Source organism: Pantoea sp. X-Soil-ISGK-355 (assembly GCF_059730805.1).
The window spans coordinates 460,096-516,553 of the sequence record NZ_AP035971.1; the positions used below are offsets into that span (position 1 = coordinate 460,096).

The 56,458-nt window shown below is 55.6% G+C and carries 56 protein-coding genes and 2 tRNA genes (1 of these 58 cut by a window edge); 35 read left to right on the top strand and 23 right to left on the bottom strand.

The window, feature by feature from the left end; genetic code table 11:
- Positions 1–100 precede the first annotated feature (100 nt).
- From hpf to AC6I8J_RS02045, 8 genes are read right to left on the bottom strand one after another with little or no spacing between them, the layout of a single operon-like run.
- The gene (gene hpf / locus AC6I8J_RS02010) at positions 101–388 is read right to left on the bottom strand and encodes a ribosome hibernation promoting factor (protein WP_161731786.1); all 288 of its coding nucleotides are present in this window, start codon (positions 386–388) and stop codon (positions 101–103) included.
- A 21-nt stretch (positions 389–409) separates the two neighbouring features.
- Entirely contained in the window at positions 410–1,843 is a 1,434-nt protein-coding gene (gene rpoN, locus AC6I8J_RS02015) for an RNA polymerase factor sigma-54 (protein WP_161731788.1), read from the bottom strand.
- Between the two features lie 48 nt (positions 1,844–1,891).
- Positions 1,892–2,617, bottom strand: a complete 726-nt coding sequence (lptB, locus tag AC6I8J_RS02020) for an LPS export ABC transporter ATP-binding protein (RefSeq protein ID WP_009092467.1) — start codon at positions 2,615–2,617, stop codon at positions 1,892–1,894.
- Between the two features lie 5 nt (positions 2,618–2,622).
- Positions 2,623–3,174, bottom strand: a complete 552-nt coding sequence (gene lptA, locus AC6I8J_RS02025; protein ID WP_033731276.1) for a lipopolysaccharide ABC transporter substrate-binding protein LptA — start codon at positions 3,172–3,174, stop codon at positions 2,623–2,625.
- Positions 3,149–3,721, bottom strand: coding sequence for an LPS export ABC transporter periplasmic protein LptC (gene lptC, locus AC6I8J_RS02030; RefSeq protein ID WP_161731790.1), 573 nt, complete (start codon positions 3,719–3,721; stop codon positions 3,149–3,151). Before lptC ends, lptA begins: the two co-directional genes overlap by 26 nt.
- On the bottom strand, positions 3,718–4,284 hold the full coding sequence (gene kdsC / locus AC6I8J_RS02035) for a 3-deoxy-manno-octulosonate-8-phosphatase KdsC (RefSeq protein ID WP_161731792.1): 567 nt from the start codon (positions 4,282–4,284) through the stop codon (positions 3,718–3,720). The genes lptC and kdsC overlap by 4 nt, the downstream gene beginning before the upstream one ends.
- A gap of 13 nt (positions 4,285–4,297) precedes the next feature.
- Positions 4,298–5,281, bottom strand: coding sequence for an arabinose-5-phosphate isomerase KdsD (kdsD, locus tag AC6I8J_RS02040; RefSeq protein WP_161731794.1), 984 nt, complete (start codon positions 5,279–5,281; stop codon positions 4,298–4,300).
- A gap of 16 nt (positions 5,282–5,297) precedes the next feature.
- Entirely contained in the window at positions 5,298–6,278 is a 981-nt protein-coding gene (locus tag AC6I8J_RS02045; RefSeq protein ID WP_033731280.1) for a calcium/sodium antiporter, read from the bottom strand.
- Here AC6I8J_RS02045 and AC6I8J_RS02050 point away from each other — a divergent pair.
- From AC6I8J_RS02050 to murA, 8 genes are all read left to right on the top strand, one after another.
- On the top strand, positions 6,277–6,534 hold the full coding sequence (locus AC6I8J_RS02050; protein WP_222924694.1) for a hypothetical protein: 258 nt from the start codon (positions 6,277–6,279) through the stop codon (positions 6,532–6,534). The two genes, AC6I8J_RS02045 and AC6I8J_RS02050, sit on opposite strands and share 2 nt — an antisense overlap.
- Positions 6,506–7,321 carry a phospholipid ABC transporter ATP-binding protein MlaF gene (gene mlaF / locus AC6I8J_RS02055; RefSeq protein WP_150011839.1) on the top strand — a complete coding sequence of 272 codons (816 nt, stop codon included), beginning with the start codon at positions 6,506–6,508 and terminating at the stop codon, positions 7,319–7,321. The genes AC6I8J_RS02050 and mlaF overlap by 29 nt, the downstream gene beginning before the upstream one ends.
- Before the next feature lie 4 nt (positions 7,322–7,325).
- On the top strand, positions 7,326–8,108 hold the full coding sequence (gene mlaE, locus AC6I8J_RS02060) for a lipid asymmetry maintenance ABC transporter permease subunit MlaE (RefSeq protein WP_161731800.1): 783 nt from the start codon (positions 7,326–7,328) through the stop codon (positions 8,106–8,108).
- Positions 8,109–8,112: 4 nt separating this feature from the next.
- Positions 8,113–8,658 (top strand): outer membrane lipid asymmetry maintenance protein MlaD, encoded by a 546-nt coding sequence (mlaD, locus tag AC6I8J_RS02065; protein ID WP_161731802.1) that lies wholly within the window; start codon positions 8,113–8,115, stop codon positions 8,656–8,658.
- Between the two features lie 15 nt (positions 8,659–8,673).
- Complete coding sequence (gene mlaC / locus AC6I8J_RS02070; RefSeq protein ID WP_161731804.1) at positions 8,674–9,309, top strand: phospholipid-binding protein MlaC; 636 nt, start codon at positions 8,674–8,676, stop codon at positions 9,307–9,309.
- Entirely contained in the window at positions 9,309–9,614 is a 306-nt protein-coding gene (gene mlaB / locus AC6I8J_RS02075; RefSeq protein WP_010251883.1) for a lipid asymmetry maintenance protein MlaB, read from the top strand. The genes mlaC and mlaB overlap by 1 nt, the downstream gene beginning before the upstream one ends.
- Before the next feature lie 113 nt (positions 9,615–9,727).
- Positions 9,728–9,985, top strand: a complete 258-nt coding sequence (gene ibaG, locus AC6I8J_RS02080; protein WP_010251880.1) for a BolA family iron metabolism protein IbaG — start codon at positions 9,728–9,730, stop codon at positions 9,983–9,985.
- A gap of 66 nt (positions 9,986–10,051) precedes the next feature.
- Positions 10,052–11,311, top strand: a complete 1,260-nt coding sequence (murA, locus tag AC6I8J_RS02085; RefSeq protein ID WP_161731806.1) for a UDP-N-acetylglucosamine 1-carboxyvinyltransferase — start codon at positions 10,052–10,054, stop codon at positions 11,309–11,311.
- 72 nt (positions 11,312–11,383) lie between these two features.
- On the opposite strand, the gene AC6I8J_RS02090 is transcribed toward murA, so the two are convergent.
- Together AC6I8J_RS02090 and ispB are read right to left on the bottom strand one after the other, a co-directional pair.
- The gene (locus tag AC6I8J_RS02090; protein WP_161731808.1) at positions 11,384–11,668 is read right to left on the bottom strand and encodes a helix-turn-helix domain-containing protein; all 285 of its coding nucleotides are present in this window, start codon (positions 11,666–11,668) and stop codon (positions 11,384–11,386) included.
- 237 nt (positions 11,669–11,905) lie between these two features.
- Positions 11,906–12,877, bottom strand: a complete 972-nt coding sequence (ispB, locus tag AC6I8J_RS02095; protein WP_008925415.1) for an octaprenyl diphosphate synthase — start codon at positions 12,875–12,877, stop codon at positions 11,906–11,908.
- Between the two features lie 256 nt (positions 12,878–13,133).
- Here ispB and rplU point away from each other — a divergent pair, with 256 nt between their 5' ends.
- From rplU to cgtA, 3 genes are all read left to right on the top strand, one after another.
- Complete coding sequence (gene rplU / locus AC6I8J_RS02100; protein ID WP_008925416.1) at positions 13,134–13,445, top strand: 50S ribosomal protein L21; 312 nt, start codon at positions 13,134–13,136, stop codon at positions 13,443–13,445.
- 15 nt (positions 13,446–13,460) lie between these two features.
- Positions 13,461–13,718, top strand: coding sequence for a 50S ribosomal protein L27 (gene rpmA / locus AC6I8J_RS02105; RefSeq protein ID WP_003851093.1), 258 nt, complete (start codon positions 13,461–13,463; stop codon positions 13,716–13,718).
- Between the two features lie 244 nt (positions 13,719–13,962).
- Positions 13,963–15,135: an Obg family GTPase CgtA gene (gene cgtA / locus AC6I8J_RS02110; RefSeq protein ID WP_013359890.1), complete on the top strand. Its 1,173-nt coding sequence runs from the start codon at positions 13,963–13,965 to the stop codon at positions 15,133–15,135.
- A gap of 74 nt (positions 15,136–15,209) precedes the next feature.
- Here cgtA and AC6I8J_RS02115 read toward each other — a convergent pair whose 3' ends face one another.
- The 5 genes from AC6I8J_RS02115 to AC6I8J_RS02135 are packed head-to-tail and all read right to left on the bottom strand — an operon-like array spanning position 15,210 to position 20,065.
- On the bottom strand, positions 15,210–15,629 hold the full coding sequence (locus AC6I8J_RS02115; protein WP_202604844.1) for a hotdog fold thioesterase: 420 nt from the start codon (positions 15,627–15,629) through the stop codon (positions 15,210–15,212).
- 2 nt (positions 15,630–15,631) lie between these two features.
- A complete protein-coding gene (gene dhbA / locus AC6I8J_RS02120) occupies positions 15,632–16,390 on the bottom strand; it encodes a 2,3-dihydro-2,3-dihydroxybenzoate dehydrogenase (RefSeq protein WP_497825030.1) in 759 nt (252 codons plus the stop codon).
- Positions 16,387–17,241 (bottom strand): isochorismatase family protein, encoded by an 855-nt coding sequence (locus AC6I8J_RS02125; RefSeq protein ID WP_285086620.1) that lies wholly within the window; start codon positions 17,239–17,241, stop codon positions 16,387–16,389. Before AC6I8J_RS02125 ends, dhbA begins: the two co-directional genes overlap by 4 nt.
- A gap of 18 nt (positions 17,242–17,259) precedes the next feature.
- A complete protein-coding gene (locus AC6I8J_RS02130; RefSeq protein ID WP_497825031.1) occupies positions 17,260–18,876 on the bottom strand; it encodes a (2,3-dihydroxybenzoyl)adenylate synthase in 1,617 nt (538 codons plus the stop codon).
- A 10-nt stretch (positions 18,877–18,886) separates the two neighbouring features.
- Positions 18,887–20,065: an isochorismate synthase gene (locus tag AC6I8J_RS02135; RefSeq protein ID WP_497825032.1), complete on the bottom strand. Its 1,179-nt coding sequence runs from the start codon at positions 20,063–20,065 to the stop codon at positions 18,887–18,889.
- A 176-nt stretch (positions 20,066–20,241) separates the two neighbouring features.
- On the opposite strand from AC6I8J_RS02135, the gene fepB reads away from it, so the two are divergent.
- Positions 20,242–21,210, top strand: coding sequence for a Fe2+-enterobactin ABC transporter substrate-binding protein (fepB, locus tag AC6I8J_RS02140; protein WP_110331232.1), 969 nt, complete (start codon positions 20,242–20,244; stop codon positions 21,208–21,210).
- Here the strand turns inward: fepB and entS are convergent.
- The gene (gene entS, locus AC6I8J_RS02145) at positions 21,205–22,449 is read right to left on the bottom strand and encodes an enterobactin transporter EntS (protein WP_497825033.1); all 1,245 of its coding nucleotides are present in this window, start codon (positions 22,447–22,449) and stop codon (positions 21,205–21,207) included. The two genes, fepB and entS, sit on opposite strands and share 6 nt — an antisense overlap.
- Before the next feature lie 147 nt (positions 22,450–22,596).
- Between entS and fepD the strand changes: the two genes are divergently transcribed.
- From fepD to AC6I8J_RS02160, 3 genes are read left to right on the top strand one after another with little or no spacing between them, the layout of a single operon-like run.
- The gene (fepD, locus tag AC6I8J_RS02150; RefSeq protein WP_497825034.1) at positions 22,597–23,586 is read left to right on the top strand and encodes a Fe(3+)-siderophore ABC transporter permease; all 990 of its coding nucleotides are present in this window, start codon (positions 22,597–22,599) and stop codon (positions 23,584–23,586) included.
- Positions 23,583–24,563, top strand: coding sequence for an iron-enterobactin ABC transporter permease (fepG, locus tag AC6I8J_RS02155; protein ID WP_497825035.1), 981 nt, complete (start codon positions 23,583–23,585; stop codon positions 24,561–24,563). The genes fepD and fepG overlap by 4 nt, the downstream gene beginning before the upstream one ends.
- On the top strand, positions 24,560–25,351 hold the full coding sequence (locus AC6I8J_RS02160; RefSeq protein ID WP_253420853.1) for an ATP-binding cassette domain-containing protein: 792 nt from the start codon (positions 24,560–24,562) through the stop codon (positions 25,349–25,351). Before fepG ends, AC6I8J_RS02160 begins: the two co-directional genes overlap by 4 nt.
- 41 nt (positions 25,352–25,392) lie before the next feature.
- Here AC6I8J_RS02160 and AC6I8J_RS02165 read toward each other — a convergent pair whose 3' ends face one another.
- From AC6I8J_RS02165 to fes, 3 genes are all read right to left on the bottom strand, one after another.
- A complete protein-coding gene (locus AC6I8J_RS02165; RefSeq protein WP_497825036.1) occupies positions 25,393–29,322 on the bottom strand; it encodes an enterobactin synthase subunit F in 3,930 nt (1,309 codons plus the stop codon).
- On the bottom strand, positions 29,315–29,536 hold the full coding sequence (locus AC6I8J_RS02170) for an MbtH family protein (RefSeq protein WP_285086607.1): 222 nt from the start codon (positions 29,534–29,536) through the stop codon (positions 29,315–29,317). Before AC6I8J_RS02170 ends, AC6I8J_RS02165 begins: the two co-directional genes overlap by 8 nt.
- 96 nt (positions 29,537–29,632) lie before the next feature.
- Complete coding sequence (fes, locus tag AC6I8J_RS02175; protein WP_161731832.1) at positions 29,633–30,844, bottom strand: enterochelin esterase; 1,212 nt, start codon at positions 30,842–30,844, stop codon at positions 29,633–29,635.
- A 250-nt stretch (positions 30,845–31,094) separates the two neighbouring features.
- Between fes and AC6I8J_RS02180 the strand changes: the two genes are divergently transcribed.
- A complete protein-coding gene (locus tag AC6I8J_RS02180) occupies positions 31,095–33,362 on the top strand; it encodes a TonB-dependent siderophore receptor (RefSeq protein WP_497825037.1) in 2,268 nt (755 codons plus the stop codon).
- 61 nt (positions 33,363–33,423) lie between these two features.
- Here the strand turns inward: AC6I8J_RS02180 and dacB are convergent, their stop codons facing one another.
- A complete protein-coding gene (gene dacB, locus AC6I8J_RS02185) occupies positions 33,424–34,857 on the bottom strand; it encodes a serine-type D-Ala-D-Ala carboxypeptidase (RefSeq protein ID WP_010251813.1) in 1,434 nt (477 codons plus the stop codon).
- A gap of 249 nt (positions 34,858–35,106) precedes the next feature.
- Here dacB and greA point away from each other — a divergent pair, with 249 nt between their 5' ends.
- On the top strand, positions 35,107–35,583 hold the full coding sequence (gene greA, locus AC6I8J_RS02190) for a transcription elongation factor GreA (protein ID WP_010251811.1): 477 nt from the start codon (positions 35,107–35,109) through the stop codon (positions 35,581–35,583).
- A gap of 106 nt (positions 35,584–35,689) precedes the next feature.
- On the opposite strand, the gene yhbY is transcribed toward greA, so the two are convergent.
- Positions 35,690–35,983, bottom strand: coding sequence for a ribosome assembly RNA-binding protein YhbY (yhbY, locus tag AC6I8J_RS02195; RefSeq protein WP_010251809.1), 294 nt, complete (start codon positions 35,981–35,983; stop codon positions 35,690–35,692).
- A gap of 127 nt (positions 35,984–36,110) precedes the next feature.
- Here yhbY and rlmE point away from each other — a divergent pair, with 127 nt between their 5' ends.
- The 17 genes from rlmE to AC6I8J_RS02280 all read left to right on the top strand — a co-directional run bounded on the left by rlmE (position 36,111) and on the right by AC6I8J_RS02280 (position 54,110).
- Positions 36,111–36,740: a 23S rRNA (uridine(2552)-2'-O)-methyltransferase RlmE gene (gene rlmE / locus AC6I8J_RS02200; RefSeq protein WP_013359905.1), complete on the top strand. Its 630-nt coding sequence runs from the start codon at positions 36,111–36,113 to the stop codon at positions 36,738–36,740.
- 113 nt (positions 36,741–36,853) lie between these two features.
- Positions 36,854–38,779: an ATP-dependent zinc metalloprotease FtsH gene (gene ftsH, locus AC6I8J_RS02205; protein ID WP_161731836.1), complete on the top strand. Its 1,926-nt coding sequence runs from the start codon at positions 36,854–36,856 to the stop codon at positions 38,777–38,779.
- Between the two features lie 79 nt (positions 38,780–38,858).
- Entirely contained in the window at positions 38,859–39,698 is an 840-nt protein-coding gene (folP, locus tag AC6I8J_RS02210) for a dihydropteroate synthase (protein WP_033731317.1), read from the top strand.
- On the top strand, positions 39,695–41,029 hold the full coding sequence (gene glmM, locus AC6I8J_RS02215; protein WP_497825038.1) for a phosphoglucosamine mutase: 1,335 nt from the start codon (positions 39,695–39,697) through the stop codon (positions 41,027–41,029). The genes folP and glmM overlap by 4 nt, the downstream gene beginning before the upstream one ends.
- A 217-nt stretch (positions 41,030–41,246) precedes the next feature.
- Positions 41,247–41,585, top strand: coding sequence for a preprotein translocase subunit SecG (gene secG / locus AC6I8J_RS02220; protein ID WP_003851074.1), 339 nt, complete (start codon positions 41,247–41,249; stop codon positions 41,583–41,585).
- Positions 41,586–41,622: 37 nt separating this feature from the next.
- Positions 41,623–41,709, top strand: a tRNA-Leu gene (locus AC6I8J_RS02225).
- Positions 41,710–41,768: 59 nt separating this feature from the next.
- Positions 41,769–41,845, top strand: a tRNA-Met gene (locus AC6I8J_RS02230).
- A gap of 211 nt (positions 41,846–42,056) precedes the next feature.
- On the top strand, positions 42,057–42,509 hold the full coding sequence (gene rimP, locus AC6I8J_RS02235) for a ribosome maturation factor RimP (RefSeq protein ID WP_010251795.1): 453 nt from the start codon (positions 42,057–42,059) through the stop codon (positions 42,507–42,509).
- Positions 42,510–42,533: 24 nt separating this feature from the next.
- Positions 42,534–44,021, top strand: coding sequence for a transcription termination factor NusA (gene nusA, locus AC6I8J_RS02240; protein ID WP_061061455.1), 1,488 nt, complete (start codon positions 42,534–42,536; stop codon positions 44,019–44,021).
- 17 nt (positions 44,022–44,038) lie between these two features.
- Positions 44,039–46,732, top strand: a complete 2,694-nt coding sequence (gene infB, locus AC6I8J_RS02245) for a translation initiation factor IF-2 (RefSeq protein WP_161731840.1) — start codon at positions 44,039–44,041, stop codon at positions 46,730–46,732.
- 65 nt (positions 46,733–46,797) lie between these two features.
- Positions 46,798–47,205, top strand: a complete 408-nt coding sequence (rbfA, locus tag AC6I8J_RS02250) for a 30S ribosome-binding factor RbfA (protein ID WP_033731320.1) — start codon at positions 46,798–46,800, stop codon at positions 47,203–47,205.
- The gene (gene truB, locus AC6I8J_RS02255) at positions 47,205–48,149 is read left to right on the top strand and encodes a tRNA pseudouridine(55) synthase TruB (RefSeq protein WP_260059027.1); all 945 of its coding nucleotides are present in this window, start codon (positions 47,205–47,207) and stop codon (positions 48,147–48,149) included. Before rbfA ends, truB begins: the two co-directional genes overlap by 1 nt.
- A 130-nt stretch (positions 48,150–48,279) precedes the next feature.
- Entirely contained in the window at positions 48,280–48,549 is a 270-nt protein-coding gene (gene rpsO, locus AC6I8J_RS02260) for a 30S ribosomal protein S15 (protein WP_003851063.1), read from the top strand.
- A gap of 310 nt (positions 48,550–48,859) precedes the next feature.
- Positions 48,860–50,995 carry a polyribonucleotide nucleotidyltransferase gene (gene pnp, locus AC6I8J_RS02265; RefSeq protein ID WP_095706313.1) on the top strand — a complete coding sequence of 712 codons (2,136 nt, stop codon included), beginning with the start codon at positions 48,860–48,862 and terminating at the stop codon, positions 50,993–50,995.
- A gap of 129 nt (positions 50,996–51,124) precedes the next feature.
- The gene (gene nlpI / locus AC6I8J_RS02270) at positions 51,125–52,009 is read left to right on the top strand and encodes a lipoprotein NlpI (RefSeq protein ID WP_161731844.1); all 885 of its coding nucleotides are present in this window, start codon (positions 51,125–51,127) and stop codon (positions 52,007–52,009) included.
- Positions 52,010–52,114: 105 nt separating this feature from the next.
- Complete coding sequence (gene yrbN, locus AC6I8J_RS02275) at positions 52,115–52,171, top strand: protein YrbN (RefSeq protein ID WP_098053093.1); 57 nt, start codon at positions 52,115–52,117, stop codon at positions 52,169–52,171.
- A 16-nt stretch (positions 52,172–52,187) separates the two neighbouring features.
- The gene (locus tag AC6I8J_RS02280) at positions 52,188–54,110 is read left to right on the top strand and encodes a DEAD/DEAH family ATP-dependent RNA helicase (protein ID WP_013359913.1); all 1,923 of its coding nucleotides are present in this window, start codon (positions 52,188–52,190) and stop codon (positions 54,108–54,110) included.
- Positions 54,111–54,165: 55 nt separating this feature from the next.
- Here the strand turns inward: AC6I8J_RS02280 and AC6I8J_RS02285 are convergent, their stop codons facing one another.
- Positions 54,166–54,912 (bottom strand): SDR family NAD(P)-dependent oxidoreductase, encoded by a 747-nt coding sequence (locus AC6I8J_RS02285; RefSeq protein WP_222924681.1) that lies wholly within the window; start codon positions 54,910–54,912, stop codon positions 54,166–54,168.
- A 172-nt stretch (positions 54,913–55,084) separates the two neighbouring features.
- Here AC6I8J_RS02285 and AC6I8J_RS02290 point away from each other — a divergent pair, with 172 nt between their 5' ends.
- Positions 55,085–56,005: an AraC family transcriptional regulator gene (locus AC6I8J_RS02290; protein ID WP_161731848.1), complete on the top strand. Its 921-nt coding sequence runs from the start codon at positions 55,085–55,087 to the stop codon at positions 56,003–56,005.
- Here the strand turns inward: AC6I8J_RS02290 and AC6I8J_RS02295 are convergent, their stop codons facing one another.
- Positions 56,006–56,458 carry the 3' portion of a luciferase-like monooxygenase gene (locus AC6I8J_RS02295; RefSeq protein ID WP_253420874.1) on the bottom strand. Its footprint extends 558 nt past the window's final position, so the window shows 453 of its 1,011 coding nt (coding positions 559–1,011); the start codon falls outside the window, past its right edge; the stop codon is at positions 56,006–56,008. It abuts the gene before it with no gap.

Sequence of the window (56,458 nt, forward strand, 5' to 3'; positions counted from 1 at the left end):
ATGTGCGACAAACGGCGCTTGCTCAGATGACAAAACGGGGCGGATTATCCGCCCCATACTGTCGGCTCTGCGCGCCATGCGCGCGTAGCTAGCGTGAAGGTTAGTGTTTTTTCAGTTTATCTTTGTGTTTGGTCAGCTGACGGGCGAGTTTATCAATCAGCCCATCAATTGCCGCATACATATCTTCCGCTTCGGACGTGGCGTGCAGCTCGCCACCGTTCACGTGGAGTGTTGCGTCAGCCACCTGTGTGACTTTCTCAACCTTCAGGACAATATAGACCTGATTGATATGTTCAAAATAGTGTTCCAGTTTGGCAAATTTACTGTTGACGAATTCACGCAAAGGTGGCGTGATTTCAACATGTTGCCCGGTCAGGTTCAGCTGCATAGGTCTTCCTTCTCATTTCTTTCAAACCAGTTGTTTACGCTGGTTCGATGGCGGGATGGATAAAGACTCACGATATTTGGCGACGGTACGCCGTGCCACCATGATCCCCTGATCAGATAACATGGAGGTCAGTTTACTGTCGCTCAAGGGTTTGGCTGGGTTTTCCGCCGAAATTAATTTCTTCACCAGAGCCCGGATCGCGGTAGAGGAGGCTTCGCCGCCACCTTCCGTATTAACGTGGCTGGAGAAAAAGTACTTCAGTTCAAAAATGCCACGCGGGCTGTGCAGATACTTCTGCGTGGTAACACGGGAAATGGTCGATTCATGCATCTCAACGGCCTGGGCGATATCGGCCAGCACCATCGGACGCATAAATTCTTCACCCTGCTCGAAGAACGCCTGCTGCTGCTCAACGATACAGCGCGTGACTTTCAGCAGCGTGTCATTACGGCTTTCCAGACTCTTAATCAGCCAGCGCGCTTCCTGCAGATTACTGCGAATGAACTGACTGTCGCTGTCATTGCGCGTTGCGCCACCCATTGCCGCGTAGTGCTGATTAATCTTCAGACGTGGCAGGCTGTCGGCATTGAGTTCAACCGTCCAGCGGTTGCCAACCTTACGTACCAGCACGTCGGGGATAACATATTCCGGCTCGCCAGTGTTGATCGACTGACCCGGACGCGGGTCCAGTGACTGAATCAGCAGCATCGCCTCTTTCAGCACCTCTTCTTTGAGGCGCGTGACGCGCATCAGGCTGCGGAAGTCGTGATTGGCCAGCAGATCGAGATGTTCGCTGACAATCAGGCGCGCTTCAGCCAGCATCGGTGTCTCTGGTGCATACTGCGAAAGCTGAACCAGCAGACAGTCACGCAAATCGCGTGCGCCCACACCAATCGGGTCAAAACGCTGGATACGTTTCAGCACCGCCTCAACCTCATCCGCTTCAAGCTCATCGTTGCCAATGCTGTCGAGGATCTCCTCAAGCGAGACGGTGAGATATCCGGTGTCATCAATAGCATCGACGATAGACGTCGCGATTGCGCGGTCGGTATCACTGAAAGGCGTCAATTCGACCTGCCACATCAGGTAATCCTGCAGTGACTGCGTGGTTTCACCCTGATAGACAGGTAACTCATCATCCTGATAATCGGTACCCGTGCCGGAAGGGGTGCCAGCGGTGTAGATTTCATCCCAGGTGGCATCCAGCGGCAGCTCATCAGGCATCTCTTTCTGCTCAAGCGCTTCACGTGTATCCAGCGCTTCGGCTTCCGACGATTCCCGGGAGTCAATCTCATCATGCAGATCGGTCTGCTCAAGCAGTGGATTACTTTCCAGTGCAAGCTGTAACTCCTGCTGGAGTTCAAGCGTGGAGAGTTGCAGCAGACGAATCGCCTGCTGCAATTGTGGAGTCATTGCCAGCTGTTGGCTGAACCTGAGTTGTAAACCTTGCTTCATAGACAGGATGGTAGTTCCCAGGTAAACATCGGTATTAACGACACCTTATCAGAGTCTGAACTCTTCACCCAAATAAACCCGCTTAACCTGCTCATCCGCAAGAATTTCATTGGGTGTACCATGCGCAATCAGGTGGCCCTGGCTGACGATATAGGCCCGCTCACAGACCGCTAACGTTTCGCGTACGTTGTGGTCGGTAATCAAAACGCCGAGGCCGCTGTCACGCAGATGCTCAATGATCTTCTTGATGTCGATAACGGAGATAGGGTCGACCCCGGCAAAAGGTTCATCCAGCAGAATAAACTTTGGATTGGCAGCCAGCGCGCGGGCAATCTCAACACGACGTCGTTCACCACCCGACAGTGCCTGACCCATGCTGTCGCGCAGGTGCTCGATGTGAAACTCTTCCATCAGCTCACGGGCGCGATCCTGACGTTGCTCTTCGGTCAGGTCATCACGAATCTGCAGTACCGCCATCAGGTTATCGTAGACGCTGAGGCGACGGAAAATCGATGCCTCCTGCGGCAGATAGCCGATGCCACGGCGCGCACGTGCATGCAGCGGCAGGATACTGATATCTTCATCATCAATAACAATGCGGCCCGCGTCACGCGGGACAATACCTACCACCATGTAAAAGGTGGTGGTCTTACCGGCCCCGTTCGGGCCGAGCAGGCCGACAATCTCGCCGGACTTTACCTGCAGACTGACATCTTCTACCACGCGACGGCCTTTATATGCCTTCGCCAGGTTTTCTGCGATTAATGTGGCCATAGCTATCAGTTACTCTTCTTTCCGCTGTTGGACGAACCTTTATCCTGAAGTTGCGACGGCACCAGGACGGTCGTGACGCGCTTGTTCTGGCCCTGGCTGTAAGCCTGCATTTTCTGCTCTTTTACCAGGTAGGTAATACGATCACCTTTGATGTTGCTGTCCTGCTGTTCAATGAACGCATTGCCGGTCAGTTCAACGAAATCGTTAGCCAGTTCGTAGTGCAGTTTTGAGGCATGGCCCTGAACCGGCTTACCGCTGTCTTGCATCTGATAGAAAGTGGCAGGATTACCGTAGGCGTCAACGATGGTTTTCTTGCTGTCGCCGCCCGGACGGGTCACCACGACTTTGTCCGCCGTGATTTTGATAGAGCCCTGCGTCACGATGACATTGCCGGTAAAGGTCGCGACATTGCCCTGCAAATCCAGCGCCTGATTCTGCGAGTCAATATTGACGGGCTTGTCCGAGTCACCGGTCAGGGCCAGCGCCGGAACGCTGGTTGCCAGTAACATACTGGCCAGTAAAATCTTCAGGCTATTTTTGTTCATTTTGAATTTCATAAGAGGTTTTGACCTTCTCGATTAACTCGGCGTTTTTTGTCCGTAAATTGCCGCGCATTTTCATGCCGGTGGAGTTAAAGCTGCGGCCATACAATGTCACCTGGTCATCAGAGGTAACGTCCTGAGTGACAAGGTTAATCTGTGCATTATCGGTTTTGATCCGCTCAAGCTGGGAATCCTGCGTCAGCGTATTCAGCTCAACATGGCCATACAGATAAAGCATACGATCTTTGGTGAGCTTTGCTTTATCTGCGCGTAACGTCCAGGTGGGAACTTTGTTCTCATCAAAGGTGGTCATTACCGGATTGTCGAACCAGCTCAGCTCGTCATCCGAGAAATAGGTCACTTTGTCAGAGACCAGTTTATATGACAGCGCGCCCTGCGGGTTATACACCACAGTGTGAGAATCGTCACTGGTATAGGTCGGCGACTGACCATTCGTCCCGACTGGCGTGCTATCGCCATCCTGGTTGGTAAGATTCCAGCCGATCAAAACCAGTGCAATCAAGGTCAGAATCAGCGTTATCCAACGCCTGCTTTTACTCATACTGATTGCCCTTTGGCATCCTCAAATTTGTTCTGCGCCATTAAGATCAGGTCACATACTTCGCGTACTGCGCCGCGTCCACCCGCAATCCGCGTGACATACTGCGCGCGCGGCAACAGAATCGGATGTGCATCCGCTACTGCCACGCTTAATCCCACTTTCGCCATAACCGGCCAGTCGATCAGGTCGTCACCGATATAGGCGACCTGCTCATCAGAGAGAGACAGTTTATCCAGAAGTTCACGATAGGCCAAAAGCTTATCGGATTGTCCCTGATAAAGATGACGGATGCCGAGCGTTTTGCAGCGATCTTCCATCAGACGGGCATTGCGGCCGGTAATAATAGCCACTTCCACATCGGCGGTCAGTAAACAGCGTACACCGTAACCATCCCGCACGTTGAAGGCTTTCAGCTCTTCGCCATTGTTCCCCATGTAGATCACCCCGTCGGACATGACGCCATCGACGTCGCAGATCAGCAGACGAATGTTGCTGGCGCGCGCCATGACGTCAGCACTGACCGGTCCATAGCAGGTGTCAATCGTGGGAATTGCCTGTTGCATTTTCTTTTCCTGTTCAGACTACGCCAGCGCGCAGCATGTCATGCATATGTACCACACCGAGCAGATGATCGTCATCGGCCACCAGAATCGAGGTAATGTTTTTGGTCTGCATCAGGTTCAGGGCTTCAACCGCCAGCATATTTGGCCGGACGCGGATGCCACCTGGCGTCATCACTTCCCCGATAGTGGCGCGCTGAAAATCGATGCCCATATCAAAGATGCGGCGCAGGTCACCATCGGTAAAGATACCTTCAATTTTCATCAGACCGTCGACAATGACCGTCAGTCCCAGATTTTTGCGGGTAATTTCCAGCAGCGCATCACGTAGTGAGGCGTCACGGGTGACGTGCGGCAGCTCATCGCCGCTGTGCATGATATCGGATACATGCAGCAGTAGTTTGCGGCCCAGCGCTCCGCCAGGATGGGAGAGGGCGAAATCTTCCGCCGTGAATCCACGCGCCTCAAGTAACGAAACCGCCAGCGCGTCGCCCATCACCAGTGTGGCTGTGGTGCTGGTGGTTGGCGCAAGGCCTAACGGGCAGGCTTCCTGGGGAACATGGACACACAGATGCACATCGGCAACCCGGCCCATCGCGCTGTCAGGCCGTCCGGTTATGCAGATCAGCGCAATATGCTGGCGTTTTAACACCGGAATCAGCGCGAGGATTTCGTTCGACTCACCGCTGTTGGAGATGGCGATCACGACATCATTTTTGCTCACCATGCCCAGGTCGCCATGGCTGGCTTCGGCCGGATGAACAAAAAACGCTGGCGTGCCGGTACTGGCAAAGGTCGCCGCCATTTTTTTGCCGATATGACCAGACTTGCCCATGCCCATCACCACCACTTTCCCCTGGCAGGCGTAGATCAGGGCGCAGGCGCGGGCGAAATCGTCATTAATATATTGATCGAGCTGTTCCAGTCCTTCACGCTCAATGCGCAGGACGTTTTTTCCCGCCTGCTGAAAATCAAAAGCTGTTGGTTGCTGATATGACATAGTGAGTCTGTCCTTGTTAGCCGTCCATGAATGCCGGCTGCATCCACAGCAGCGTCACCCAGACGAAGAAACCACAGAGTAAAATCAGGCCGGCGATGCGGCCAACGCGTCGGCGACGCAGCAGGCAGAGCAGGGCAAACAGCACGCTGACCCCCAGCATCACCCAGTAATCACGGGCAAAGGCGTGATAGTCGATACTGCCGGGGTGAATCAGCGCCGGCAGGCCCAGCACGATAGCAATATTATAAATGTTGGCGCCGATCAGGTTGCCGATCGCGATATCATCTTCACCTTTCAGTGCACCGGCAATCACCGTCGCCAGCTCGGGCAGGCTGGTGCCCACGGCGATAAGCGTCAGGCCCATCACCAGTTCGCTGACGCCAAAGTAGTCGGCAAAGGCGGTGGCATTGTCGATCACCATCCGGGTCGACATCGGCAGGATAATCAGCGCGACGGCCAGCCAGAGAAAGGCCACCGTATTTCCGCTCTCTTCGCGGGGCAGCTCGGCCAGCTGCTCGCGCGTCAGGGTGTCGTTGTTGTCCCGTTCTGCTTTACGCGCAATGCGAATCACCACCATCAGATAAATAGCGGCGATGGCGATCAAGCCAATTCCATCCAGTCGACTAAGCTGATTGTCAAACAGCATGAATCCGCTGAGCAGGGTAACCAGCAACATCAACGGCAGTTCACGACGTATCAGATTAGAATGAACGCTGAGTGGATGCATTAGCGCAGCGGCACCGAGAATGAGTAAAATGTTGGTAATATTCGAGCCAAGCGCGGTACCAACAGCCAGATCCATCTGGCCATGCTGGGCCGCAGAAAAGGAGAGGATCATTTCTGGCAGCGAGGTGCCTATGCTGACAACGGTCATGCCAATGATCAGTGGCGGGATGCCAAATGATCGACACAATATAGAGGCGCTAAACACCAGACGATCGGCACCATATGCCAGTAAAAGCAAACCGATAATCAGCAGTGCAGAAGCTACGAACATGAAAAATCCTTGCGTAAAAACCCAGGTCGGCAATGCCTTTCCCGACCGGTTTAAGGTTCTGTTTGGCGAGACAGCCGCTGATTTTGACCGTCTGAACGGCAAAAGTAAATTTAATGACCATTTTCGCCAAATCTTAGCGGTAAGTTTCTGTAAAGCTATCGTGAATCAGGACCGAACAGGCTACCATCGTACCCCATGTTTACGCCCGATCCTTACAAGAGGTAATAATGATCCAGCAGCAAACGAATCTGGTTGAGGTTCGTGGCGTGAGTTTTTCGCGCGGAGATCGCACCATCTTCGACGACATTTCGCTGACCGTGCCAAAAGGCAAAGTGACGGCGATAATGGGACCGTCGGGAATAGGAAAAACCACTCTGCTACGCTTGATTGGGGGGCAACTTCAGCCAACTAGCGGGGAAATCTTTTTCCGTGGCGAAAACATTCCGTCATTGTCTCGCGCTAAATTGTACGAAGCGCGCAAAAAGATGAGCATGCTGTTCCAGTCTGGCGCGCTATTTACTGACTTAACGGTCTATGAAAATGTCGCCTGGCCGCTGCGCGAACATACCCGTCTTCCCGCACCTATTCTGCACAGCACGGTATTAATGAAGCTGGAAGCCGTGGGTCTGCGTGGTGCAGCTCAACTTAAACCGGCTGAGCTGTCGGGCGGAATGGCGCGTCGTGTGGCGCTGGCGCGCGCGATTGCCCTTGAACCGGAGCTGATCATGTTCGACGAACCCTTTGTCGGTCAGGATCCCATTACTATGGGCGTGCTGGTAAAATTGATCGACGAACTTAACCATGCTCTGGGCCTGACCTGTATTGTGGTCTCGCACGACGTACCGGAAGTACTGAGTATCGCGGACTATGCCTATATCGTGGCCGGACAAAAAATTATCGCACACGGCACCACGCCGGAACTGCGAGAGAATAATGACCCGCGCGTCCGCCAGTTTATTGATGGCGATGCGGATGGTCCGGTTCCCTTCCGTTTTCCTGCCGGCGACTATCTCGCTGATTTAACCGGCTCAGGGAGTAACTAAACAGATGGTCTTGAAGGCGCTGGCGTCATTCGGTCGTCAGGGAATTGAAACGTGCGCCAGTTTTGGACGCGCAGGATTAATGCTGTTTCACGCGCTGGTAGGAAAACCCGCGTTTCGCAGACATTCGCCGCTACTGATTAAACAGCTCTATAGTGTTGGCGTGTTGTCGTTACTGATTATTGTGGTGTCTGGCCTGTTTATCGGCATGGTACTCGGACTTCAGGGTTATCTGGTACTCACCACATACGGTGCTGAAACCAGTCTGGGTATGCTGGTGGCGCTGTCGTTGCTGCGTGAGCTGGGGCCGGTCGTGACCGCGCTGCTGTTTGCCGGACGGGCAGGCTCGGCGCTCACGGCTGAAATCGGTCTGATGAAAGCCACTGAACAGCTCTCCAGCATGGAGATGATGGCGGTGGATCCGTTGCGTCGCGTTGTTTCGCCGCGCTTCTGGGCCGGTTTTATTAGCATGCCGCTACTCGCACTGATCTTTACTGCCGTTGGCATCGCTGGCGGTGCACTGGTTGGCGTGAGCTGGAAGGGAATCGATCCTGGTTTCTTCTGGTCAGCCATGCAGAACGCGGTCGATTTCCGCACCGACGTTGTTAACTGCATCATCAAAAGCACCGTCTTTGCCGTGACGGTTACCTGGATTGCTCTTTTTAATGGCTATGACGCGATTCCCACTTCTGAAGGGATCAGTCGCGCGACAACGCGTACCGTAGTACATGCTTCACTGGCGGTGCTCGGGTTGGATTTTGTGCTGACAGCACTGATGTTTGGGAATTGATGCAATGCAAAGCAAAAAAAGCGAAATCTGGGTTGGCATTTTTATGATTATGGCGTTGATCGCCGCATTGTTTCTCTGTCTGCGCGTCGCCGATTTAAAGTCGATGGGCACAGAGCCAACGTGGAAACTCTACGCCACGTTTGACAATATCGGCGGCCTGAAAGCCAGTTCGCCGGTCAAAATTGGCGGTGTAGTGATTGGCCGGGTAACGGACATTGAGCTTGAATCGAAAACGCTGCTGCCACGTGTCACGATGGAGATCAGCGATCAGTATGCGAATAAAATTTCAGACACCAGCTCGCTGGCGATACGCACGCAGGGACTGCTGGGTGAGCAGTTTCTGGCGCTCAACTTAGGCTTTGACGATCCTGAACTCGGTTCGGCGATGCTGAAAGATGGCGATACGCTACGCGATACCAAGTCAGCCATGGTGCTTGAAGACCTGATTGGCCAGTTCCTTTACAAGAGCGGCGATAACAAACAAAACAGTGACAACAAGGATGCGCAGGAAGGCGACAGTGCTGCGCCTGCGGCACCGGCTCAACCTTAAAGAAGAGGGTATACCATGTTTAAACGTTTACTGATGATTGCCATGCTGGTGGTTGCCGTACCGCTAACGGCGACAGCGGCCGATCAAAGCAATCCCTACAAGCTGATGAACGAAGCGGCGGAAAAGACCTTTACCCGTCTTAAAAATGAGCAGCCTAAAATCAAGCAGGATCCAAACTACCTGCGTCAGATTGTGCGTCAGGAGCTGCTGCCCTATGTACAGATCAAATATGCGGGCGCGTTAGTGTTGGGCCGCTACTATCGTGATTCGACCCCGGCGCAGCGTGAAGCCTACTTCAGCGCCTTTGGTGACTATCTGGCACAGGCTTATGGTCAGGCTCTGGCACTCTACAACGGTCAGAGCTACCAGATTCAGCCTGAGCAGCCATTGGGCGATGCTCAGATTGTCGCCATTCGGGTCTCCATTATCGACCCAAATGGTCGCCCACCGGTTCGCCTCGACTTCCAGTGGCGTAAAAACAGCCAGAGCGGTAACTGGCAGGCTTATGACATGATCGCTGAAGGCGTCAGCATGATCACCACCAAACAAAATGAGTGGAGCGATCTGTTGCGTACTAAAGGTATCGATGGTCTGACAGCGCAACTGAAATCCTCTGCGGCACAGCCCATCACGCTGGATAAACAAAAATAATGCACGAATCGTTACGCTGGGAGCGGGAAGCCAGCACGCTATTGCTGAAAGGCGAACTGGATCGCGACACGTTAATGAGCCTGTGGCAGCAACGTGAGACGCTGATTAAAGATGTCGATACCATCGATGTCGCGGCGCTGGAGCGTGTGGACTCTTCCGGACTTGCCCTGCTGGTGCACCTGCGGGAAATCGCACGGGCACAGGGTATTACCCCTCGCTTTACGGGCATCAGCGACAAACTGCATTCGCTGATTACGCTTTACAATCTGCAACAGATTATTGTTTCTGCGGATAAAAGCGCCTGATTTCCGGTTGTTATGCTAAGCCCCTGTTTTCAACAGGGGCTTTTGCGTATTTAAGAGTCAGCCGCTTTCCTCTACTATGTCAGCCTTATTATTATTAAGTGAAGTTAAGCCCAATGGAAAACAGTGAAATTCAGGCCGTGCTGATGGCAGCATTGCCTTTAGACGAAGTGCACGTGATGAGCAATGATGGCAGCCATTTTCAGGTGATCGCCGTAGGCGAACTGTTTGGCGAACTGAGCCGCGTCAAAAAGCAGCAGGCTGTCTACGCGCCGCTGATGGAATTTATTGCGGATAACCGCATTCATGCTGTCTCTATCAAAACCTATACTCCCGCTGAATGGGCGCGTGACCGTAAACTCAACGGTTTCTGATCCCCAGCGTGGTGAACTCGTCGCTGGCGAGTCCAATCTTTAGCTAGTTAATTGAGAGCCGTGTTAATGGACAAATTTCGTGTGCAAGGCCCCACCCGCTTAAGTGGTGAAGTAACCATTTCCGGGGCGAAGAACGCCGCGCTTCCTATTCTGTTTGCTGCCCTGCTGGCTGAAGAGCCAGTTGAGATCCAGAATGTGCCAAAGCTGCGCGACATTGATACCACCATGAAGCTGCTGAGCCAGCTGGGTGCGAAGGTGGAACGCAACGGTTCTGTGCATGTCGATGCCAGCGCGGTAGATGTATTCTGTGCGCCTTACGATCTGGTCAAAACCATGCGTGCCTCAATCTGGGCACTGGGTCCACTGGTGGCACGTTTTGGTCAGGGTCAGGTTTCCCTGCCGGGTGGCTGCGCGATTGGCGCGCGCCCGGTTGACCTGCACATTACCGGTCTGGAACAGCTGGGTGCCGAGATCAAGCTGGAAGAGGGCTATGTTAAAGCGTCAGTCAATGGCCGCCTGAAGGGCGCGCTGATTGTCATGGACAAAATCAGCGTTGGCGCAACCGTGACCATCATGAGTGCTGCAACGCTGGCGACTGGTACTACCGTAATCGAGAATGCGGCGCGTGAACCGGAAATTGTCGATACAGCCAACTTCCTTAATACCCTGGGCGCTAAAATCAGTGGTGCAGGCAGCGACAAAATTACTATCGAAGGCGTAGAGCGTCTGGGTGGCGGTGTCTATACCGTCCTGCCCGATCGTATCGAAACCGGTACTTTCCTGGTGGCTGCCGCTATTTCAGGCGGTAAAGTAATGTGTCATAAAACTCAGCCCGATACGCTGGATGCAGTGCTGGCGAAGTTGCGTGATGCGGGTGCCGATATCGAAACCGGTGAAGACTGGATCAGTCTGGATATGCATGGCAAGCGACCAAAAGCGGTCAATGTGCGCACCGCACCGCATCCGGGTTTCCCGACCGATATGCAGGCGCAGTTCACTCTGTTAAATATGGTTGCGGAAGGCACGGGCGTGATTACCGAAACCATTTTTGAAAACCGTTTCATGCATATTCCGGAACTGATTCGTATGGGCGGACATGCTGAGATTGAGAGCAACACAGCGATCTGTCACGGGGTTGAAACCCTGTCAGGTGCGCAGGTGATGGCGACCGATTTGCGTGCGTCTGCCAGCCTGGTTCTGGCAGGTTGCATTGCGGAAGGAACGACGTTCGTTGATCGCATTTATCATATTGATCGTGGCTATGAGCACATCGAAGATAAGCTGAAAGCGATGGGCGCGAACATCGAGCGCGTCAGCGAAGAGTAGTTCTGCAGATGCGCTGAAATAGCCAGCCCCCGCGGGGGCTGGTTTTTTTTCGCCTGAGGATCGCCTGAGATCTCAGGCATTATCCGTCTGATCGGCAGGCGTCCGGATACGTTTTCTGCGATCCAGCAGACAGTTTGTATCGGGATCGTAATAACGGCTGGGCCAGATCTCACTGGGATGAACCTTAATCGCGTCGGCAATCAGCCATTCGCCTTTGGGCCAGGGACGCGTCAGTGCATTAGCCAGCGTTGATGAACTCAGGCCTGCTGCGCGTGACAGCGCCGCCAGTGTCATACCACGCTTATGCAGCGCCGCGATAATGTCAGCCGGGTGCCAGTCTTCCTTTCTTTCTTGCATAACCTGTTCTCCTTTTCCTTGTCATTGCATCGTCCAGCGAGATGCTGGTTTTCCTTTTACCATTATCTGGAAATAGTCAGAATTTTATAGCAAATGTTTCCTGATAATTTCCAGTAATATTTGGATCCAGCTTCTGGTCTGTGTCGTTGCACGCAACAGAAGTGCAATAGCTAATAGGGAACAAAAAGAAGTGAGAGCAGGGTCGTAAAAACGGAGCCCGGCAGGCTCCGTGAGGGGTCAGAAGTCGCGCTGAACTGACATGTGTGCCAGCGACTCCAGCGCGCTGCGCCAGGGGGATTCGGGCAGAATCCGCAAGGCTTCAATCGCTTTATCCGCTTCCTGTTCCGCGCGGCTGCGCGTCCATTCCAGCGAACCACACTGATTCATCGCCTCCAGCACCGGCTCAAGCAGATGGCGGCCATTTCCCTGCTCAATAGCTTCACGGATCATCTTCGCCTGTTCAGGCGAGCCGTGCTGCATGGCATGCAGCAGCGGCAGCGTCGGTTTGCCTTCGCTCAGGTCATCGCCGGTATTTTTACCCAGCGTCTCGCCGTCAGCACTGTAATCCAGCAAATCGTCAATTAACTGGAAAGCAGTACCCAGATAGCGCCCATAATCCTGTAGCGCCTTTTCCTCTTCAGGCGTGGCTTCAGCCAGTATCGCCGAAGCCTGTGAGGCTGCTTCAAACAGGCGCGCGGTCTTACTGTAAATCACGCGCATGTAGCTCTCTTCGGTAATGTCGGGATCGTTAACGTTCATCAGCTGCAGGACTTCGCCCTCAGCAATGACGTTTACTGCTTCTGACATCAGCGCCAGGATACGCAGCGACCCCATGCTGGTCATCATCTGGAAGGCACGAGTGTAAATAAAATCACCGACCAGCACGCTTGCCGCATTGCCAAACGCCGCGTTCGCGGTCGCTTTGCCACGACGCATATCGGATTCATCCACGACATCGTCATGCAGCAGCGTGGCGGTGTGGATAAATTCGATCAGCGCCGCATTGGTCACGTGCAGGTCGCCCTTGTAGCCCATGGCACGTGCGGATAGCACGGCAATCATGGGACGGATACGCTTGCCCCCACCACTGATGATGTAGTAGCCCAACTGGTTGATGAGCGAGACATCCGAATTCAGCTGGTCGAGGATGGTCTGGTTAACGGCAGCCATATCCTGTGCGGTTAATTCATTAATCTGTTCTAAGTTCATTCGTCTTTTCAGCTATGACTCGTTATCTCTGCCATGGTAAGTGGTTTACCCAGCCAGCGTTCAGGTAATCTGTTACTGATTGTACTTGAATTTTGTGCCTGAGAAACGGTTGCATTCAGCCTGTGTTTTTTTTCTGCAAGAGTGTGCAAAGTGCTCTTGTCTTCTTCTGGAGTTTTGCGTAGAATTCGCGCCCTATTGTGAATATTTAGCGCGCCGCCTGATGAACTAAAAGGCAAGCGCAGAAGCGGAGTTTTATATGTACGCGGTTTTCCAAAGTGGTGGTAAACAACACCGAGTAAGCGAAGGTCAGACCGTTCGCCTGGAAAAGCTGGACATCGCAACCGGTGAAACGATTGAGTTTGACCAGGTTCTGATGATTGCTAATGGCGAAGACGTGAAAATCGGCGCGCCACTGGTTTCAGGCGGAATGATCAAGGCAGAAGTTGTTGCTCACGGTCGTGGCGAAAAAATTAAGATTGTTAAGTTTCGTCGTCGTAAGCACTACCGTAAGCAAGCAGGCCATCGCCAGTGGTTCACTGATGTGAAAATCACTGGTATCACGGCGTAAGAGGAGATCTGACAAATGGCACATAAAAAGGCTGGTGGTTCGACTCGAAATGGTCGTGACTCCAATGCAAAACGTCTGGGTGTAAAACGTTTCGGTGGTGAATCTGTTCTGGCAGGTAGCATCATCGTTCGTCAGCGTGGCACCAAATTCCACGCCGGTACCAATGTAGGTTGTGGTCGTGACCACACCCTGTTTGCTACCGCAGACGGCAAAGTACAGTTCGAAGTTAAAGGTCCGAACAACCGTAAATACATCAGCATCGTTGCTGAGTAAGGTTGTCGTGACGCAGACGTCTGACGTCTGAACGCACGAATTGAAGGCCCCGCAGCTCCTGCGGGGCTTTTTACATTCTGCGGTCTGTCGCGGTAAAAGCGACGCATCACAAAAGTTTGCTGTACACTTTGTGTACGCACTGGCGAAAGCCAATCCTGATTTATCCGCCGCTGGTCAGCGCAGAAGACCCTGGCGGACCCGTCTGCAGAGTGCTGCAGACGATTGTGTGACGGAGATTTAAAAAATGAAGTTTGTTGATGAAGCGACAATTCTGGTCGTCGCCGGTGATGGCGGTAATGGTTGCGTAAGCTTCCGCCGCGAAAAATATATCCCGAGAGGCGGCCCTGACGGGGGTGATGGTGGTGACGGCGGTGACGTTTATCTGATCGCTGATGAAAACCTCAATACCCTTATCGATTATCGTTTCGAAAAATCTTTCCGCGCCGAGCGTGGGCAGAACGGCCAGAGCCGCGACTGTACCGGTAAACGTGGTAAAGATATCGAAGTTAAAGTGCCGGTCGGCACCCGGGTTATCGACCAGGGTACCGGTGAGACACTCGGCGACATGACGCGCCACGGCCAGAAACTGATGGTCGGTAAAGGCGGCTGGCATGGCCTGGGCAACACCCGTTTCAAATCGTCAGTGAACCGCAGTCCGCGCCAGAAAACCATGGGTACCCCAGGTGAAAAGCGTGACCTGCAGCTGGAGCTGATGCTGCTGGCGGACGTCGGGATGCTGGGCTTACCGAATGCCGGTAAATCGACCTTTATTCGTGCCGTCTCGGCAGCCAAACCTAAAGTAGCGGACTATCCGTTTACCACCCTGGTGCCAAGCCTGGGCGTAGTGCGTATGGACAGCGAGCAGAGCTTCGTCGTGGCCGATATTCCGGGTCTGATTGAAGGTGCAGCAGAGGGCGCAGGCCTCGGCATTCGCTTCCTGAAGCACCTTGAACGCTGCCGCGTGTTGCTTCACCTGATCGACATCGACCCTATTGATGAAAGCGATCCGGTTGAAAATGCCCGTATCATCCTCGGCGAGCTGGAAAAATATAGCGAGAAGCTGTTCAACAAACCACGCTGGCTGGTCTTCAACAAAATTGATCTAATCAGTGAAGAAGAAGCGCAGTCACGGGCTAAAGCGGTTGCTGAAGCGCTGGGCTGGGAAGATAAATATTACCTGATCTCTGCCGCAAGCCAGACCGGCGTCAAAGAACTCTGCTGGGACGTGATGAGCTTCATCAACGCTAACCCGAAAGAAGCGGAGCTTGAAGAGAAGCAGCCGGAGAAAGTGGAATTCATGTGGGATGATTACCACAAAGAAACCATTGAAAACACGGTCGAAGTGGAAGATGAAGAGTGGGATGACGACTGGGATGATGAAGACGACGAAGGCGTTGAAATTATCTATCAGCGTTAACCGATCGCCTGCTACTGCGTGATATGCGATGCCCCCCTTTCAGTGCTGAAAGGGGGGCATCGTTCTTTCTGCCGCTAGTTCATGACCGCTACGCTCAGTCGCGCACTGCAGCACAGCTGATCCCGACCGTTCCGAATCTCAATCTGCCAGCTCTGACTGCGTTTACCCAGATGCAGTGGACGGCAAATTCCGCGCACCAGACCCGCAGAAACCGCACGATGATGGCTGGCATTCACTTCTACGCCAACCACGCTGCTGCCTTCCTCTACCGCCATATACCCGGCAATTGAACCCATCGACTCCGCCAGCACCACAGAGGCACCGCCATGCAGCAGCCCGAACGGCTGTTGCGTCCGGGCATCGACCGGCATCGTCGCTTCCAGATAATCGTCACCTATTGCGGTAAAAACGATACCCAGATGGGCCACCAGAGAGTTCTCACCCAGCGCGTTCAGCGCAGGAAGATCAATGGATCGTTTCCAGATCGCTGTCATCATCATGCTCCCAGGGTTGCGCCGCCATCGACCACAATATCCTGCAACGTCACATGGCTGGCAAGATCCGACGCGAGAAACAGAACGGTGGCCGCAATCTCCTGCGGCTGCGCAATCTTGCCCAGCGGAATACCCAGCTTGAACTGATCCGGGAAGCCCGCAATCATCTCCTGCTCACCGGTCGGTGTGTGCCACAGACTGCGCTGCATATCGGTGTCGGTGGAGCCAGGCGAAACGATATTACAGCGCACGCCGTAAGGCGCCATCTCCAGACCCACGGTCAGACAGAGGCTGCGCAGCGCGGATTTTGACGCACCATAAGCGGACATGCCGATACGTGGGGCATGCGCTGAATTCGATGCGACAGTAACGATGGCACCGGTGCGCTGTTCACGAAAGCGTGGCAGCGTCTGCTGGAACAGATTAAATGCACCGCCCGCATTGACGTTAAGACAGGCCTGCCAGTCGGCAAACGAGAGCTCATCGGTGGCACCAGTACGCAGAATACCGGCTGCGTTGACCAGCACATCAATGCGCGGCTGGACGGCTAATACGCGCTGGCAGATCGTTTTGACCTGAGCCGGATCGGCCACATCCATCGTGTGGCAGGGAAACGGATAATCATCACTCTGGAACCGCAGATCAAACGCCTCTACCTGCGCGCCCGCCTGATGAAAGGCTAACGCAGTATGATAGCCGATGCCCTGGCCGGCACCGGTTACCCAGACGATTTTACCGCTGAAGTCGAATGTGTGGCTCATTTCGCCGGCTCCCGCGACAGCAGCGCCCACCAGCCATCAATGCTCGGGTTTTTGGCCAGGCTGACAAAATCAATGTCACGATGTACCTGACGCCAGCGTGCCGCCAGCGCCATCACGCGTACCGAATCCAGCCCGTAGTCGATCAGGTTTTCATCATCGTCCGGCACCTCATCATCTTCCAGCAGCGGCAGGATCAACGCGCGCAAATCATCTTTGCTGAGTGGCACAGGCATCAGATCGGCGGTCATCACCACTTTTCCGCTACGGCCCGCGGTGTAGGTCAGCGCCATCATATGTTCCTCACGGCTGAAGTCAGCCAGCGCATCGGCCACCATAAACGGCTGAATATTGCGCATAAACGCATCGGTGGCGGTGGTCAGGCAGCCAATATGGGCATAGACGCCGGTGATAATCAGCTGATCGCGCCCCATCTCCTGCAGGATCGCCTCCAGCGGCGAGCGGTGAAATGCACTGTAGCGCCATTTGGTCAGGACATGATCGTCCTCATCCGGTGCCAGCGGATCCACGATCTTCTGCTGATCGGGATGCTTATTCAGTCCGGGTCCCCACATATCGTTAAGCAGCGCACGATCTTTATCGCTCTGCGCGTTTGGCTGAGCGGTGTAAAACACCGGAATACCCTGCGCTTTGCAGTAGCGTCGCAGGCGGACAATATTGTCAACGACCTGCTCAACCAGCGGGCTATTTTCGCCCCAGAAGTTGAGAAAATAGCGCTGCATATCGTGGATCAGCAGGGCGGCACGTCCCGGCTCCAGCATCCATTTCACTTTGTTGTTGGGCAACTCGGTGGCGGCTGGCAGCGGATAAGAGGTCAGTTGTGGAATAGCCATTGAAAATCTCCGGACAGATCAGGCTTGCGCTTGTTGATCGGCAAGTTGTTGGCGCAGACGTTTCTTGTCCACCTTGCCGACCGCGGTCAGCGGCAGAGCATCTACGCAGGTAATACGGTCGGGCAGCTTAAATTCTGCGACGCCCAGTTCACGCAGGTGACGACGCAGCGCCACCGGTTTCACCGGCTGACGGGTGACAATAAAAGCACAGCTCTTTTCACCCATCAGTTCGTCGCTCATAGAGACCAGCGCTGCGTGGATCACATCCGCATGGCGCTGCAGCAGGTTTTCAATCTCTTCAGCTGCGATCTTTTCGCCGCCCCGGTTGATCTGATCTTTCTCCCGACCCTGCACAATGATGTTGCCAGCGGGGGTGATCTCAACCAGATCGCCAGAGCAGTAGAAGCCCTGGTCATCAAAGCTGGCGGCGTTATGTTCCGGGCTGTTGTAGTAGCCACGGAACGTATAAGGACCGCGCGTCATCAGGCGACCAATGGCACCCACCGGTAGCGGATGTCCCTGTTCGTCTGCAACCCATACCTCGTCATCCGGAGAAACAGGGCGTCCCTGCGTAGTGAGAATGGTCTGTTCATCGTCATCCAGCCGGGTGTAATTCACCAGACCTTCCGCCATACCAAACACCTGCTGAAGGGTACAGCCAATCTCGTTCTGGATGCGCGCGGCCAGCGTTTCGCCCAGCTTTGCGCCACCGACCTGAATACGTTGCAGTGAGGCCAGCGCGGCATTGCTGCCCCATTCCTGAATCGCCTGCAGCCAGAGACTGGCCGCGGGTGGAACCAGGCCGGTATCAGTTACCTGATGTTTTTCAATCAGCGGGAAACAGAGGGTCGCGCTGGGATCGGCCGCTAAGATCACCTGGCCGCCCGCGTAAAAGACGCCCAGCGCGCCCGGAGAACTCATCGGGAAATTATGTGCAGCGGGCAGAGCAATCAGGTAACGGGTATCTGCGTTGACCCCGCAGATCACGTCACTTTCCCGGATGCTGTAGTAGTAATCATTGTGGGTACGCGGGATCAGCTTCGGAGTGCCGGTACTGCCGCCCGACAGCTGGAAAAAAGCGACGTCATCGCCTGCGGTCGGGGTTGCCTTGAAGTCACCTGCGGGTTCTGCCAGCAGGGCGTCGAGACGGTTTTCCGCATGAGCATCATTACGCAGGATCACCTGCTGCAGTGAAGGCTGCTCACGGCGAAGCTGCGTGATAAAGGCATCATCGGCGAACAGGGGATGGCTGCGATCGGCAATCAACAGGCGCGGCGCGATCTGACTGGCATAGGCGGCCAGTTCGGTACGCTGATGGCTGAACAGGGCGTTAACCGGGGCAACGCCGATTTTGAACAGCGCAAACAGCGTCAGGTAAAATTCCGCCACGTTGCCAAGCTGCACCAGCGCCGTATCACCGGGTTTCAGGCCACGACGCTGCAGGGCCGCTGCCAGATTGTCACTCAGTGAGGCCAGCTGTCGATAGGTAAATTGCCGGTCGCCATCAATCACCGCCACGCATTCGCTGTCGCGGTGACGCTCCAGGATGTCGGTCATCGGCAGATCCAGCCAGTACCCTTTTTCACGGTAACGAGCAGCCAGATCGTCCGGCCAGCGGCTGTAAGAAATCGTCATACAGGTTCCTTTAGTGCAATCCAAAAGCGCGAAGCATGGTGTCGAATTTGACGCCGGTCTCGCGCCACTCGGATTCAGGTTGTGAGTCCGCCACGATCCCCGCGCCAGCAAACAGCCGGACCCGCGGACCATTCACCGTGCCGCAGCGAATGGTGACGACCCATTCGCCGTTGCCCTGATCGTCACACCAGCCGACGATGCCGCCAAACAGCTGACGCTCAAACGGTTCAAGTTGCTGAATCAGCGCCTGAGCACGCTGATGCGGAAATCCGCTGAGCGCTGGTGTCGGATGCAGCAGGCAGGCCAGTGACAGTGCATTTTCGCGGTCGTCCAGTACTTCGCCCCAAATCTGCGTAGCGAGGTGCCACAGCGTTGCGGTGGTCAGCAGGGAAGGGGTTTCCGGGACCGACAGCAGGCGACTGCGAGGCTGCAGCGTCATGCGCATCGCATCCGTCACCAGTTTATGTTCATGCCGGTCTTTGGCTGACTGCATCAGGCTGTCACCTGAGGCCTGGTCACGCTGTGGATCGTTGTTGCGCGGCGCTGAACCGGCCAGCGGACAGGAGCTGAACTGTCGGCCCTGCTTACGAATCATCAGTTCAGGGCTGGCACCCACCAGCGCGCCGCCATCAGGCAGCGGCAGATGAAAGTGATAGCTGTCAGGGTTCTGTGCCAGGATGCGCTGCATCAGGGCGGCCGTATCGACCGGCTGTTCCGCCACGATCTCCATCAGCCGCGACAGCACCACTTTATCCGGATCGCCGCGCTGCGTGGCCGCCACGGCCTGCGCAACCATGTCAGTGAAGGTGTCGTGATCCGGCAGCGCGGTACGGCGACGAACTTTTGGCAGATCGCTTTCAGCCGATGAGGCGTGGGCTTTCAGATGGTCACGCTGAAAGGTCTGATACGACTCAGGGATAAACAATGCAGCGGGCTGATCCACATCGAACGGGATCGCACCCACCAGAATGGGATGGGCTATGCCCTGTTTTCTGGCCGAGGCAAAATGATGCTGTAGTTGTTGCTGAAACTCTCCGGTCAGCTGCTCACCCTGGTTTACCGGAGCAGTGAGTGTCGTAAAACAGCCCTGAGTCGTCAGGCTTCGCCAGGGAGAAGTAAACAGGAAGCCACGGCAGAGTGCCGGAAAATCCTGCAGCAGGGGATGTTCAAATGCCAGCGATTCCACCATAATTTCACCTATAAATGATAAGATAACTAATAATGATTATCATTTGTATTATGTTGCAGTAACCTACGTCGAATAGCCGAAGGTGTCAATAAATACGCGGTGATTCAGCTGGTTTTGTTGGTTAAATCAGCACAAGTTGTCGCCCGGATTACCGGAGAGAAATAGGATGAAAACAAATGACTAAACAGGGAGTAACGTCGGCATTAGCGCTGTTTTTGCTGAGTATCACTCTGTTCAGCGTGACCGCTGTTGCACAGACCGGCTGGCCGCGCACCTTCGCGGGGGCAAAAGGTCAGGTCACCCTGGCTCAGGCACCGACTCGCATTGTCTCGACCAGTGTCACCCTGACCGGATCGCTGCTGGCGATTGATGCGCCGGTAGTTGCCAGTGGCGCAACCGCACCCGGCAGCCGGCTGGCTGATGAGCAGGGATTCTTCCGGCAGTGGGGGCGTGTGGCGAAACAGCGTGGCGTAAAGCGGCTCTATATTGGTGAACCCAATGCGGAAGCGATCGCTGCGGAAGCGCCAGACCTGATTGTGGTCAGCGCCACCGGTAATGATTCAGCGATCAAACTGGCCGATCAGCTCTCGGCGATTGCACCGGTACTGGTCGTTAACTATGACGATAAAAGCTGGCAGCAGCTGGTGACGCTGCTGGGTGAGGCGACCGGGCATGAGGCGGATGCCGCTGCCCGGATAAGCGAGTTCGACGCGCGTGAAAAGGCGCTGAAGGCAAAGCTGACCCTGCCTCCGCAGCCGGTTTCTGCAATGGTGTGGAACGGAGATGGCCGGGCTGTGAATCTCTGGACGGAGGCATCGGCACAGGGGAAGTTACTGCAGGCGCTGGGCTTCACGCTGGCAACGCCACCGGCGACGCTTCAGTCCGCTCACAGCATGGGACAGCGTAAAGATATTCTTCAGCTGTCAGGCGAAAATCTGGCGGAAGGCCTGAATGGGCAGACTTATCTGCTGTTTGCCGCCGAAGATAACACGGCTGCGCAGGTAATGAGCAATGCTTTTCTGGCGCAGACCCCAGCGGTGCGCGCTAAAGCGGTCTATGCGCTGGGGCTGGATAGCTTTCGTCTCGACTACTACAGCGCCAGTCATTTACTGACGCGGCTGGAAGCGCTGTTCGTGAAATCATGATGTGGCTTCGGCGGGGGCAGGCCGTTGATAGCGTCGCAGGCGGCCCATCAGCAGCCACATGATGAGACCCAGCACGGTGGCTGCCAGGCCAGAGAGGGCGGCTGCCTGCTGCGGCAACAGCAGTGAACCCATCGCGCCAATGATTGCTGCACCTATCGCATCGCCGGTGACATTCTGCGCTGTCCAGAGGCTGTTGATCCTGCCAAGCAGTGCATCGGGCGTCAGCGTCTGAATCATCGCGTACTGCACCAGGCTGCTGATGGCACTGAAATAACCAAAGGCCACGAGGCAGATCAGACTCATGCTGAACCACGGCATCAGGCTGAACAGAGCCAGTGCGACGAATGCCGCGATGGCACTGACCAGAATCAGGCGGCCCGGCTGTGGCGACTGCGCCAGCCGTCCGCTGGTCAGCGCGCCTGTCGCAGCACCCAACGGCACGGCGGCGTACATCAGCCCCAGCTCCGTCAGACCGACCTGCCAGTGGGGTGCCAGCGCCGGATAGAGCACGCGCACCGCGCTGGCTAACGTTACCAGCGCGCCAGTCAGCGCGGCCATACCTACAATCGGCGTATCGAACAGAAATCGGACGCCGCTGCTTAGCGCCATTAAGGGATGTTCACGCGGCTGCGGCGGTGGCGCAAGCGGTGGCAACCGCAACAGGGTTAATACCGTCAGCAGCGTGCCGAACGCGGCCAGCCCGTAGTTCCACGCCACACCGCCCTGAGCAATCACCATACCCGCAATGGCGGGTGACAGAATCGCGCCAAAGCGTACCGTCAGCATAGTGATGGCACCCGCCTTCATCAGATTCTCACGCCCGACCAGCGCCGGGGTGGCCGCTAGCAGCGCCGTGACGCCTATCGCGCCGAAAAAGCCATCCCAGAGTCCCAGCACGAAGACGGCGATGACCGACGGTGAAGGGAGCAGGGCATTAATGCACAACGCGGCAAAACCCAGGCCACAGGTGGATCGGGCAAACAGGATCAGGCGACGGCGCTCATAGCGATCGGCCAGCACGCCGCCGGTCAGCAGGCCGATAAACATACCGGCTCCGGCCAGCGTCACCGCCAGCCCTACCTGTAGCGGCGATTGCGTCAGCTGCTGAATCTGAACCGGGACCGCCACCGCCAGCATGCCGAGAGCGATAATCGAGATAAAGCGGGCGATAAACAGGGCGCGAAAGGCGGGATGGGTTCTCAGCAGAGTGAGATCGATAAAGTGGGAGGGTTTGTTCATAGCGTCGCTTTTTTTGACCCATTTTCCTCATTATTGAATCTGAGAGTCATGATAACATACAAAAAACAGTTAATAACGATAACAAGTATCATTATCATAAACACTCTCAATTGCGAGCTATGTTGAATCCGTGAAGGTTTAAACGTTATGCGCCAACTCCGTGCAATAGCCGGTTCAGGACTAGTGCTATTGTTGCTTATCGCGCTCAGCCTGATGCTGGGTGCCAGACCTGTCCCCTTTCATGATGTTACACATGCCCTGTTTTCCGACTGTAGCCGCGTCGATTGCGTGATCGTGCGCGATGCCCGGTTGCCGCGAACCCTGGCGGGACTGCTGGCCGGGATTAGTTTAGGTCTGGCGGGCGCACTGATGCAGAGCCTGACGCGCAATCCACTGGCCGACCCAGGCATTCTTGGTGTGAATGCCGGAGCGGGTTTTGCGGTGGTGCTCGGCATCGCGCTCTCTGGCGCAGATTCACCCGCAGAATGGCTGGGTTTTGCTTTTACGGGTGCACTGCTGGCGTCACTGCTGGTGGCCCTGACGGGGGCGATCGGCGGCGGCCGCGTGAATCCACTGCGTCTGACGCTGGCAGGCGTGGCGCTGGGTGCGGTGCTGGAGGGCTTAACGTCTGGCCTGTCGCTGCTTAATCCCGATATTTACGATCATCTGCGTTTCTGGCACAGCGGCTCGCTGGATATCCGTAATTTCGCCATTCTGCGCACTGTCTTTCCGGCAGTCGTAGCCGGAAGCATGCTGGCGCTGCTGCTGGCACGTTCGCTTAACAGCCTGAGTATGGGCGGGGATATGGCAACCGCGCTGGGCACCCGTGTGATGCGTACTCAACTGGTGGGATTGCTGGCGATTGCACTGCTGAGCGGTGCGGCGACGGCGGCAGTCGGACCCATCGCCTTTGTCGGGTTAATGACACCGCATCTGGCCCGCTGGCTGCTGGGCAACGATCATCGCTGGATGCTGCCGGGAACCCTGGTGATCACGCCCTGTCTGCTGCTGGCCGCCGATATTCTTGGACGGCTGCTGATACCGGGTGAACTACGCGTGTCAATTGTCACGGCCATTCTCGGTGCGCCGATGCTGATTGTGCTGGTGCGCCGTAAGCTGGGAAAAGGGCAGATATGACACGGATGATGATCAATGCGTTACTGCTGTTGATGGCCTGCGGGGTGCTGGCTTTTCTGGGCATCACGCGCGGCACCTTACCGATCTCAGCCAGCCAGTTATGGGCACTTTTCAACGGCGAGGCGGCGCGCAATGTTCAGCTGATTGTGCTGGAGTGGCGTCTGCCGCGCGTCATGATGGCGCTGCTGATTGGTGCGGCGCTGGGCGTCAGCGGGGCGATTTTTCAGTCGCTGTTGCGCAACCCGCTGGGCAGTCCCGATATTCTGGGTTTTAACACCGGCGCTTACAGCGGTGTGCTGGTGGCGCTGGTGCTGTTCCAGCAAAACATGGAAGGGATGACGCTGGCGGCGCTGGCAGGCGGGCTGCTCACTGCAGGTGTGGTCTGGCTGTTCAGCTGGCGCAACGGCGTGGAGACTTTCCGGCTGATTATTGTCGGCATCAGCGTGCGGGCACTGCTGATGGCGCTGAACAGCTGGCTAATTATCAGTGCTTCACTGGAGGCGGCACTGAGCGCCGGGCTCTGGAGCGCCGGTTCACTTAACGGTATTACCTGGGCGAAAACCACGCCGGTGATCATCGTGCTGCTGCTGGCGCTGCTGGCAACAGGCATGCTGGCCCGCCGCATGCGACTGCTGGAGATGGGTGACGACACGGCCTGCGCGCTGGGCGTTCCGGTTGAGCGCAGCCGCGTCATGCTGATGCTGACAGGCGTTATCCTCACCGCCGCCTCGACGGCGCTGGTCGGTCCGATCGCCTTTATTGCGTTGCTGGCACCGCAGATTGCGCGGCGGCTCAGTGGTGGCACCAAAGGCGCGCTGCCGCTGGCGGCCTTGTGTGGCGCGCTGCTGTTAATCGCCGCGGATTACGCCGCGCAGCACTTTTTCCTGCCTTATCAGCTGCCGGTTGGCGTAATCACGGTCAGCCTGGGCGGGCTCTATCTGATTGCGCTACTGGTGCGGGAGGCACGACGCCAATGAAAGTGACAACACGTTTGCGGGGCGACGCGCTGACGCTGGGCTATGACAAAAAAATCGTGGCGGAGAATCTCTCTGTGGCGATCCCTGACGGTGAGCTGACCGTGATCATTGGTCCCAACGCCTGCGGAAAATCGACGCTGCTGCGTACCTTAAGTCGCCTGGCCTCGCCGCTGCAGGGTGAGGTGCTGCTGGATGGCAATACCATTGCTCACTACGCGACCAAAGAGGTGGCACGCCGGCTAGGGCTGCTGCCGCAAAGCTCGAATGCGCCTGCGGGTATCAGCGTCAGCGAACTGGTGGCGCGCGGGCGTTATCCGCACCAGTCGTTGTTTGGGCGCTGGCGACAGGAAGATGAGGCTGCGGTGCAGCAGGCCATGCAGGCCACCGGCGTGGCCGATTTAGCGCAGCAGCAGGTTGATACGCTCTCTGGCGGTCAGCGGCAGCGGGTGTGGATTGCGATGGTGCTGGCTCAGCAGACACCGCTATTGCTGCTGGATGAACCGACCACCTGGCTGGATATTGCCCATCAGATTGAACTGCTGGAATTAATGCAGGATCTCAATCAGCAGCATGGCCGAACGCTGGTGGTGGTGCTGCACGATCTTAATCAGGCGTGCCGCTACGCCAGCCACCTGATAGCGATGCGCGACGGGAAAATCGTTGCCGAAGGAAAACCGGCGGAGATTGTAACGCCGGAACTGATAGACGCGATCTACGGCCTGCGCTGCATCATCATTAACGATCCGGTGGCCGGTACGCCGATGATTGTACCGCTGGGCAGAGGCTGACCCGCGCCTTCTCCGGTGAAAAAAGCGCAGGTCAGGATGACTCAGGAAATCAGCGTTGCCAGACACTGCTGCAGTCGTGGGCCGATCTGCTCGAACATGCGCGGTGAGATGATCTCGACGTGCGCACAGTCCAGCGGCCAGATAGTCAGTCCGCCAACCCAGGGCGCCCAGGCGCGGCGTGCATCCTGACCGGGCAACTGGGTCTGTTGCGCCAGGAACAGCGTGGCGTGCCCACTAAAGCGGGCACTGCGCGCCGTGGCCAGCAGGCGCACCGAACTGGCATAGTTGGCTTCAATGGTGGTAAACAGTGCCTCCATTCCTTCACCGGCCTGCTCGCGCTGTGCTGCGATAAACTGCTCGCGCTCACGATTAACCTCTTCCAGCACCGCCGGATCCAGCACGTTTTCGCCGCGCCGTTCATCCCAGTTCTGCGTCTCCGGCGGCCAGGTATCCAGCAGTCCGAGGAAGGCAACGGTTTCACCTTCGGCCTCCAGCCGCGCGGCGATACCCTGCGCTAGCGTGCCGCCCAGCGAATAGCCCAGGAAATAGTAGGGCCCCTCTGGCTGCTGCTGGCGCACCGTCGCCAGATGCGCCTCACACACCGCGTCAAGGTGCTGCGCCTGATTCAGCGGGCTGGTGATATCAGGTGACTGAATGCCGAGCAGCGACCAGCGGGCATCCAGATAGCGCTGCAACACGCTGAATTGCCAGGCAAAACCTGAGGCGGGATGGAAGCAGAACAGCGTCGGGCCGGTAGTACGCCGCAGCGGCAAGACCGCCTCAAATCCGGCGCGGGCTGTCTCCGCGGGTTCACTACTAAGCAGGACGGCCAGCTTTTCTACCGTAGCTGCCACCATAATCTGGCCCACTGACACCGGCTGATTCAGCGTCCGCCGCAGCTGCGCCGCCAGCCGCATCGCCAGCAGCGAATGACCACCCAGCGCAAAAAAATCATCCTGTGCGCTGACGGACTCACGTTCCAGCAGCGTGGCGAACGCCTGCGCCAGCGTCGTTTCCAGACCCGGGTACGGTGCACGACCGGCAGCCGCTGTTCGGGTCTGTGGCAGCGGCAGCGCTTTACGATCCAGCTTGCCGTTGCTGCTGAGCGGTAATGCCGCCAGCTGAACAATCGCCACCGGCACCATATGCGCCGGTAACTGTGTCGCCAGAGTCTGGCGCATGACGTCGGCATCAATTGAGCCCTCTGCCACCACATAGCCGACCAGCTGGCGGGCATCACCCTGCTGGTCGCTGCTGCTGCCCAGTACCACTGCATGCGTCACGGCCTGCACAATGCCAGGCAGCGCAGCCATGGCGTGGTCGATCTCGTTCAGCTCGATACGCTGTCCGCGAATTTTAAGCTGATCGTCGCTGCGACCCAGATACTCCACCGCACCATCCGGCAGCCAGCGCGCCACATCACCGGTGCGGTACATCCGGGAGCCGTGACCCCACGGATCGGCGACAAACCGGCTGGCAGTGAGGTCGGGACGATCAAGATAGCCATGCGCCAGCTGCACGCCGGTCAGCCAGAGATCGCCAGCCACGCCCGGTGGCACCGGCTGCAGACGCGCATCCAGAATCCGTAAGCCGGTGTTCCAGACCGGGAAGCCAATCGGCACGCTGGCACCGTCGACGGCCGCCAGCGCCGGTCCGAAAGCCGGGTAGAAGCTGACATCCACTGCCGCTTCGGTCGGGCCATAAAGATTATGCAAGGGCACCCGGGTCAGCGTCTGCCACTGGCGCGACAGCTCAGCGGGCAGCGCTTCGCCGCTGCAGAAAACCCGGCGCAGGCTGGCGCAACGCGCTATCGCGTCACCTTCCTCCAGCGAGGCGACAAAAGCAGCCAGCATCGACGGAACAAAATGGGTGGTGGTCACGCGGTAGCGGGCAAATAGCTGCTGCAGCGCGTCCGGGTCGCGGTGGGCATCAGGCGGTGCCATCACCAGCTGTGCGCCAGCGATCAATGGCCAGAAGAACTCCCACACCGAGACATCAAAGCTGCTCGGCGTTTTCTGCAGCACCACATCATCACCGCCGAGCGGATAACGATCCTGCATCCACAGCAGCCGGTTGACGATCGCCTCATGACTGACCAGCACGCCTTTTGGCCGACCGGTCGAACCAGAGGTATAGATGAGGTAAGCGCCATCATGCGGACGCGGAGCCTGTGTCAGCACGCTATCCACCGGGGTTAACAGCACGTCGTAAAACAGCGGCGCGGCCGGTGAGAGAGCCGCCAGCCTGTCTGCCAGTTCGCGGCAGGTGATCAGCATTTTCGGCGCGGCATCTTCCAGCATCATCTTCAGCCGATCGTCCGGGTAGCCGGTATCAAGCGGCAGCCAGGTTGCGCCTGTGCTGACAATCGCCTGCAGCGCCAGTGATAAAAAGACCGAGCGCGGCAGCGCCACGGCGACGATGTCACCCCGCGTCACACCCTGCGCAATCAGCTGTTGTCCCAGCGCGGCGACCTGCTGTTGCATCTGCTGATAATTAAGCTGATGCGCCTCATCCGCCAGCGCCATAGCGTGCGGCGTACGCTGCGCCTGCAGCAGCAGCAGGCTGCTTAGCGTCTCTGCAGGCAGCATCACAGCCGTCTGATTGACCGCTGCCAGCTGTTGATGTTCTTCCGGCATCAGCATATCCAGCTCGCCACAGGCGCACGCTGGCCGGACGGCAAGCTGCTCAAGCAGCAGACCAAAGCGACTGGCATGTTGCTTCAGCGCGGTTTCACTATAGCGCTCTGCATTAGCCAGTAGTTCCAGCGTGAGGTCGCCCTGTTCGCTGAGGTAGATAGCAATCTCCAGATCGCGAACCGGGCCTGACGCCAGCTGATGAGTGATGCCTTCAATGCCGGCGAAATCGAGCTGATAGTCGAATATCTTCAGGTTAATCACCGGCCCATAGAGCGGAGCACTGTCACCAAACCGGCCCAGATCGCGCTGCACCTGCTCAGCGTCGTAACGCTGATGACGGCGCATTTTTCTGACTTCGCCCGCCAGACGCCCGGCCAGTGCCGTCAGCGGCTGTGCCGGGTCGTAATGGATTGCCATAGGCAAAACGTTGATCACCGGACCGGTGGCGCAGAGCGCGGCCGAGCCGATGCGGCGCATAAAGATGAAACCGGCGGCGAACGCATGCTGACCGGTGAGGCGCGCCAGCCATAACGCCACCAGCGCAAAGGCGGTGTCCGCAGCACTGAGGTTGTGCTGCCCGGTGTGCGTCAGCAAAGCCTGAAAAGTGTTGCGATCCACGGCAAACGTATGGCGTAGCAGGTCGGTACTGGCGCTCTGACCGGCCAGCGGCAGAGCGGACAACGAGGCGGGCGCAGGTAACTGCGCGCCTTTCTCCAGCCAGAACTGGCGATCGCGCTGCCAGGCCAAAGAGTTGTGATAGCGCTGATACTCGTCGACGACCTCGCTGAACGGGACAAAGGGGCTCGGCTCCGGCGTGTCGCCGTGCTGCCAGGCGCTGTAGAGATGGGCGATGCGGCGGGTCAGGGCGGTGAAACTAAAACCATCGACCACCAGATGATGGTAGCGCTGATACCAGTACCAGTGATCCTCGCCCAGCCGAAGCAGGCTGTGATGATAGAGCGGCGCACCGCTCAGTATCCGCAGGTCACCGGACATATCCTGCTGCATCAGCGCACGTGCTGATGCCTCAGGATCGGCGGCATCGCGCAGATCGATCACCTCAGGCTCGCGGAAATCCTGGGGGGCAGGCCACTGTAGCGGTTCACCCTCCAGCTCGCCAAAGGCCATATTCAGTGTGTCCGCTTCCTGCATGCCAGCAATTATGGCCCGTGACAGCAGCGCGCTGTTCAGCACACCGTGCAGTTCGACAAAATGCGCCACGGCGTAAGCATTGGAATAGGGCGATAGCTGGTCAGCGATCCAGATTCCGGGCTGAGCGGCCACCAGCGGCAACGTTTTTTGCTCTGTCAGCGGGTTCAGAGTGGTCTCAGACATTGCGGCTCCCACTGTCCTGCGTCATAACCGGACGGATATCGTGCCAGTTTTCATTCAGCCAGCTCAGGCAACGGGCCTGTGGTTCGGGCCCATAAACAGGCTGCCATCCTGGCGGAACCGCACAAAAGGCGGGCCATAAGCTGTACTGCTGCTGAGCATTTTTCAGTACCTGACAATCCTGCTGGGGATCGTCGAAAGGATTGAGTTGTTGCATGTTGGTCTCCTGTCCGAAGTCGTCGGGCGTATAAACGCCGATCTCCTGGGTATCCTTTTTCTTTTAATGGCGCACAGACGGCGGGATATCAGCGGGTTATGACGATTGCCACATAGCGTTGAGGCCTGCCAGCAGTCCGCCGCGCCAGCACAGCGCATCGTGACCGCCTTCAATCGGGTGATAGCTGACCTGATGTCCTGCCACAGTCAGATCGCGCTGAAACTGTTCGTTTGCTGCCAGAATCAGGCGTTCGCGCCGCCCCGCCTCCAGATAAAAGCGCCGGGAGGGCGCCTGCAGCAAACCCTGCTGTAACTGCTGCGGCAGCCAGCCATTCGGGTCACCGCGCGCGGGCCACCAGAACGAACCGGAAAGACTGACGGCACCCGCAAAAGTTTCCGGCCAGTTCAGGGTGGCGTAAGCGGCAGAAAGGCCGCCAAAACTCTGTCCGGCCACCAGCGTGCTGTCGGCCCGAAACGGTGCCCACTGCTGAATTTGTGGTAACAGCTCGTGCTGAATCGCCAGCCAGAAGTCAGGGTTACAGGTCAGTTCACGCGTGCGGTGTTCGCGGTCGATGATGTCGATCATGACATAGACCGCAGGAGGCAGCTCGCCTGCCTCAGTGAGTTGCTGAAGCGGACCGGCAACCGGCATGCTGTGCGCCCAGAACTGACCATCCAGCAGCAGTGCCAGCGGACGATCGCCTGCACTGGCGTCTCCGGTGACAGCGATCCAGATCTGACGCTGGTTTCCCAGCCGTTCGCTGCGCCACAAATAGTGTTGCAGCGGAATATCGGCGGCACGGCCCTCATCAACCGCACGCCACACCTGTTGATCCGGCGCGCGTGGCAGGTGCAGCGGCGAGACCCTCATTCCGCGTCCACCTGCCCAGCTACGCAAAGGATTCAGCGGGTCGCTTTGTGCCTGCCGGAATTTCTGACTCCACCACTGGCGCAGCGCCTGCATATCAGCCTGTCCGGCAAACGTCTCTGTCTGGTTGTCAGGGATCAGGCAGTAGCTGCCGCGCCAGTCAGCGGGCAGGGTGGTTTGCCACCACCAGACATCGGTATCAGGAACAGGTGTTAAGGAGGAAGGTGAGGCTGTGTGATGATGATCGGTCACACCGGTAATGTTGATCCAGACGCGCCGGGTATCAGAGTGCAGCGGGTCACCCTGCGGATCACGCCAGAAAAAAGTGACCTGACAGGTCCCCTTTTCAGCGGGTTCAATCAGGGGAATGCCCTGTTGCTGCAGCTGCTGCCACCAGCGTTCGCTGCCGGTCTCTTCGTTTAACCACGCTATTCGCGCCATGATTCAATCACACTTGCTTAGAGTCATGCATGTTACAGATAATAGTATTGATAATTATTTGCATTTGCAATAGGGTGTTTCCGCTCGACAGGGAGCGCGCGCATTCTCTCTGCCGCATCGGATTTCAGACGGACGCAACGCGGTTCTGAAGCCGGTGTGACGGGAAGGTTAATGCGTTGCAGGCAAGGTTATGACCTTTTTACCGGTACGCCGGCAGTGGCATGCTCGCTGGCACTCCAGGAACAGAAAAATGAAAAAGATATCCCGGCTTTCGTTAGCCATTATGATTGAACTGGGTCTCACGGCCTCTCTCATTTCTGCCGGTGCCGTGGCTGCTGAAGCCACCCGCGAACCCGCTATCGACAGCAGCACCTCCGATACCCTCCACGACGACACCATGACGGTCACCGCCGCTGAGCAGACGCTGCAGGCCCCTGGCGTGTCAACGATTACCGCCGACGAAATCAAAAAACATCCGCCTGCGCGCGACGTCGCCGAAATCATCCGCACCATGCCCGGTGTCAATCTGACCGGTAACTCCACCAGCGGCCAGCGCGGTAATAACCGTCAGATCGATATCCGTGGTATGGGGCCGGAAAATACCCTGATCCTGATCGATGGCCTGCCGGTGACCAGCCGCAATGCGGTGCGGCTTGGCTGGCGTGGCGAGCGCGACACACGCGGCGACACGAACTGGGTACCGCCAGAGATCATTGACCGCATTGACGTCATCCGGGGTCCGGCAGCGGCCCGCTACGGCAATGGTGCGGCGGGTGGTGTGGTTAATATCATCACCAGGAAAGAGATGGATAATCAGTGGCACGGCTCGTGGAGCGCCTATTACAACGTGCCGCAACACAAGGAGGAGGGCGCGACGCGGCGTACTAACTTCAGTCTTGAAGGACCGCTGGGCGATGATGTCAGTTTCCGGCTCTATGGCGGTCTGGCAAAAACGCAGGCTGATGCTTACGATATCAATGAAGGGCACGCCGCAGACCGCACCGGCAGTTACGCGGGATCCTACCCGGCGGGCCGCGAAGGTTCAGTCAATAAAGATATTCATGGCCTGCTGCGCTGGGCGTTTGCACCAATGCAGGCGCTGGAAGTGGGGGCCGGTTACAGCCGTCAGGGCAACCTCTATGCTGGCGACACCCAGAACACCAATACCAACGCGCTTGTGAAAAGCAAATATGGTGACGAAACCAACCGGCTCTATCGGCAGAACTTTTCAGTTAAGTGGACCGGCGCCTGGGATAATGGCATCAGCACCAACACCTATGCGCAGTATGAAAACACCCGCAACTCGCGTCTGAATGAAGGGCTGGCGGGCGGCACTGAAGGGATCTTTTCCAACAGCAATTTCAACACTATCCAGCTGGATGATGTGTTGCTGCACAGCGAGATCAGCGTGCCCTTTGAGTGGCTGGTGAATCAGACTGCAACTTTTGGCACGGAATGGAATCAGCAGCGGATGAAGGATCCTTCCTCGACGACGCAGGCCGCCAGCTACGGTTCGATTCCGGGTATCGCCACCACCGGACGCTCTCCCTATTCGCAGGCGGAGATCTTCTCACTGTTTGCGGAAGACAATATTGAGCTGACTGACAGCACCATGCTGACGCCCGGCCTGCGCTTCGATCACCATTCGATTGTCGGCGATAACTGGAGCCCGTCGCTCAACCTCTCACAGGGATTAGGCGATGAGTTCACTCTGAAAATGGGCATTGCGCGCGCTTATAAAGCGCCGAGCCTCTACCAGACTAACCCGAACTATCTGCTTTACAGCAATGGCCAGGGCTGCGCGGCCAGTGCCGGTGCCTGTTATCTGATGGGTAATGATGACCTGAAAGCGGAAAACAGCATCAATAAAGAGATTGGACTGGAATGGAAGCGCGACGGCTATCAGGCGGGTCTGACCTGGTTCCGCAACGACTACCGGAACAAGATTGAGGCAGGCACGGCTCCCACCGGCACGGCGTCTAACGGCAAAACCGACATCTATAAATGGGAAAATGTGCCCAAAGCGGTGGTTGAGGGGCTCGAAGGTACGGTTAACGTCCCGTTCTCCGACAGCCTGACGTGGAACAACAACTTCACGTATATGCTGCAGAGCAAAAATAAAGAGACCGGCGATCGCCTGTCAATTATACCGGCATATACGCTCAATTCGACGCTGAGCTGGCAGGCGATGCAGGATCTCTCTCTCCAGACAACCCTGACCTGGTACGGTAAACAGGTGCCGAAGAAGTATGACTATAAAGGTAACGCCGTCACCGGCAGCGCGACCGATCAGGTCAGTCCCTATTCGGTGGTGGGGATGAGCGGCACCTATGACGTTAATAAATATGCCAGTGTCACCGTGGGTATCGACAACCTTTTCGACAAGCGTCATTTCCGTCAGGGCAATGCGCAGACTACCGGCAATGCCACCACCGGCGCTTACCTCTACGGCGCAGGAGCCAATACCTTTAACGAATCGGGCCGCACATTTTATATGAGTGTGAACACCCGCTTCTGATCGGTTCAGCCATAAAAAACGCAGCAGGTTGATCGCCTGCTGCGTTTTTATTTCTGCTTAATCAGTTGTTCTGATTGATATCGCGGTAGAGTCGGCTTTCAAAACGCACCAGTGGAATACGGCGGGTACGTTGATCTTCCGGCGGCACTGCATAACCGGAAAGGAACTGAACAAATGCCACTCTTGCACCGCTGGAAGTGGTAATAAAGCCCGCCAGATTATAGACGCCCTGCAGTGAACCGGTTTTCGCCGAGACCTTGCCATCCAGTCCCGCCTCATGCAGCCCGCCACGATACTGTAGCGTGCCGTCGTAACCCGCCAGGGGCAACATCGAAATATAATCCAGCGTGTTGTCATTCTTCGCAATGAACTGCAACACCTGCATCATGGTTTGCGGCGAAATCAGATCGTGGCGCGACAGACCGGAACCATCAACCTGAATGCTGTTACCCATATCGACATTGGCTTTGGCTTTCAGGATACGGCGGACAGCATCCTGCCCGGCACGGAAGGTACCGGGCACGTTGAAGTAGTGATGACCAATGGTGCGGAAGACCGTGTCGGCTATCATGTTGTCTGACTTCTTCAGCATGGTGTGCAGCAGCGTGTGCAGCGGCGCAGACTGGGTCGATGCCAGTACGGTACCTGGCTCCGTGACCTGCGTCTGGCGCACCAGATGGCCACTGTAGTCAATCTCTGACGAGCGCAGCTCTGCCTTAAGGATTTCACCTGCCCAGGCCGCGCCATCCTGCACCGCAAAGGCCAGCGGCAGCGGTTCGGCACGCTGGCGCATACAGCCTGTCAGGGTGTAACGGTTCAGCTCACCTGGAACCACATCCAGTTCGCAATATTGCCCTTCACCGCTGTTACGGCCGATGGTGCGGACCTGGCTGTACATATGCGCCGGATAATAGGAGGCGATGCGCACAAACGCATTTTCACCTGGCGTATTGGCACTGTAGAGCGACACCGAGAAGCAGTTTTTATCCACAATCGCGGCACCCGGCGGGGCGCTGAAGCACTGGGTCATATCGTTCCACGGCCAGCCCGGTGCCATGTCGTGACTGGCAAAAACCGAGGTGTCGATAACCAGGTTGCCTTTGATATGGTTAATGCCCTGCTTCTTTATTGCCGCGACCATGTTGCGCAGATCCTGACGGCTTAAAGTTGGATCACCGCCGAAACGTGCGACTAAGTCGCCGTTCAGGGTGCCATCTATAATGGCACCCCGGGTCTCAAACGTGGTCTGAAAACGGAAGTCGCCACCCAGTTCCAGTAATGCCGCCAGCGCCGTCACCACTTTCATGGTACTGGCGGGCAGGGCCATCTGTTTGCCGTGGTAATCAATGATCGGTGTTGATGCACCCACTTTCTGAACCATCAGCGCCAGATTGGCGCCATCTGGCAGGTACTGCATGTATTCATCAACTGGCGCTGCGTGTGCCTGCAGCATAAATGCGCAGCTTAATCCGGTAACAAGTCGTGAAAATCGCATAATCTCGCGGTAACTGGCAGGTGAGGGCGTCAATACTACGTCGCTGGACGGTGCAAAGTAAACGATGACCCGCAGGGAACTCTGGGGTAAAATACGTATCAAATTGCAAAACTCTTTTCTGGCCTGGAAGCATCTCCGGGTCAGGATTCTTTTATTTGCAAAAACGGGCTAATGCGCCGCAGAGCGCTTTTTTCTGCGGTCACCGGTCAGGATGACATCGTTAAACAGGAAAGAGGGCGAGGAGCTTAAATGAATCAGATTCCGATGACGTTAAGAGGCGCTGAAAGATTGCGCGAAGAGCTGAACGAGCTGAAAACCGTGAAGCGCCCGCGCATTATCGCCTCTATCGCTGACGCACGCGAACATGGCGATTTAAAAGAGAACGCGGAATATCACGCTGCGCGTGAAGAGCAGGGCTTTTGTGAAGGCCGTATTCAGGAGATTGAAGCCAAACTCTCCAATGCGCAGGTTATCGATGTTACGCAGATGCCTAAAACCGGCCGCGTGATCTTCGGCGCAACGGTGACCGTGCTGAACGTCGAGACCGACGAAGAAGCCACGTATCGCATCGTGGGCGATGACGAAGCAGACTTTAAGCAAAATCTGATTTCAGTCAATTCGCCAATGGCGCGTGGTCTGGTGGGTAAAGAGGCCGATGATGTGGCTATCGTAAAAACCCCGGGCGGCGACGTTGAATATGAGATTCTGAAGGTGGAATACCTTTAAGATGTTGCTACGCTTTGAAAAGCGCTGAAGCACAATGTAAAGAAAGGAAAAAGGCCGCATTGCGGCCTTTTATCTGAGGTAAGAGCATGTCACTTTCTTTGCCCACTTAGCGTGGCAGAGAAATTTTGCTCTCTTTAGAGGGGCGATACAGCACCAGCGTTTTGCCGATCACCTGTACGTTGCTGGCACCGGTCTCACGCACGATAGCCTCGACGATCAGCTGTTTCGTTTCACGATCTTCAGAGGCGATTTTTACCTTAATCAGTTCGTGATGCGACAGAGCCTGCTCGATTTCGGCCAGCACGCCTTCAGTCAGGCCATTGCCACCCAGCATAACAACTGGCTTGAGCGGATGGGCGAGGCCCTTGAGGTGCTGTTTTTGTTTGGTACTTAGATTCATCGTAGTTTTTTACTTACTCAGGGATTGAAAACGGTTCATTCTACCGCCATCTCGGGTATATCACCAAATCGACGCAACCCATTGCGTGCAGGTTTATCGCTACGATGACGATTTAACTGGAATTATTATGACGGGTAAAAAGCGTTCGGCCAGCTCCAGCCGCTGGCTTCAGGAACACTTTAGCGATAAATATGTGCTTCAGGCGCAGAAAAAAGGGTTGCGTTCGCGCGCCTGGTTTAAACTTGATGAAATACAACAGGGTGACAAGCTTTTCAAACCCGGCATGACCGTGGTAGATCTGGGTGCTGCACCTGGTGGCTGGTCGCAATATGTGGTTCAGCAAATCGGGAATAAAGGGCGCATCATTGCCTGTGATATCCTGCCAATGGATCCGATAGTCGGTGTCGATTTCCTTCAGGGCGATTTTCGTGAAGAATCGGTGATCAATGCGCTGCTTGAGCGCGTTGGCGATCAGAAAGTCCAGGTTGTCATGTCCGATATGGCGCCGAATATGAGTGGTACACCTGCCGTAGATATTCCCCGGTCGATGTATTTAGTAGAACTGGCGCTGGAGATGTGTCGGGATATCCTGGCACCTGGCGGCAGTTTTGTAGTGAAAGTGTTTCAGGGAGATGGCTTCGATGAATACCTGCGGGAAATTCGCTCCCTGTTTACGAAAGTGAAAATTCGTAAGCCGGACGCTTCACGTTCACGTTCACGTGAAGTGTACATTGTGGCGACTGGGCGCAAACTATAACCAAATTGCTGGAGACGTCCGCAGCTTTGCTGCGATTCCATGTATGCAGGATCTATAGTACCCTACGCTATCTGTTAACACCGATGTAATATGAGGTTAATCCCTTGAGTGACATGGCGAAAAACCTGATTCTCTGGTTAGTCATCGCGGTCGTGCTGATGTCAGTATTCCAGAGCTTTGGGCCCAGCGAGTCAAATGGCCGTCGGGTTGATTATTCAACCTTCCTGTCGGAAGTGAACCAGGATCAGGTCCGCGAGGCACGTATTAACGGGCGTGAAATTAACGTCATTAAAAAAGACAGCAATAAATACACGACCTACATTCCTGTCAACGATCCCAAGTTGCTTGATAACCTCTTGACCAAAAACGTCAAAGTGGTTGGCGAACCGCCGGAAGAGCCAAGCCTGCTGGCTTCCATCTTCATTTCGTGGTTCCCGATGCTGCTGCTGATCGGTGTGTGGATCTTCTTTATGCGTCAGATGCAGGGCGGCGGCGGTAAGGGCGCGATGTCCTTCGGCAAAAGCAAAGCCCGCATGTTGACGGAGGACCAGATTAAAACCACTTTCGCCGATGTAGCAGGTTGTGACGAAGCGAAAGATGAGGTGGCTGAGCTGGTGGAATATCTGCGCGAGCCGAGCCGTTTCCAGAAGCTGGGCGGTAAAATTCCAAAAGGCGTTCTGATGGTGGGCCCGCCGGGTACCGGTAAAACCCTGCTGGCAAAAGCGATTGCCGGTGAAGCCAAGGTGCCTTTCTTCACTATCTCCGGTTCTGACTTTGTGGAAATGTTTGTCGGTGTCGGTGCATCCCGTGTGCGCGACATGTTCGAACAGGCCAAGAAAGCCGCTCCGTGCATCATCTTTATCGATGAGATCGATGCTGTGGGTCGTCAGCGTGGTGCCGGTTTAGGCGGTGGTCATGATGAACGTGAGCAGACGCTGAACCAGATGCTGGTTGAGATGGATGGTTTCGAAGGTAACGAAGGTATTATCGTTATCGCCGCGACTAACCGTCCTGACGTACTGGACCCTGCGCTGCTGCGTCCAGGCCGCTTTGACCGTCAGGTTGTGGTCGGTCTGCCAGACGTACGTGGTCGTGAGCAGATCCTGAAAGTGCATATGCGTCGTGTGCCACTGGCAACCGACATTGATGCCGCAATCATTGCACGTGGTACGCCAGGCTTCTCAGGTGCCGATCTGGCCAACCTGGTGAACGAAGCCGCGCTGTTCGCCGCTCGTTCAAACAAGCGCGTGGTGTCGATGGTTGAGTTCGAGAAAGCGAAAGACAAAATTATGATGGGTGCGGAACGTCGCTCCATGGTGATGACGGAAGCGCAGAAAGAGTCAACGGCTTACCACGAAGCGGGCCACGCCATTATTGGCCGCCTGGTGCCAGAGCATGATCCGGTGCATAAAGTTACGATTATCCCGCGCGGCCGTGCGCTGGGTGTGACCTTCTTCCTGCCTGAAGGCGACGCGATTAGCGCCAGCCGTCAGAAACTGGAAAGCCAGATCTCAACGCTGTACGGTGGTCGTCTGGCAGAAGAGATCATCTACGGTGTGGAACATGTTTCTACCGGTGCGTCCAACGACATTAAAGTCGCGACTAATCTGGCACGTAATATGGTGACGCAGTGGGGCTTCTCTGAAAAACTGGGTCCGTTGCTGTATGCAGAAGAAGAGGGTGAAGTATTCCTTGGACGTTCTGTCGCGAAAGCGAAACATATGTCTGATGAAACAGCCCGCATCATTGACCAGGAAGTTAAACACCTGATCGACAGCAACTACCAGCGTGCCCGCCGCATTCTGGGTGAGAACATGGACATCCTTCACGCCATGAAAGACGCGCTGATGAAGTATGAAACCATTGATGCACCGCAGATCGACGACCTGATGGCACGCCGCGAAGTGCGTCCGCCAGCGGGCTGGGAAGATCCAGGCAGCAACTCAGACAGCAACGGTACGCCAAAAGCGCCACGTCCGGTTGATGAACCGCGTACGCCGAACCCAGGCAATACCATGTCAGAGCAGTACAACAAATAAGACGCATCATTGTCAGACAAAACCCCGGCTGGTCCGGGGTTTTTTACATCCAGATATTGATCAGCAAGGAGTTTTCACCATGAAGTTGTTTGCCCGTGATTCCCATCTCGATTTATCTTTTCCTCATGTGATGGGCATTCTGAATGTCACGCCGGACTCTTTTTCAGATGGTGGTAAACATAACGCGCTGGTCGATGCGCTGACGCATACCAATGAGATGGTCAACGCAGGCGCAACCATTATCGATGTCGGCGGTGAATCAACCCGTCCTGGCGCAGATGAAGTGAGTGTGGAGGAGGAGCTGGAGCGGGTCATTCCGGTAATCGATGCCATTGCCCAGCGTTTCGAAGTGTGGATTTCAGTAGACACCTCTAAAGCCGACGTAATCAGGGAAGCCGCACGAGTGGGTGCTCACATCATTAACGATGTCCGCTCACTCTCTGAGCCGGGTGCGCTGGAAGCCGCAGCGGCTACCGGACTTCCTGTCTGTTTAATGCATATGCAGGGCGAACCGCGCACCATGCAGCAGGCACCGGTTTACGAAAACATCTTAAGCGAAGTGGACACTTACTTCGCTCAGCAGATTGCGCGCTGCGAAGCGGCGGGAATTAAAAAAGAGCAGCTGATACTCGACCCGGGCTTCGGTTTCGGTAAAAATCTCAGCCACAATTATGAACTGCTGGCTCATCTCAGCGATTTTCACCACTTTGGTCTGCCGCTGCTGGTGGGGATGTCGCGTAAATCGATGATTGGCCAGTTGTTAAATGTTGGCCCGTCACAGCGTTTAACCGGCAGCCTGAGCTGCGCGGTGATTGCTGCCATGCAGGGCGCGCAGATTATTCGCGCGCATGATGTAAAAGAGACGGCCGAAGCGATGCGCGTGGTCGAAGCGACCCGAAGAGCAAAAGGAGCATCATGAGTAATCGTAAATATTTCGGTACAGATGGCATTCGCGGCAAAGTCGGTGAAACACCTATCACGCCTGATTTCGTCCTGAAGCTGGGCTGGGCCGCGGGTAAAGTACTGGCGCGTCACGGTTCGAAAAAGATCATTATCGGCAAAGATACCCGTATCTCGGGCTATATGCTGGAGTCTGCGCTGGAAGCAGGCCTCGCCGCCGCGGGCCTGACCGCTGCGTTTACCGGTCCGATGCCGACCCCCGCCATCGCCTATCTGACCCGTACCTTCCGCGCAGAGGCGGGCATCGTTATTTCAGCGTCGCACAATCCGTTTGACGATAACGGCATTAAATTCTTCTCGTCCGAAGGCACCAAACTGCCTGATGACGTGGAAGAAGCGATTGAGCTGGAGATGGAAAAGCCGATTACCTGTGTTGAATCAGCCCAGTTAGGCCGCGCCAGCCGCATTGTTGATGCAGCGGGGCGTTACATTGAGTTCTGTAAGGGGACTTTCCCCAGTGAACTCAATCTGAATGGCCTGAAAATTGTGGTCGACTGTGCCAATGGTGCGACTTACCACATTGCGCCGAATGTCCTGCGCGAGCTGGGCGCAACCGTCATCGCAATCGGTGTCCAGCCAGACGGCATGAACATCAACAAAGAGTGCGGTGCCACCGATCTTAAACTGCTGCAGCAGCGCGTACTGGCGGAGAAGGCCGATATTGGTCTGGCCTACGACGGCGATGGCGACCGCATCATGATGATTGACCATCTGGGCGACAAAGTAGATGGCGACCAGATCCTCTACATCATTGCACGTGAAGCGCTGCGTCAGGGACAGTTACGCGGCGGTGTAGTGGGTACGCTGATGAGCAACATGGGCCTGGAATTAGCGCTGAAACAGCTCGGCATTCCGTTCACCCGTGCCAAAGTCGGTGACCGTTATGTGCTGGAGAAGATGCAGGAGAAGGGCTGGCGTCTCGGCGCGGAGAATTCCGGTCATGTGATCCTGCTGGATAAAACCACCACTGGCGACGGTATCGTTGCAAGTTTGCAAGTACTCACTGCGATGGTACGCAACCACATGAGCCTGCACGATCTCTGCAGTGGCATGAAGATGTTGCCACAGGTTCTGGTCAACGTGCGCTTCGCGGGCGAGCATGACCCGCTGCAAAGCGACGCCGTGAAAACTGTCACCGCCGACGTTGAAAAAGCGCTGGCGGGTCGCGGACGCGTTCTGTTGCGTAAGTCAGGCACTGAGCCACTGATTCGAGTGATGGTCGAAGGCGAAAATGAGGCGCAGGTCACCGAACTGGCTAATCGCATTGCCGAACAGGTCAAGGCGGTTTAAACGTCTTAAAGGCGGTTCTCAGAATGCTGAACCGCCTGTAAAATCACCGGGATGGCGCTTTTTTCTTCAATCAGTTTGCGTAAGAGAAATTGCACTTGCAGAGATATGCGCCTTTAGTTAGTATTCACACCCGCTTCTGATGGGTGATGACGAGACACCCCATCAATACTGGTTGAAGCTTTAACTGTACGATTATCGTGCAAGGAACAGGTTGAATATGTACGAAGCTCTTTTAGTTGTTTTCCTTATTGTAGCTATCGCCCTCGTGGGTATGATCATGCTGCAGCAAGGCAAAGGCGCTGATATGGGAGCCTCATTCGGTGCAGGCGCATCCGGTACGGTGTTTGGTTCTTCGGGTTCAGGTAATTTCATGACCCGTACTACTGGCATCCTAGCGGCACTGTTCTTCATCATCAGCCTGGTTCTGGGAAATCTGAACAGCAATAAAGCCTCGAAAGGAAGTGAGTGGGAAAATCTTTCTGCGCCGGCGCAGTCTTCTCAACAGACTGAAAAGCCAGCTCAACCGGTTACACCGGGCAGCGATATTCCTAAGTAAGATCGTCAGCACAACGAATCGTTGTGGTCAGTGCAGTGCCGTGGTGGTGGAATTGGTAGACACGCTACCTTGAGGTGGTAGTGCCCGATTGGGCTTACGGGTTCAAGTCCCGTCCTCGGTACCAAATCGTAGTATCACTTGCATTTTATGCAGGTCTGGCGTATTATTCGCCACGTTTTCGGACGCGGGGTGGAGCAGCCTGGTAGCTCGTCGGGCTCATAACCCGAAGGTCGTCGGTTCAAATCCGGCCCCCGCAACCACTTTCCCTTTGAGTTCTTTTTCAAATATACTGTATGCATCGACGGACGCATTCACGGCTATTTTTTGAAAGAAAATTCTTTGGATGGAGTCCGGGCCGCGTTGCGGCATACAGGGTCCAGTGACTAAAAGCCCCGAATATTCGGGGTTTTTTGTTATTAGCGAATCGTAATACTGGGCTATAGGCCCTTTTTTTATGTCTTGGGGGTGGGCTTGTCCACATTAGAGCAAAAATTGACAGAGTTGGTATCGGCTCCCGTAGAAGCGCTGGGTTACGAACTGGTTGGAATTGAATTCGTTCGTAGTCGCACATCTATCCTGCGCATCTATATTGATAGTGAAGATGGCATCAATGTCGATGATTGCGCCGATGTCAGCCACCAGGTAAGTGCGGTAATGGATGTTGAAGATCCGATTACTGTACCTTACAACCTTGAAGTCTCTTCACCGGGACTCGATCGTCCTCTGTTCACCGCAGAACACTACACCCGTTTTATGGGTGAAGAAGTGAGTCTGGTGTTGCGTATGGCCGTTCAGAACCGCCGTAAATGGCAGGGAACCATCAAGTCAGTTGATGGCGAGATGATCACGGTGCACGTTGAGGGTAGCGATGAAGTGTTCGCGCTGAGTAATATTCAGAAAGCGAACCTGGTCCCCCACTTTTAAAAGTCCGGATTGAGGCTAACCAGGATGAACAAAGAGATCTTAGCTGTTGTAGAAGCCGTTTCTAACGAAAAAGCCCTGCCGCGTGAGAAAATCTTCGAAGCGCTGGAGAGCGCGCTGGCGACTGCGACCAAGAAAAAGTACGAGCAGGAAATTGAAGTACGCGTCAGCATTGATCGCCGCAGTGGCGATTTCGATACTTTCCGCCGCTGGGAAATCGTAGAAGAGGTGACACAGCCGACGCGCGAGATCACGCTGGATGCGGCCCGCTTCGAAGATGAAGCATTCAATCTGGGCGAATATGTCGAAGATCAGATTGAATCGGTCACCTTTGACCGTATCACTACCCAGACCGCTAAGCAGGTTATCGTGCAAAAAGTGCGCGAAGCTGAGCGCGCGATGGTGGTTGATCAGTTCCGTGAGCAGGAAGGCGAAATCATCACCGGTGTGGTGAAGAAAGTTAACCGCGACAACATTTCCCTCGACTTAGGCAGCAATGCCGAAGCGGTCATTCTGCGCGAAGATATGCTACCGCGTGAAAACTTCCGTCCAGGCGACCGTATTCGTGGCGTACTCTACTCTGTACGTCCGGAAGCGCGTGGCGCGCAGCTGTTTGTGACGCGTTCCAAACCGGAAATGCTGATTGAACTGTTCCGCATTGAGGTGCCAGAAATTGGCGAAGAACTGATTGAAATTAAAGCCGCTGCCCGTGATCCGGGTTCCCGCGCTAAAATTGCAGTCAAAACCAACGACAAACGTATCGATCCGGTGGGTGCCTGTGTGGGCATGCGCGGCGCGCGTGTTCAGGCGGTTTCCAGTGAACTGGGCGGCGAGCGTATCGATATCGTGCTGTGGGACGATAACCCGGCGCAGTTTGTTATTAACGCCATGGCTCCGGCCGATGTGGCATCAATCGTGGTTGATGAAGATAATCACACCATGGATATCGCCGTAGAAGCTGGCAATCTGGCTCAGGCGATCGGCCGTAACGGCCAAAACGTGCGTCTCGCTTCGCAGCTGAGTGGCTGGGAGCTGAACGTGATGACCGTCGATGATCTGCAGGCTAAGCATCAGGCTGAAGCGCATGCAGCGATCGATATGTTCACTAAACATCTCGACATCGACGAAGAGTTCGCCACCGTACTGGTGGAAGAGGGCTTCTCCTCGCTGGAAGAGCTGGCATACGTGCCAATCAACGAGCTGCTGGAAGTCGACGGCCTCGACGAAGAGACCATTGAAGCCCTGCGTGAACGAGCAAAAAATGCGTTAACCACCCTGGCACTGGCGAAAGAAGAAAGTCTTGGAAATCAGGAGCCCGCTGCGGATCTTCTGAATCTTGAAGGCCTCGATCGTGCGCTGGCGTTCCGCCTGGCGTCAAAAGGCGTTTGCACGCTGGAAGATCTCGCTGAGCAAGGTGTTGACGATCTGACGGATATTGAAGGCATGTCTGATGAACAGGCCGGCGCGCTGATTATGGCCGCACGTAATATCTGCTGGTTCGGCGATGACGCGTAATAACAGGAAGGAACAGCATGACAGATGTAACCGTAAAATCGCTGGCCGCAGAAATTCAGACTCCGGTCGATCGCCTGGTACAGCAATTTGCTGATGCGGGAATCCCTAAGTCTGAAAATGACGCGGTGACCCAGCAAGAGAAAGAAACCTTACTATCTCATCTGAACCGTGAACACGGTCAGGTCGGTTCAGCTAAGCTGACGCTGCAGCGTAAAACGCGCAGCACCTTGAATATTCCAGGCACCGGGGGTAAAAGTAAGTCGGTGCAAATCGAAGTCCGCAAAAAGCGTACCTATGTGAAGGGTGATGCAGAGGCTGAGCAAGCTCAGGCAGAAGCTGAAGCCGAGGCGCAGCGTGAAGCGGAAGAGCAGGCGCAACGCGAGGCTGAAGAAAAAGCCCGTCGCGAAGCTGAACAGAAAGCGCAACGTGAAGCCGAAGATAAAGCCAGGCGCGAAGCCGCTGATAAGGCCAAACGTGCAGCAGCGGAAAATGACAAAGTGACAAATCAACCTACCGACGAAGTGACCAGGGCTGCGCAATCAGACAAAGCCCGTCGCGAAGCTGAAGCTGCTGAACTGAAGCGTAAAGCTGAAGAAGAAGCCCGCCGTAAGCTTGAAGAGGCTGCCCGCCTCGTAGCCGAAGAAGCCCGCCGTCTGGCTGAAGAGAAATCAGCTGAATGGGAAAAACCGGAAGAAGAGGATAAAGGCGACTATCACGTCACCACTTCGACCCATGCCCGTCAGGCAGAAGACGAAAACGACCGTCAGGTTGAAGCAGGCCGTGCGCGTGCGCGTACTACTGCTAAAGCTGCGCGTCCGGCGAAAAAAGGCAACAAACATTCCGAAGCCAAAACTGACCGTGAAGAAGCGCGTGCGCAGGTTCGTGGCGGTAAAGGCGGTAAGCATCGCAAACCTAGCGCACTGCAGCAGGGCTTCAACAAGCCAGCGCAGGCCGTTAACCGCGATGTTGTGATTGGCGAAACCATCACCGTAGCCGAACTGGCGAACAAAATGGCGGTGAAAGGTTCTCTGGTCATCAAAGCGATGATGAAGATGGGCGCCATGGCGACTATCAACCAGGTCATCGATCAGGAAACTGCACAGCTCGTAGCCGAAGAAATGGGCCACAAAGTGACCCTGCGTCGTGAGAATGAGCTGGAAGAAGCGGTAATGGACGATCGTGATACCGATGCGGCACAGGAGTCTCGTGCGCCGGTTGTGACCATCATGGGCCACGTCGACCACGGTAAAACCTCTCTGCTGGACTATATCCGTTCCACTAAAATCGCCTCTGGCGAAGCGGGCGGTATTACACAGCACATTGGTGCTTACCACGTTGAAACCGACAACGGTATGGTCACCTTCCTGGATACCCCGGGCCACGCCGCGTTTACCGCGATGCGTGCACGTGGTGCACAGGCGACAGATATCGTTATCCTGGTGGTTGCCGCAGACGATGGCGTGATGCCACAGACTGTCGAAGCTATTCAGCACGCCAAAGCCGCTAAAGTGCCGGTTGTGGTTGCCGTGAACAAGTGCGATAAGCCAGAAGCGGATCCGGATCGTGTTAAAAACGAACTGACTCAGTACGGAATCATTCCGGAAGAGTGGGGCGGCGAAAACATGTTCGTAAATGTCTCTGCGAAAGCGGGTACCGGCATTGACGACCTGTTAAACGCAATCCTGCTGCAGGCAGAAGTTCTGGAACTGACGGCTATCCGTGAAGGTATGGCGAGCGGCGTGGTGATTGAATCGTTCCTCGACAAAGGTCGTGGTCCGGTTGCTACCGTGCTGGTTCGTGAAGGTACGCTTAATAAAGGCGACATCGTTCTTTGTGGTTTCGAATATGGCCGTGTTCGTGCAATGCGTGACGAACTGGGTCGCGAAGTCATGGAAGCGGGTCCTTCTATCCCGGTTGAGATTCTGGGCCTGTCCGGCGTGCCGGCTGCAGGTGATGAAGCGACTGTGGTACGTGACGAGAAGAAAGCACGTGAAGTTGCGCTCTACCGTCAGGGCAAATTCCGCGAAGTTAAACTGGCTCGCCAGCAGAAATCTAAGCTCGAAAACATGTTTGCTAACATGACCGAAGGCGAAGTGTCTGAACTGAATATCGTTCTGAAAGCCGACGTTCAGGGTTCTGTGGAAGCCATCTCTGATTCCCTGCAGAAACTCTCCACCGACGAAGTGAAGGTGAAGATTGTGGGTTCAGGCGTGGGCGGGATTACCGAAACCGATGCAACCCTGGCGGCTGCTTCTAACGCCATCCTCCTTGGCTTCAACGTTCGTGCCGATGCCTCTGCGCGTCGCGTCATTGACGCAGAAAGCCTGGATCTGCGCTACTACTCTGTCATCTATAACCTGATTGACGAAGTTAAAGCAGCGATGAGCGGCATGCTGGCACCAGAGTACAAACAGCAGATTATTGGTCTGGCTGCAGTGCGCGACGTGTTCAAATCACCGAAGTTTGGCGCGATTGCCGGTTGTATGGTGACGGAAGGTAACATCAAACGTCACAATCCAATCCGTGTCCTGCGTGACAACGTGGTGATTTACGAAGGCGAGCTGGAATCTCTGCGTCGCTTCAAAGATGACGTCAACGAAGTGCGTAACGGCATGGAGTGCGGTATCGGCGTGAAGAACTACAACGACGTTCGCGTTGGCGATATGATCGAAGTGTTTGAAATCATCGAAATTAAACGCACCATCGAGTAATAGACTGCTGATGTGTTGCAATTTGGGAGGCCTCTGGCCTCCCGAATTATTTGGGAGAAATAATGATGGCGAAAGAATTTGGTCGCCCGCAGCGCGTGTCACAAGAGCTGCAAAAAGAGATTGCGATGATCCTGCAGCGTGAGATTAAAGATCCGCGCCTTGGCATGATGGTCACCGTATCCGGCGTTGAAGTGTCACGCGATCTTGCTTACGCAAAAGTGTTCGTTACGTTCCTCAACGACAAAGATGAAGATGCGATCAAGCATGGCCTGAAAGCGCTGAAAGAAGCGTCAGGCTACATTCGCATTCTGCTCGGCAAAGCGATGCGTCTGCGTATCGTGCCTGAGCTGACGTTCTTCTACGATAACTCGTTAGTCGAAGGGATGCGCATGTCTAACCTCGTCACCAGCGTTGTTAAGAACGATGCAGAGCGCCGTGGTCCGGATGCCACCGGCGATGACGAGGAGGCGTAATGAGTCGTCCGCGTCGTCGCGGTCGCGACGTCCATGGCGTGTTGTTGCTGGATAAGCCACAAGGCGTTTCGTCGAATGATGTCCTGCAAAAAGTGAAGCGTATCTTTAACGCTAATCGCGCAGGCCATACCGGCGCGCTTGATCCACTGGCCACCGGCATGTTGCCAATCTGCCTGGGTGAAGCGACCAAGTTTTCGCAGTATCTGCTCGATTCCGACAAACGCTACCGTGTGATTGCCCGACTGGGCGAGCGCACTGACACGTCAGATGCGGATGGCAATATCGTGCAGACGCGTCCGGTCAGCTTCAGTCAGGCCGATCTGGATAGCGCCCTTGAGAGCTTCCGCGGCGATACGCTGCAGGTGCCATCGATGTTTTCGGCGCTGAAGCATCAGGGTCGTCCGCTGTATGAATATGCGCGTCAGGGCATTGTGATTGAGCGTGAACCGCGGCCCATCACGGTCTATGAGCTGCAATTTATTCGCTGGCAGGATAATGAGCTGGAGCTGGAAATTCACTGCTCCAAAGGCACCTATATCCGTACCATCATCGATGACCTGGGTGAAAAGCTGGGATGCGGTGCGCATGTCATCATGCTGCGACGTGTACAGGTTGCCCGTTATCCGTATGAACGGATGGTGACGCTGGAACAGCTCAACACGCTGCTGGCGGAAGCCACAGAAGCGGGCACCCCACTGGAAACGCAGCTCGATCCGCTGTTGTTGCCGATGGACAGCCCGGCCTCTGATTTCCCTGAAGTGAATATCCCGCCCGCCGTGGCAGATTTTTTCCGTCAGGGACAGCCGGTACAGGCCAGCAACGCGCCTGCGCAGGGGCTGGTCAGAGTATCGGAAGGCGAAGCGCGTAAGTTTATCGGTATGGCAGAAATTGCCGATGATGGCCGTCTTGCGCCACGTCGTTTAGTGGTTGAGTATCAGGATTAAGCCAGGCGTTCACTTTTCGCTGATGGGCATTTGCGTTGCTATCAGGCGCAGAGTAGAATAGCGCGGCTTTAAAGCGGGATGCTGAATTAGAGATCGGCACCCATACATTCATTTATTACTGGAGTTTATTATGTCTCTAAGCGTAGAAGCTAAAGCAGAGATCGTTGCTAAATATGGCCGTGGTGCTAACGACAGCGGTTCAACTGAAGTTCAGGTTGCCCTGTTGACCGCGCAGATTACCCATCTGCAGGGTCACTTCTCTGAGCACAAAAAAGACCACCACAGCCGCCGCGGTCTGCTGCGCATGGTATCACAGCGTCGTAAGCTGCTGGACTACCTGAAGCGTAAAGACGTTGCACGCTACAGCAGCCTGATCGAAAGTCTCGGTCTGCGTCGCTAAGTCTGAAGAATCTGATCGTCGGGGCATTATGCGGACTTTTGCACTGTGTGCAGCTTACGATCTGATTTGTGCGAGTTTCGTGAAGAGGGGGCCTTTATGGCCCCTTTTTTCGAGCAATCGGCAGCAATCCGGGCCAAACTGATGTATTGTTGCTTAGTGTGATCTTTAGTTTGCAGAATTTCGCGCGGCTAATGAGAGGCTTTACCGCAGGGGCGGTCGAGGGTTGTCATTAGTCGCGAGGATGCAGCTGAAGATTGGTAATCAATGGCAGGCTACAGATAGCCCTGCCCCGAAGTTAAGGACTTTGATTTTGCTGAATCCGATCGTACGCAAATTCCAATATGGTCAACATACCGTCACGCTGGAAACCGGCATGATGGCTCGCCAGGCGACAGCCGCTGTGATGGTGAGCATGGACGATACTGCAGTGTTCGTCACTGTTGTAGGTCAGAAAAAATCTAAACCAGGTCAGGACTTCTTCCCACTGACCGTGAACTATCAGGAGCGTACTTACGCTGCTGGTCGTATCCCAGGCAGCTTCTTCCGTCGTGAAGGCCGTCCAAGCGAAGGCGAAACCCTGATTTCGCGTCTGATTGACCGCCCGATTCGTCCGCTTTTCCCGGAAGGCTTTGTTAACGAAGTCCAGGTTATTGCCACCGTGGTGTCTGTCAACCCACAGGTTCATCCAGACATCGTTGCGATGATCGGTGCTTCTGCTGCACTGGCGCTTTCTGGTCTGCCGTTCAATGGCCCGATTGGCTCTGCACGTGTAGGTTACATCAACGATCAATATGTTCTGAACCCAACCGCAGATGAGCTGAAACAGTCTCGTCTGGATCTGGTTGTTGCCGGTACGCAGAATGCCGTTCTGATGGTTGAATCTGAAGCTGAGATCCTGTCAGAAGAGCAGATGCTGGGCGCCGTGGTCTTTGGCCATGACCAGCAGCAGATCGTTATCGAAAACATCAATGCCCTGGTTGCTGAAGCAGGCAAACCGCGCTGGGACTGGCAGCCAGAAGCGGCCAATACCCCGCTGATTTCTCGTGTTGCTGCCCTGGCAGAAGCGCGCATCAGTGATGCTTACCGCATCACTGACAAGCAGGAGCGTTACGCGCAGGTTGGCGTCATCAAAGACGAAACCATTGCTGCGCTGCTGGCTGAAGATGAAACGCTGGATGGTTCAGAAATCGGCGACATCGTGCATAGCCTCGAAAAAACCGTTGTTCGTACCCGCATCCTGAATGGCGAGCCACGTATCGATGGCCGTGAAAAAGATATGATCCGCGGTCTGGACGTGCGTACTGGCGTATTGCCACGTACTCACGGTTCATCACTGTTCACCCGTGGTGAAACGCAGGCACTGGTTACGGCAACGCTGGGTACTACCCGTGATGCGCAGAACCTGGATGAGCTGATGGGCGAACGTACCGACAGCTTCCTGTTCCATTACAACTTCCCTCCATACTCTGTCGGTGAAACCGGCATGGTCGGTTCGCCGAAGCGTCGTGAGATTGGTCACGGTCGTCTGGCGAAGCGCGGTGTGTTAGCGGTAATGCCTAAAGCGGAAGATTTCCCTTACACCGTTCGCGTCGTGTCTGAAATCACCGAATCAAACGGCTCCTCTTCAATGGCCTCTGTCTGTGGTGCCTCACTGGCGCTGATGGATGCAGGTGTGCCAATCAAAGCCGCCGTTGCCGGTATCGCGATGGGTCTGGTGAAAGAAGATGAGAAGTTTGTGGTTCTGTCTGATATCCTGGGCGACGAAGATCATCTGGGCGACATGGACTTCAAGGTAGCCGGTAGCCGTGAAGGTATCACCGCGCTGCAGATGGACATCAAAATCGAAGGCATCACGCGTGAAATCATGCAGGAAGCCCTGAACCAGGCCAAGGGTGCGCGTCTGCACATTCTGGGCGTAATGGAACAGGCTATCAGCACACCGCGTACTGAGATTTCTGAATTTGCACCGCGCATCTACACCATCAAAATCAGCTCTGACAAGATCAAAGATGTGATCGGTAAAGGCGGCTCAGTGATTCGTGCACTGACCGAAGAGACCGGCACCACGATTGAAATCGAAGATGACGGCACCGTGAAAATCGCTGCGACCGATGGTCTGAAAGCGAAAGAAGCCATTCGTCGTATTGAAGAGATCACTGCAGAAATCGAAGTGGGCCGCATTTACAGTGGTAAAGTGACCCGTATCGTTGATTTCGGTGCCTTCGTTGCCATCGGCGGCGGTAAAGAAGGTCTGGTTCACATTTCACAAATCGCTGATAAGCGCGTTGAGAAAGTGACTGACTACCTGCAGATGGGTCAGGAAGTGCCGGTTAAGGTGATGGAAGTTGATCGCCAGGGTCGCGTACGTCTGAGCATCAAAGAAGCGACAGAATCTAAGCCGCAGACTGAAGAAGCTGCAGCGGTGACCACGCCTGACGCTGAATAAGTCGTTGCTGATTTGCCCCTCTTTGCCTGACAGAGAGGGGCGTTTGTATCATCGCGAGGGCGGGAATCCTTGTGCACAGCAGGCGGATGACAGGATGGTTATCCCAATGTTTGTATTCGGGAGTGGGAAATGAAGCCTTTTCTGCGCTGGTGTTTTGTTGCGACAGCTTTGACGCTGGCAGGATGCAGCAACTCCAATTGGCGTAAGAACGACGTTCTTGCAGTGCCTTTACAGCCCACACTGCAGCAGGAAGTGATACTGGCGCGCATGGAACAAATTCTTGCCAGTCGCGCTCTCACCGATGATGAACGCGCACAGCTGTTATATGAGCGCGGAGTGTTGTATGATAGTTTAGGTCTGCGGGCATTAGCGCGGAACGATTTTTCGCAAGCGCTGTCTATAAGACCAGATATGCCCGAAGTGTTTAACTACTTAGGCATATATTTAACGCAGGCGGGCAACTTTGATGCCGCCTATGAAGCGTTTGATTCTGTACTTGAGCTTGATCCAACTTACAACTATGCGCATTTAAACCGTGGTATCGCCCTCTATTACGGCGGTCGATACAAGTTAGCGCAAGATGATCTGCTGGCGTTTTATCAAGACGATCCTAACGATCCTTTCCGCAGTCTGTGGCTCTATCTCGTTGAACGTGAGATGGATGTCGACAAGGCAAAAGTCGCGCTTAAACAGCGTCACGACAAAGCGGTCAGAGACCAATGGGGATGGAATATTGTCGAGTTCTACCTTGGAGATATCAACGAGAAAACGTTGATGGAAAGTCTCAAGGCGGACGCAACGGATAACACCTCGCTCGCTGAACATCTCAGTGAAACCAACTTCTATTTAGGTAAGTACTACCTAAGTCTGGGGGAGAAGGACGACGCGAAAGCGTTGTTCAAACTGGCGGTGGCCAACAACGTTAACAACTTTGTTGAACACCGATACGCATTGTTGGAACTGGCGCAACTCGGCCAGGCACAAGACGATTTATCAGAATCTGACCAGCAATAGCTGACGAACTTAATTTGCCTGTAAAACCTGTTAAGTCATCATCTTAAAGGATGAAGGCTTTTCTGTTCGTCAAAACTTCTAATTTGAGCCGGTTCACACTTTTTGATGAAAATGACTGAAAGTTTTCACGACGAGTTATGTAGACTGGCCGCCGCAATCTAAGAGGCACGTGTACTACATGACTGATATTCAAACCACTTTTGCTGACCTTGGCCTGAACGCCGACATCCTTGAATCACTGAATGGCATGGGCTACGTAAAGCCATCCCCAATCCAGGCTGAGTGTATTCCTCACCTGCTGGCGGGCCGTGACGTGTTAGGCATGGCGCAGACCGGGAGTGGTAAAACTGCGGCATTTTCTCTGCCGCTGTTAAACAACATCGACCCGACTGTTAAAGCACCGCAAATCCTGGTGCTGGCACCGACCCGCGAACTGGCGGTACAGGTTGCTGAAGCAATCACCGAATTCTCTAAGCACATGCGTGGCCTGAACGTGGTTGCCCTTTACGGCGGCCAGCGTTATGACGTGCAGCTGCGCGCTCTGCGTCAGGGACCACAGGTTGTTGTGGGTACCCCTGGTCGTCTGCTTGACCACCTGAAACGCGGCACGTTAGAACTCTCTAACCTGCGCGGCCTGGTGCTGGATGAAGCTGATGAAATGCTGCGTATGGGCTTCATCGAAGACGTTGAAACCATCATGGCTCAGATTCCAGCCGGTCATCAGACTGCACTGTTCTCTGCAACCATGCCGGAAGCGATTCGTCGCATCACCAAACGCTTCATGAAAGATCCACAGGAAGTGCGTATCCAGTCAAGTATGACAACGCGTCCTGATATCAGCCAGAGCTACTGGACCGCTTACGGTCGTAAAACAGATGCACTGGTTCGCTTCCTGGAAGCAGAAGACTTTGATGCTGCCATCATCTTCGTGCGTACTAAAAACGCAACGCTGGAAGTGGCAGAAGCACTGGAGCGTAGTGGCTACAACAGCGCCGCGCTGAACGGTGATATGAACCAGGCTCTGCGTGAGCAGACGCTGGAGCGCCTGAAAGATGGTCGTCTCGACATCCTGATTGCAACCGACGTTGCGGCCCGTGGCCTGGACGTTGAGCGTATCAGCCTGGTTGTGAACTACGACATCCCGATGGATGCAGAATCTTACGTTCACCGTATCGGTCGTACCGGTCGTGCTGGTCGTGCTGGCCGTGCGCTGCTGTTCGTTGAGAACCGCGAGCGTCGTCTGCTGCGCAACATCGAACGTACGATGAAGCTGACTATCCCTGAAGTTGAACTGCCTAACGCAGAACTGCTGGGTGAGCGTCGTCTGGCCAAGTTTGCCGCTAAAGTTCAGCAGCAGCTGGAAAGCAGCGATCTGGATCAGTACCGTGCTCTGCTGACTAAAATGCAGCCGGAAGATGAACTGGATCTGGAAACGCTGGCCGCCGCACTGCTTAAGATGGCACAGGGCGAACGTCCTCTGATTCTGCCACCAGAAGCACCACGTCCTGCACGTCGTGAATACCGCGATCGTGACGAGCGTGATGGCCGTCGTGACAGCCGTGAAGCGCGTAGCGATCGTGGCCCACGTGAAAGCCGTGACAGCCGTGATGGCGATCGTCCACGTCGCGAACGTCGTGACGTTGGCGAAATGCAGCTGTACCGCATCGAAGTAGGCCGTGATGATGGTGTTGAAGTTCGTCACATCGTTGGCGCTATCGCTAACGAAGGCGACATCAGCAGCCGTTACATCGGTAACATCAAGCTGTTCGGTAACCACTCGACTATCGAGCTGCCGAAAGGCATGCCAGGCGATGTGCTGCAGCACTTCACCCGTACGCGTATTCTGAACAAACCAATGAATATGCAGCTGCTGGGTGATGCTCAGCCAAACGAAGGCCGTGGCGATCGTCGTCCAGCCGGTGCTGGCGGTGAGCGTCGCAGCGGTCCGGGCGCAGCTAACCGTGAAGGTGGCCGTCGCTTCTCTTCTGAACGCCGTGAAGGTGGTCGTGAAGGCGGTGGACGTACTTTCAACCGTGAAGGTAGCCGTGGTCCACGTCGTGAAGAAGGCGCAGCTGCAGCTCCACGTCGTCGTGATGCATAACGACTTAACGTCGTAATAAAAAGGGAAGCCGCTGGCTTCCCTTTTTTTATGCCTGTCAGGCACCCCCGCTGATCATGACGCGCTCGCCGCTGACATAAGCGGACTCCTCAGAGGCCAGAAATAGCGCGACCTGCGCCACATCCTCCGGCAGACCAAAACGCCCCAGCGGGGTAGCCGCCAGCAGCTGTGCCTTGAGCTGCGGACTCATCCTCTTCGCAGCCAGTAATCCCTCGGTCAGGATCATCCCAGGAGCCAGCGCGTTAACCCGGATATTCCTGGCGCCCAGTTCGCGCGCCAGCCCCTGAGTCAGGGTATCCACCGCGCCTTTGGTGGCCGCCCAGAGTACGGAACCCGGCGTGCTGTTTTTACTGTTCAGGGCACTAAGATTGATAATGCTGCCGCCATGCGCGGGGAAATGACGAATCGCCTGCTGACAGACCATCAGCGTGCCGAGCAGGTTAATGTTGATCTGCTGCTGCATCTCCTCCTGCGTCAGCGCCGCAAACTCGCCGTGATGAAAGCTGCCCGCATTGTTCACCACAATGTCCGGTGCGCCGAAACACTCTGCAGTTGTGGCGAACAGCCGTTCCACATCCCGCAGATGAGAAATATCAGCCTGTACCGCCACGGCTTCACTGCCCAACGTGACGATATCGCTGACTACGTCAGCCGCTCCCACCTCGTCCTGACGATAGTTGACCACGACGCGCGCGCCCGCTGCGGCAAATGCGATGGCAATGGCCGCGCCAATGCCTTTGGACGCGCCGGTCACCAGTGCAATTTTATTCTGCAATGCTTTCATTATGTCATTCTCCGCCGTAATGATTGCGTCGAAAGACTATGCGCGCGGCTGACGAAAAGCGGGTAGCGCAATCCTGCAAGCTTTTTGCACGATCCTGCAAAAGTGCTGCACCAGCAAAGGCATTCCGCCAGACGTCAGGTAATATCGGCACAGAGCGGAAGGGGAGAACGCAGTGACAGAGAGTAACAAGTGGCAGGCGCTGGCACAGTTAATTGCCCGTCATGCGCCGGAGGATGGCCGGCATTCCAGCGCCATCGACTGCCTGTTTTTTGGCCGGGTTTCAGCACCTACTGAGCCGATGCACTTTGCTCAATGGGCCAGTTTTGCGCTGGTGGCGCAGGGCAGCAAAGCGCTGCATATGGGTGATGAGGTGCTGCACTATGGACCAGGGGATCTGCTGCTGGTAACGCTGGATATGCCAGTGCGCGCCTGCGTCACTGTCGCCACGCCGGAAAAGCCCAATCTCGGGATAGGTATCGCCATCAATGAATCCCGGCTTATGCGCTACCTTGAACAGTTTCCGCCAGCGCTGCCGCTGGTGACCGCAGGCAATGAACGGGGTGTCACCGTGCATAAGGTTTCACCTTTGCTGGTGGATGCAGTCATCCGGCTGGTGCGTCTGCTTGACCACCCGGAAGATATTGAGGCGCTGGCTCCGCTGATTGAGCAGGAGATTTTCTACCGGCTGCTGACCGGGCCGGAGGGCTCGCGCATCCTGAATATGGCGCTGGCTGAGCGGCCGGGTAACCGGGTGGCGCAGGCTGCCCGCTGGCTGCGGGAGAATTTTCACCAGCCGCTAAAGATCGATCAGCTTGCCAGCAGTGTCGGCATGAGTATCTCTTCGCTGCATCATCACTTCAAAGCCGTAACGGCTATGACGCCGATGCAATACCAGAAACAACTGCGGCTCAATGAGGCGCGGCGTTTGATGTTGGTGGAAAAGCTGGATGCCGGTACGGCAGGCTATCGGGTGGGCTATCAGAGCGCATCACAGTTCAGTCGTGAATATCGCCGCCTGTATGGGCAATCTCCTGCCAGGGATAGTCGTCAGTTGGCGGTGAGCCCGGATACCCTGCGCCCACCGCAAAACTGATTACAGGCTGTTTGCCGCTTCCATCGCAATGGCAAAGGAGCGCAGACGAGCTTCGCTGTCAAAAATCTGGCCATTAACCATAATTTCATCTGCCTGCGTTTCACGCATCAGCGAAGCCAGGCCATGACGCACCTTGTCGGTATCGCCCACCAGCGACATGCTGAGTGCCTGCTGAACGCCATACTGCTCTGACGGCGACCAGAGATTATCCATATTCTCAACCGGGGCCGGTAACGGGCCCGGTTTGCCGCGGCGCAGGTTAATAAACTGCTGCTGCTGCGAGGTAAACAGGAAGCGCGCATCACGCTCATTATCAGCGGCCACCACGTTAATGCAGACGGTGGCATAGGGCTTGTCGAGACGCGCCGAGGGCTGGAAGTTCTCACGATACACGTGCAGTGCCTGGAAGAGCTGGTCAGGCGCGAAGTGGGAGGCAAAGGCAAACGGCAGGCC

Excerpts from the sequence above, each read along its gene's own strand:
- hpf (WP_161731786.1), bottom strand. The coding sequence starts at position 388 with ATGCAGCTGAACCTGACCGGGCAACATGTTGAAATCACGCCACCTTTG.
- rpoN (WP_161731788.1), bottom strand. The coding sequence starts at position 1,843 with ATGAAGCAAGGTTTACAACTCAGGTTCAGCCAACAGCTGGCAATGACT.
- lptB (WP_009092467.1), bottom strand. The coding sequence starts at position 2,617 with ATGGCCACATTAATCGCAGAAAACCTGGCGAAGGCATATAAAGGCCGT.
- lptA (WP_033731276.1), bottom strand. The coding sequence starts at position 3,174 with ATGAAATTCAAAATGAACAAAAATAGCCTGAAGATTTTACTGGCCAGT.
- lptC (WP_161731790.1), bottom strand. The coding sequence starts at position 3,721 with ATGAGTAAAAGCAGGCGTTGGATAACGCTGATTCTGACCTTGATTGCA.
- kdsC (WP_161731792.1), bottom strand. The coding sequence starts at position 4,284 with ATGCAACAGGCAATTCCCACGATTGACACCTGCTATGGACCGGTCAGT.
- kdsD (WP_161731794.1), bottom strand. The coding sequence starts at position 5,281 with ATGTCATATCAGCAACCAACAGCTTTTGATTTTCAGCAGGCGGGAAAA.
- AC6I8J_RS02050 (WP_222924694.1), top strand. The coding sequence starts at position 6,277 with ATGAAAAATCCTTGCGTAAAAACCCAGGTCGGCAATGCCTTTCCCGAC.
- AC6I8J_RS02045 (WP_033731280.1), bottom strand. The coding sequence starts at position 6,278 with ATGTTCGTAGCTTCTGCACTGCTGATTATCGGTTTGCTTTTACTGGCA.
- mlaF (WP_150011839.1), top strand. The coding sequence starts at position 6,506 with ATGATCCAGCAGCAAACGAATCTGGTTGAGGTTCGTGGCGTGAGTTTT.
- mlaE (WP_161731800.1), top strand. The coding sequence starts at position 7,326 with ATGGTCTTGAAGGCGCTGGCGTCATTCGGTCGTCAGGGAATTGAAACG.
- mlaD (WP_161731802.1), top strand. The coding sequence starts at position 8,113 with ATGCAAAGCAAAAAAAGCGAAATCTGGGTTGGCATTTTTATGATTATG.
- mlaC (WP_161731804.1), top strand. The coding sequence starts at position 8,674 with ATGTTTAAACGTTTACTGATGATTGCCATGCTGGTGGTTGCCGTACCG.
- mlaB (WP_010251883.1), top strand. The coding sequence starts at position 9,309 with ATGCACGAATCGTTACGCTGGGAGCGGGAAGCCAGCACGCTATTGCTG.
- ibaG (WP_010251880.1), top strand. The coding sequence starts at position 9,728 with ATGGAAAACAGTGAAATTCAGGCCGTGCTGATGGCAGCATTGCCTTTA.
- murA (WP_161731806.1), top strand. The coding sequence starts at position 10,052 with ATGGACAAATTTCGTGTGCAAGGCCCCACCCGCTTAAGTGGTGAAGTA.
- AC6I8J_RS02090 (WP_161731808.1), bottom strand. The coding sequence starts at position 11,668 with ATGCAAGAAAGAAAGGAAGACTGGCACCCGGCTGACATTATCGCGGCG.
- ispB (WP_008925415.1), bottom strand. The coding sequence starts at position 12,877 with ATGAACTTAGAACAGATTAATGAATTAACCGCACAGGATATGGCTGCC.
- rplU (WP_008925416.1), top strand. The coding sequence starts at position 13,134 with ATGTACGCGGTTTTCCAAAGTGGTGGTAAACAACACCGAGTAAGCGAA.
- rpmA (WP_003851093.1), top strand. The coding sequence starts at position 13,461 with ATGGCACATAAAAAGGCTGGTGGTTCGACTCGAAATGGTCGTGACTCC.
- cgtA (WP_013359890.1), top strand. The coding sequence starts at position 13,963 with ATGAAGTTTGTTGATGAAGCGACAATTCTGGTCGTCGCCGGTGATGGC.
- AC6I8J_RS02115 (WP_202604844.1), bottom strand. The coding sequence starts at position 15,629 with ATGACAGCGATCTGGAAACGATCCATTGATCTTCCTGCGCTGAACGCG.
- dhbA (WP_497825030.1), bottom strand. The coding sequence starts at position 16,390 with ATGAGCCACACATTCGACTTCAGCGGTAAAATCGTCTGGGTAACCGGT.
- AC6I8J_RS02125 (WP_285086620.1), bottom strand. The coding sequence starts at position 17,241 with ATGGCTATTCCACAACTGACCTCTTATCCGCTGCCAGCCGCCACCGAG.
- AC6I8J_RS02130 (WP_497825031.1), bottom strand. The coding sequence starts at position 18,876 with ATGACGATTTCTTACAGCCGCTGGCCGGACGATCTGGCTGCTCGTTAC.
- AC6I8J_RS02135 (WP_497825032.1), bottom strand. The coding sequence starts at position 20,065 with ATGGTGGAATCGCTGGCATTTGAACATCCCCTGCTGCAGGATTTTCCG.
- fepB (WP_110331232.1), top strand. The coding sequence starts at position 20,242 with ATGACTAAACAGGGAGTAACGTCGGCATTAGCGCTGTTTTTGCTGAGT.
- entS (WP_497825033.1), bottom strand. The coding sequence starts at position 22,449 with ATGAACAAACCCTCCCACTTTATCGATCTCACTCTGCTGAGAACCCAT.
- fepD (WP_497825034.1), top strand. The coding sequence starts at position 22,597 with ATGCGCCAACTCCGTGCAATAGCCGGTTCAGGACTAGTGCTATTGTTG.
- fepG (WP_497825035.1), top strand. The coding sequence starts at position 23,583 with ATGACACGGATGATGATCAATGCGTTACTGCTGTTGATGGCCTGCGGG.
- AC6I8J_RS02160 (WP_253420853.1), top strand. The coding sequence starts at position 24,560 with ATGAAAGTGACAACACGTTTGCGGGGCGACGCGCTGACGCTGGGCTAT.
- AC6I8J_RS02165 (WP_497825036.1), bottom strand. The coding sequence starts at position 29,322 with ATGTCTGAGACCACTCTGAACCCGCTGACAGAGCAAAAAACGTTGCCG.
- AC6I8J_RS02170 (WP_285086607.1), bottom strand. The coding sequence starts at position 29,536 with ATGCAACAACTCAATCCTTTCGACGATCCCCAGCAGGATTGTCAGGTA.
- fes (WP_161731832.1), bottom strand. The coding sequence starts at position 30,844 with ATGGCGCGAATAGCGTGGTTAAACGAAGAGACCGGCAGCGAACGCTGG.
- AC6I8J_RS02180 (WP_497825037.1), top strand. The coding sequence starts at position 31,095 with ATGAAAAAGATATCCCGGCTTTCGTTAGCCATTATGATTGAACTGGGT.
- dacB (WP_010251813.1), bottom strand. The coding sequence starts at position 34,857 with ATGCGATTTTCACGACTTGTTACCGGATTAAGCTGCGCATTTATGCTG.
- greA (WP_010251811.1), top strand. The coding sequence starts at position 35,107 with ATGAATCAGATTCCGATGACGTTAAGAGGCGCTGAAAGATTGCGCGAA.
- yhbY (WP_010251809.1), bottom strand. The coding sequence starts at position 35,983 with ATGAATCTAAGTACCAAACAAAAACAGCACCTCAAGGGCCTCGCCCAT.
- rlmE (WP_013359905.1), top strand. The coding sequence starts at position 36,111 with ATGACGGGTAAAAAGCGTTCGGCCAGCTCCAGCCGCTGGCTTCAGGAA.
- ftsH (WP_161731836.1), top strand. The coding sequence starts at position 36,854 with ATGGCGAAAAACCTGATTCTCTGGTTAGTCATCGCGGTCGTGCTGATG.
- folP (WP_033731317.1), top strand. The coding sequence starts at position 38,859 with ATGAAGTTGTTTGCCCGTGATTCCCATCTCGATTTATCTTTTCCTCAT.
- glmM (WP_497825038.1), top strand. The coding sequence starts at position 39,695 with ATGAGTAATCGTAAATATTTCGGTACAGATGGCATTCGCGGCAAAGTC.
- secG (WP_003851074.1), top strand. The coding sequence starts at position 41,247 with ATGTACGAAGCTCTTTTAGTTGTTTTCCTTATTGTAGCTATCGCCCTC.
- nusA (WP_061061455.1), top strand. The coding sequence starts at position 42,534 with ATGAACAAAGAGATCTTAGCTGTTGTAGAAGCCGTTTCTAACGAAAAA.
- infB (WP_161731840.1), top strand. The coding sequence starts at position 44,039 with ATGACAGATGTAACCGTAAAATCGCTGGCCGCAGAAATTCAGACTCCG.
- rbfA (WP_033731320.1), top strand. The coding sequence starts at position 46,798 with ATGGCGAAAGAATTTGGTCGCCCGCAGCGCGTGTCACAAGAGCTGCAA.
- truB (WP_260059027.1), top strand. The coding sequence starts at position 47,205 with ATGAGTCGTCCGCGTCGTCGCGGTCGCGACGTCCATGGCGTGTTGTTG.
- rpsO (WP_003851063.1), top strand. The coding sequence starts at position 48,280 with ATGTCTCTAAGCGTAGAAGCTAAAGCAGAGATCGTTGCTAAATATGGC.
- nlpI (WP_161731844.1), top strand. The coding sequence starts at position 51,125 with ATGAAGCCTTTTCTGCGCTGGTGTTTTGTTGCGACAGCTTTGACGCTG.
- AC6I8J_RS02280 (WP_013359913.1), top strand. The coding sequence starts at position 52,188 with ATGACTGATATTCAAACCACTTTTGCTGACCTTGGCCTGAACGCCGAC.
- AC6I8J_RS02285 (WP_222924681.1), bottom strand. The coding sequence starts at position 54,912 with ATGAAAGCATTGCAGAATAAAATTGCACTGGTGACCGGCGCGTCCAAA.